This is a genomic window from Isoptericola sp. NPDC056618, assembly GCF_042792715.1.
Lineage (GTDB): Bacteria > Actinomycetota > Actinomycetes > Actinomycetales > Cellulomonadaceae > Isoptericola > Isoptericola nanjingensis.
This window is the reverse complement of sequence record NZ_JBHTVZ010000006.1, coordinates 1-55028: the sequence shown is the minus strand read 5'-3', so window position 1 is coordinate 55028 and position 55028 is coordinate 1. Positions and strand designations below refer to the sequence as shown.

Here is a 55028-nt window from a genome sequence, read left to right as displayed (position 1 = left end):
CGCCGCCGCGACCCCGATCGCGACGGCCCCGCCGACGACCGCGAGCGCCACCACCGCCACGGCCGCACGACCTGCGCCGCGGCGCGCCCGGGCCGTGCCGGCGCCCCCCGCCCGGGGTGCACGCGGCACGGCGTCGCCGGGCGGGGCCGCGCCGTCGTCGCCCGTGCCCGGCAGGCCCAGGCCGACGAGCCCGTCCGCCGGCAGCACGCCCGCAGGCGTCGGCGCGGCGAACACCGGCTCCGCGGGCGGCGGGGCGGAACCGGGTGCGGGCTCGTCCGCAGGGTGCCGCCGGTGCGGGGCGTCCTGGTCCGGCTGGTGCCGGTGCTGGTCCTCGGTCACGACGTGCTCCGCGCGTCAGGCCGGGTCGGCGAGGTCGAGGATCACGGGGACGTGGTCGCTGGCGCCCTTGCCCTTGCGCTCGTCACGGTCGATGACGACGCCGGTGACGCGCTCGCGCACGGCGGGGGAGGCGTAGGCGAAGTCGATGCGCAGGCCCTTGTTCCGGGGGAACGCGAGCTGCTGGTAGTCCCAGTAGGTGTAGGTGTGCTCGGCGGGCAGGTGCTCCCGCGTCACCTCGGTGTACCCGGCGGTCGCGAACGCCGTGAACGCCTCCCGCTCGGCGGGGGTCACGTGGGTGTGGCCCTCGAACGCGGCCGGGTCGTAGACGTCCGTGTCGAGCGGGATGACGTTCCAGTCGCCGACCAGCGCGACCTGGGTGCGCGGGTCGTCGGCGAGCCAGCCGGCCGCGGCGTCGCGCAGCGCACCCAGCCACGCCAGCTTGTACGCGTAGTGGGGGTCGCCGACCGCGCGGCCGTGCGGCACGTACAGCGACCACACGCGGACGCCGCCGCAGGTGGCCCCGAGGGCGCGCGCCTCGACCGGCGGCGGCACGTCGAGCAGCGTCGCCGGCGCCTCGACGGGCTCCACGTCGGGCGCCTCGGTCGGCGCGTCGTCGGGCACGGTGGCGGGAGCCTTGGCGAACCCGGGCTGCCCGGGGAACGACGTCTCGACGTCCGCGATCCCGACCCGCGACGCGATGGCGACGCCGTTCCACGCCGAGTGCCCGGTGTGCGCCACCTGGTACCCGGCGGCCTCGAACGCCGCGTGCGGGAACTGCTCGTCGCGGCACTTGGTCTCCTGGATGGCGAGCACATCGGTGCCCGAGCGCTCCAGGAAGGCGATCACCCGGTCGACGCGGGCACGGACGGAGTTGACGTTCCAGGTCGCGAGGCGCACGGGCGCCAGGCTACCGGCGGAGGCCGACGGCACCGGTCGGTCATCCCCACGTCGCGGTGTCGGGGTCGACGCCGGGCGTCGCGGGGCTGATGCTGAACGCGGGGAAGGTGGTGTCGGTCGTGCGGCCGGCGTGGAGCCTCACGTCGCGTGAGGGTCAACCCCACGGCGTCCGCCCTCTAGGCTGCCCTCATGGGTACCGCGCTCGTCACCGGCGCCACCGCCGGCCTCGGCCTGGAGTTCGTCTGGCAGCTCGCCACCGCGCGACACGACGTGGTCGTCGTCGCGCGCGACGCCGACCGCCTGGAGCAGGTCGCCGCGCAGGTGCGCGCGGCCGCCGGCGTGCGGGTGGAGGTGCTGCGCGCAGACCTGTCCGTGCCGGAGGACCTGGAGCGGGTCGCCGCCCGGCTCGCCGTCACCGGCGACGAGGAGGGCGACGACCGGCGCCCGGTGGGCCTGCTGGTCAACAACGCCGGGTTCGCCACGGCGCAGTCGTTCGTCGGCGGCGACCTCGCCGTCGAGGTGTCCGCCCTGGACGTCATGGTCCGGGCGGTGCTCGTGCTGTCGCACGCGGCCGCCGGGCAGATGACGGGCCGCGGGCGCGGCGCGATCCTCAACGTCGGGTCGATCGCCGCGCTGACCGCCGGCGGCACCTACGCCGCGGCGAAGGCCTACGTGCGGTCGTTCACGGAGGGGCTGGCCGTCGAGCTCAAGGGCACCGGCGTCACGGCCACGGTGCTGAGCCCCGGGTTCGTGCGCACCGAGTTCCACGACCGGGCGGGCGTGGACATGTCCACGATCCCGGACGCCGGCTGGCTCGACGCCCCGACCGTCGTCTCCGAGGCGCTCGCGGACGTGCGCCGCGGCGTCGTCCTCTCGACACCGTCCGTCCGCTACAAGGCGGCTGCGGCCCTGCTGCGCCTTGCCCCGAGGGTCGCCGTCCGCGCCGTGGGCAAGTACCGCTGACCTCCGCCTTCGCCGACACCGGGCGAGGACCGCTCGGCTGCCCCACGATGGTGGCGTGATCCGGGGGACGACGCCGGCGACGGACGCCGGGGGCGGCCGGAGCGCCGTCCCTGGTGGGGCCACGCTGGACTACCGCGACATCTTCGACGCGATGGCCGTGCCGAAGATCGTCCTGGACCCCGACCTCGTCGTGCTGGACGCCAACCGTTCGTACACCGAGCTGCTCGGGGTGCCGGCGGACGCCCTGGTCGGGCGCACCCTGGCCGACGCCGTGGCGCAGGTGCCGGGCGGACCTCCCCCTGTGCCCCGCGCCCTGGACGCGATCGACCGCTGCCTGCGCACGGGCATGCCCGAGGTCGTCGAGCCCACGCGATGGGACCTGCCGGACCGGCGCACGGGCGAGACGGGCCCGCGGTACTGGATGCTCCTCGCGCTGCCGGTGACGCGGCCGGGCGACCCGACCGTCCGCGCCGTCGTCGTGCGCGTGGAGGAGGTCGACGCGGCCGACGTGGAGGGCACGGACGGGCGCGCCACGCCCGAGCGCATGTCGTGGCACAGCACGGTCGCGCGGATGCGCGCGACGGCGGCCGCCGAGCGCGAGGCGGCCGTCACGCTGCAGTCCTCGGTGCTCGCCCGGCCCCCGCACGTCGCGGGGCTCGTCGTGGACGTCCGCTACCAGCCGGCGAACCGGATCACGCGGGTCGGCGGAGACTGGTACGACGTCGTGGTCCGGGAGTCGGGCCGGGCGGTGCTGGTCGTGGGCGACGTGGCGGGGCACGACGTCGACGCCGCGGCCACGATGACGCACCTCAAGGGCGTGCTGCGCACGGTCGCGGTCGAGGACGACGCCGGCCCCGCCGAGGTCCTCGACCGGGCCGAGCGTGCCGCCGCCGCGCTGCGGATCGAGGGGTTCGCCGCGGTCACGGCGGCCGTGGTGGACCCACCCGCGCCCGACGGGTCGCGGCGCGTCACCTGGGCACGTGCCGGGTCGCTGCCACCGCTGGTGCGGTGGGCCGAGCGCGGAGCCGAGCTCCTCGGCGAGCGCCCCGGCAGGCTGTTCGGCCTGCTGCTGCCCACGGACCGGCCGGAGTCGACCCTCGACCTCGACCCCGGCACGTCGTTGCTGCTCTTCACCGACGGCCTGGTCGAACGGCGGGGAGAGCTGTTGTCCGACTCCCTGGAGCTTCTGCGCCAGGACGTCGAGCAGGTCGTGGACCGCCGGCTCGCGCGGCTGGCCGACTGCGTGCTGGCGCGGAGCACGCCGATCCGGGGCGCCGACGACGTGGCGCTCGTCGCGCTCCAGGTCGACGCCGCCCCCGCGGACGGGCAGGAGGCCGTCGGTACGATGACCGGGTGACCTCCTCGGATACCACCTTCGGCCCCACGCCCCGCGAGCAGCTGCGCGACCTCATCACCGAGCTCGCCGTCGTGCACGGCAAGGTGACGTTGTCGTCCGGCAAGGAGGCCGACTACTACGTCGACCTGCGCCGGATCACGCTGCACCACCGCGCGGCCCCGCTGGTGGGGCACGTGCTGCTCGACCACCTGGAGGAGGTCGGCCTCGGCACGGCAGAGGTGGACGCCGTCGGCGGCCTCACCCTCGGCGCGGACCCGATCGCGGACGCGCTGCTGCACGCCGCGGCGTCGCGCGGGCAGGACCTCGACGCGTTCGTCGTCCGCAAGGCGGCCAAGGCGCACGGCATGCAGCGGCAGATCGAGGGCCCCGAGGTCGCGGGCCGCAAGGTCGTCGTCCTCGAGGACACGACGACGACGGGCGGGTCGCCCATCACGGCCATCGAGGCGCTGCGCGCCGCGGGCGCCGAGGTGCTCGGCTGCGCCACGATCGTCGACCGCGCCACCGGGGCCGGCGAGAAGATCGAGGCGCTCGGCGTGCCCTACCACTACCTCTACGACCTGGCGGACCTCGGCCTCGCCTGAGCGGTCAGTCGCGGCGGCGGCCCAGCAGGAAGCCGCCGCCGAGGCCGGCGAGCAGCGCCCCGACGCCGATCATGGCGGGCGGCACCCACCAGTTCGGGATCTGCGGGTGGAACGTCGTGTCCGACAGCGGGGCGTACGCGAACCAGCCGAGGGTGAAGGTCCAGGTCGAGGCCTGGTAGACCCCGAGCACCACCAGCACGGCGCCGACGACGAGCGCGGCCCGCACGAGGACCCGCTCCCGGCGCGTCATACCCGGCCGATCAGGTCCGCGATCGAGTCGACGACGTGCGACGGCCGGAACGGGTACGTGTCCACCTCGGCCGCCGTGGTGGAGCCGGTCATGACGAGGAAGGTCTCGAGCCCCGCCTCGATGCCGGCGACGACGTCGGTGTCCATGCGGTCGCCGATCATCGCCGTCACCTCGGAGTGGGCGTCGATCCGGTTGAGCGCGGAGCGGAACATCATCGGGTTCGGCTTGCCCACGTAGTACGGCGACCGGCCGGTGGCGGCCTGGATCATCGCGGCGACGGCGCCGGTGGCGGGCAGAGGCCCCTCGGCGGACGGGCCGGTGGTGTCCGGGTTGGTGGCGATGAAGCGGGCGCCGTCGCGCACCAGGCGGATCGCCTTGGTGATCGCGGTGAACGAGTAGGTGCGGGTCTCGCCCAGCACCACGTAGTCCGGGTTCGACTCGGTGAGCGTGTACCCCGCCTCGTAGAGGGCGGTGGTGAGGCCGGCCTCGCCGATCACGTACGCCGAGCCGTTGGGGATCTGGTCCGTGAGGAACTGCGCGGTGGCCAGCGCGGACGTCCAGATCGCCTCCTCCGGGACGTCGATGCCCGACGTCGCGAGGCGGGCGCGCAGGTCGCGCGGCGTGAAGATCGAGTTGTTCGTGAGGACGAGGAACGGGCGCTCCGCGTCGCGCAGGGCGCGGATGAACTCCGGCGCCCCGGGGATGGCCTGCCCCTCGTGCACGAGGACGCCGTCCATGTCGGTCAGCCAGCACTCGATCCGTCGTTCGCTCACGCCGCTCACCCTAGTGGGCGGGGCGGCCCCGCGCGTGCGCCAGGATGGGCGCATGACGACGATCGCGGTGGTGGGCGGCACCGGTCAGGCCGGGCGCGCCGTGGTGCGGGAGGCCGTGGCGCGGGGCCACGAGGTGCGGGTGGTATCGCGCCGGCGCGCGGACCACGAGCCCGGTGCGACGCACCACGCGGCGGACCTCCTCGACGAGGACGAGGCGCGGGTCGCGGGCGCGCTCGCCGCGGCGTTCGACGGCGTGGAGGCCGTGGTCGACACCAGCAACGGGATGACGCCCGCCGCCCAGGCCGTCTTCACGGCGGGTGCGCGGCGGGTCGCGGGCTCGGCCGGTCGTGCGGGCGTGGGGCGCGCCGTCGTCCTCTCGATCGCCGCGGTCGACCGCAGCGCGTACGGGTACTACCGGGCGCACGCCGAGCAGGAGCGCGTCTACGCCGCCGGGCCCGTGCCGGCGACGGTCGTGCGGGCCACCCAGTTCCACGGGTTCCTCGACCTCTTCTTCGGCCGCGACAGCCGCCTCGGGGCCTGGTCGCGGCTCGGGCTCCTGCCGTACCCGCGCGGCTGCCGCTTCCAGACGATCGACCTGCGCGACGTCGCCCGCGCGCTCGTCGACGCGGCCGAGGGCGCCGACCCGCTCGGGGTCGCGCCCGGCACGGGCCCGTCCGGTGCGCCGACCGCGACCGTCGGCGGGCCGCAGGTGCTCGACGCGCGGGCGATGGCCGGCGCCTGGCGGCGGGCGCGCGGCTCCCGCCGCCTCCCGGTGGCCGTGCCGCTGCCCGGCCCGCTCGGGGAGTTCTTCCGCGCCGGGCGCAACCTCGTGCCCGACGCCGCGGCGGGCACGATCACCTACGACGCGTGGCTGGCCGGGCGATGACCGACGCGGAGCAGGAGGCGCCCGGGCGCGAGGTCGGCGTCGGCCCGTGGCCCGGCGGCCCGGACGCGTGGCCCCGCCTGCCCGACGGCGCACCGGACCCCCGCTACGACCCCGAGCTGCTCGCGCACGGCGACCGCCGCAACGTCGTCGACCGGTACCGGTACTGGACCGTCGAGGCGGTCGTCGCCGACCTCGACGCCCGCCGCCCCGCCGGGCGGGAGCTGCACGTCGCCATCGAGAACTGGGCGCACGACCTCAACATCGGCTCCGTGGTGCGCACGGCCAACGCGTTCAACGCGGCCGGGGTGCACGTCGTCGGCCGACGGCGGTGGAACCGGCGCGGCGCGATGGTCACCGACCGCTACCTGCACACCCACCACCACCCGGACGCGGCGGCGCTCGCCGCCTGGGCGGCGTCGGCGGACGGCGGGGCCGGCCTGCCGGTGATCGGCATCGACAACCTGCCCGGGTCGGTGCCGCTGGAGGCCTACGACCTGCCCGCCCGCTGCGTGCTGCTGTTCGGCCAGGAGTCCACGGGCCTGACGCCGGAGGCGCAGGCGGTGTGCGCCGACGTCCTGCACATCACCCAGCACGGCTCCACGCGGTCCCTCAACGCGGGCGCCGCAGGTGCCGTCGCGATGCACGCCTGGGCGTCGCGCTGGCTCGCGCCGTCTCACGGAGCCGACGGCATGTGACTCTCATGACCCGGACGTGAGAAAATCCGGTTGCATGCGGGTCGCACGGCGCCCGTCGCGACGAAGCATCCCGCTGCATCCTCGTACGCCCCGTCATTGGAGTACCGCAGATGCCTATCGCAACCCCCGAGGTCTACGCCGAGATGATCGACCGGGCGAAGGCCGGCAAGTTCGCCTACCCCGCCGTCAACATCACCTCGTCGCAGACCGTGACCGCCGCTCTCCAGGGCTTCGCCGAGGCCGAGTCGGACGGCATCATCCAGGTCTCCGTGGGCGGCGCCGAGTACGCGTCGGGCTCCACCGTGAAGGACCGCGTCGTCGGCTCGCTGGCCCTCGCGGCCTACGCCACGGAGGTCGCGAAGAACTACTCGGTGAACATCGCGATCCACACCGACCACTGCGTCAAGAAGAACCTCGACTCCTGGGTGCGCCCGCTGCTCGCCCTCGAGGCGGAGCAGGTGAAGGCCGGCAAGAACCCGACCTTCCAGTCGCACATGTTCGACGGCTCGGACATCCCCCTGGACGAGAACCTCGTCATCGCCGCCGAGCTGCTCGAGCTCTCGCAGGCCGCGCGCACCATCCTCGAGATCGAGGTCGGCGTCGTGGGTGGCGAGGAGGACGGCCACGAGGCCGAGATCAACGAGAAGCTCTACACGACGGCCGAGGACGGCCTCGCCACCGTGCGCGCCCTCGGCGCCGGCGAGAAGGGCCGCTACCTCACGGCCCTCACCTTCGGCAACGTGCACGGCGTGTACAAGCCGGGCGCCGTCAAGCTGCGCCCGTCGATCCTCGCGGACATCCAGAAGGCCGTCGGCTCGGAGATCGGCAAGGAGAACCCGTTCGACCTCGTGTTCCACGGCGGTTCGGGCTCCACGGCCGAGGAGATCTCCGAGGCGGTCGACAACGGTGTCATCAAGATGAACATCGACACCGACACGCAGTACGCGTTCTCGCGCCCCGTCGCGGACCACTTCTTCCGCAACTACGACGGTGTCCTCAAGGTGGACGGCGAGGTCGGCAACAAGAAGGCCTACGACCCGCGCGCCTGGGGCAAGCAGGCCGAGGCCGGCATGGCCGCCCGCATCGTCGAGGCCGCGCAGCAGCTGCGCTCCGCCGGCCACAAGATGTGACCCTGCACCTCATGACGAGGTAGCTCGAAGGGGCGGTCCGCACACGGTGCGGGCCGCCCCTTCGTGCTCTCTCGGGAGATTCCGTACTACCTCGGCGTCAGCGGGGCGCGGGGGACTCCAGGTCGAAGCCGGGGTCGACGTCGACGATCTCCAGCAGCTCGCCGATCCGTGTGACCTCGAGGAGGAACCGGACGGTGGGCGGGGCGCGAAGCACCCGCACACGGTGCGGGCTGCGCGACGCGAGGCGTGCGAGGAACGCCACACCCGAGGAATCCATGAAGGTGACGTGATGGGCGTCGATCTCGACGGGAAGGCCGGAGCCCTCGGCGTCGGAGATGGCCTCGCCCAGCTCGGCTCCGATGTCGGCGTCGATCTCGCCGGACAGCACGACACGGGCGCGCGACGCGCCCACGATGACGTGCACGCTCGCGGGGTCTCCCAGCTCAGGCACCGCGTCTGCCTCCTTCACGTCCGCACGCCGCAGATCACGTGGGGTCGTGTTCGATCCGTCGTGCACGGTGCTCCTTCCACGCGCGGGGCGTTCACCTCGAGTCTCGGCGGACACCAATCTACGGTTGAATGACCAGCAAGAACACCAACCAGGGCGGGGAATCTCGGCAGTGGAGGCATTATGACCGAATCATCCGGTCCTGTGCCGCCCCTTCCGGACGGATTTCTCGACGGGGCGATCGCGGCCGCCGTCATCCCCGCGTTCGTCACCGGCGCCTGGGAGGACGGGATGCCCGTCCTGTGGATCAACGACGCCTTCGCGCGGGAGTCCGGGATCGGCGTCAACGACCTCGCCGTCCTGGGCAAGCACCCGCTCCTGGAGCTCGTGGACGACGACGCGGAGCGCGAGCGCAGCCAGGGCGACCTCCGTGCCGGGCTGCCCACCACGCGCATGGTGAGCGGGCGGCTCACGGACGGCCGCGCCACCTGGTGGCAGGTCACGATGTCGCCGGTGCCGGGCGACGGGGGGCCGGTGGAGCACTGGTTCGGCACGGCCACGGACGTGTCGACGCACGTCGAGCGGCAGGCCAACCAGCTCGCCTCCCTCGAGGTGGAGCGTCGCGAGCGCGCGGACCTCGACCTCATCGCCCAGACCACGGAGCTGCTCGGCGACCTCGAGTACCCGTACGCGCTGCGCGACATCGCCGACCTGCTGCGCGCGCTCGTCCCCTGGGCCGGCTTCTACGTCAACGACGACGGGCTCGTCTTCGCCGACGGCGTGGACGTCGCGTCGCCGCCGAGCGGTCGCGGTCGCCGGCACGCCCGGTACGTGCCCGAGCTGCCCGACGACGCCTCCGGGGAGCGGCCGGACCCGCCCGCCGACGGCGACGCCCGCGAGCCGGTGCGGGACGAGGTGCAGGACCTGCTCGAGGGAGTCGTCGAGGGACCGGTGATGCTCCGCCTGGGGGCGGGCTTCCCGGCCCACTCGGCGTCCGGCTGGCTGCGCCGCGACCTGCTGCGGCGCGTGGTGGAGGAGACCGGGGCGCTGCCGCGCGCCGTCGTCGTGCACGCGGTGGCCGGGCGCCGGCGCGTGCTGGGGCTCCTGGCCACCTGGCACGGCGTGGGGGTGGCGCCCGACGGCACCGTCACCGAGGAGGTCCGGCCCGGTCCGGGCGAGCCGCAGCACGTGCACACCGTGATCGAGGTGGTGGCGCGCCGGGCCGGCACCGCCATCGACAACGCGCGCCTGTACGCGCGCGAGCACCGGCTCGCCGAGGCGCTGCAGCGCGCCATGCTGCCCGAGCAGGCCGACGTGTCCGGGCTCGACGTGTGGACCTACTACGCGCCCAACGCCGAGCACGCCCAGGTGGGCGGCGACTGGTACGACGTGCTGCAGATCAACGAGGGCACCGTCGGGCTCGTGGTCGGCGACGTCGTCGGGCACGACGTCGAGGCCGCGGCGGCCATGGGACAGCTGCGGTCCGTGGTGCGGTCGTACGCGTTCGAGCTCGCCACGCCCGGGATCGTCGTGGACCGGGTGGACCAGCTCGTCACGGGGATGCGCATCCCGCGGTCGGCGTCGATGGTCTACGCCACGCTCAAGCACCAGCAGGACGGCGACGCGTGGACCGTGCAGTACACGCGCGCCGGCCACCTGCCGCCCCTGCTGCTGCGCGACGGCAAGGTGACCCAGCTGGCGGGCGGGGCCGGGTCGCTCATCGGGTTCGGGTCCAGGCCCCGCACCACCGGGCAGACCGAGCTGCGCCGCGGCGACGTGCTCCTCTTCTACACGGACGGGCTCATCGAGCGCCGCGACCGGTCGCTCAAGGTCGGGCTCGACGCCCTCGTCGAGACGTCGGGACGCATCACCGCCCGCGACGCCGCCGGGGTGGGGGAGGAGCTGCTGTCCCGGCTCGCCGACGCGCCCGAGGACGACGTCGCGCTCGTCGTCGTGCGCGTGCCCGACCCGGTCGCCGACGCGCAGGTCCAGCCGCTCAGCCCGAGGTCGCGGCGGTGGCTGCTGCCCAGCGAGCCGGCGTCCATCGGCCGGGCCCGGCACGCCGTGCTGCGCACCTGCCAGGCCTGGGGCCTGCCGGAGTCCGCGTCGGCGGAGCTGGTCGTCTCCGAGCTCGTCGCCAACGGCGTGCTGCACGGCTGGGGCAACATCGCGCTGCGCCTCTTCGACACCGGCGACGGGCTGCGGATCGAGGTGGAGGACTCCAACCCCGCGCCGCCCGTCACCACGGACGGCCACCCCAACCGCGTGGGCGGGTTCGGGATGCAGATCGTCGAGCGGCTCGCCGACTGGGGCTGGCGGCCCGCCGGCTCCGGCAAGCTCGTGTGGGCCAAGCTGCACGCGAACGCCGTCGCGCCCGGCTGACCGCGTCCGTCGGTCGAGCCTGTCGAGACCACGCGCGGGTCTCGACAGCTCAACCCACGAGCGCGCGGACCTCCTCCGGCGAGGTGCCGGAGTCGCGCAGGAACTGCGCGCAGCGCTCCGCCTCGTCGGCCTCGCCGATCTGCGCGGCCGCCGCGGACAGCGCGGCGAGCGCGCGCAGGAACCCCTGGTTGGGCTCGTGGTCGACGGGGATCGGGCCCTGGCCGCGCCAGCCCGCGCGACGCAGGGCGTCGAGGCCGCGGTGGTAGCCGGTGCGCGCGTACGCGTACGCCGTCACGGACCGGGCCGCGGTGGGCTCGTCGCCCGCGGCGTCCAGCGTGGCCTCGGCGAGCACGGCCCAGGCGAGCGACGACGAGGGGTGGTCGGCGGCCAGCCGTGCCGGGTCCTCCCCGGCGTCCAGGCCGTCGCGCACCTGGGGGTGATCGTCGGGCAGGCGGGTCGGGGGCGGTCCGGCGAGCAGGTCGTCCACAGGGGAGTTCATGGCGCCCATTCTGGCCCGACCCCCGCCCGCTCCACAGATCGACGCCTCGGGCGCCGCGCAGGGCCGGTCGCGGGTACGCTCGCTCCATGATCGAGATCGCGACGTCTTCGACGACGACGACGCTCGTGATCGCCGGTGACCTCGACCTCGCGGAACGTGACCAGTTCCCGGAGATCGCCACCCGGGTGGTCGGGCTGCGGCGCCAGCTGCTGGTGATCGACATGTGCCGCGTCACGTTCATGGACTCGACCGGGGCCGCCTTCCTCATCTCCCTCGCGGACGCCGGGCGCAAGCGCGGCGGCGCCACGGTGCTGCGGGGCGCGGACGAGCGCGACCTGTTCGTGCTGGAGGTGTGCGGGGCCCTCGACCTGTTCCGCATCGACCGCGACCACCGCTGCGAGTCGGCGCCCGCGCCGTCCACCCCCGCGACGCACCACCCGGCGGGCTGAGCGCGCCGGACCGACGGGCAGGTCACGGGCGGGTAAACTCGGGCCCGGCCCGGACCAGGAGGCCCGCCTCCTCAGGTGACGTGGGTGAACACGCCGGGCCTCGTCGACGCGAGGAGATTTCATGCCAGCCGTGGTGCTCGTCGGTGCCCAGTGGGGCGATGAGGGCAAGGGGAAGGCCACGGACCTGCTCGGGTCCCGGGTCGACTACGTCGTGAAGTTCAACGGCGGCAACAACGCGGGTCACACCGTCGTCATCGGCGACGAGAAGTACGCCCTGCACCTGCTGCCCTCCGGCATCCTGTCGCCCGGCGTCGTCCCCGTCATCGGCAACGGCGTGGTGGTCGACATCGACGTGCTGTTCGAGGAGCTGGACGACCTCATCGCGCGGGGTGTGGACGTCTCCCGCCTGCTGGTCTCGAGCCAGGCGCACGTCATCGCCGGCTACCACCGCACGCTCGACAAGGTCACCGAGCGCTTCCTGGGCAAGCGCCGCATCGGCACCACGGGCCGGGGCATCGGGCCGGCGTACGCCGACAAGATCAACCGCGTCGGCATCCGCATCGCCGACCTGTTCGACCCCAAGATCCTGCGGGAGAAGGTCGAGGGCTCCCTCGACCAGAAGAACCACCTGCTGGTGAAGGTCTACAACCGCCGCGCCGTCGACATCGACGAGACCGTCGACGAGCTGCTGGCGCACGCCGAGCGGCTGCAGCCGATGGTCGCGAACACGCCGCTGGTGCTCAACCAGGCGCTCGACGCCGGCAAGAACGTGCTGTTCGAGGCCGGTCAGGCCACCATGCTCGACATCGACCACGGCACGTACCCGTTCGTCACGTCGTCGAGCGCGACCGCCGGCGGCGCGGTGACCGGCTCGGGCATCGGGCCCACCCGCGTGGACTCCGTCATCGGCGTCATCAAGGCGTACACCACCCGCGTCGGCGAGGGCCCGTTCCCTACCGAGCTGTTCGACGACATGGGCGAGTACCTGCTCAAGACCGGCGGCGAGTACGGCGTCACGACCGGCCGCGCGCGCCGCTGCGGCTGGTACGACTCCGTCATCGCGCGCTACGCGTCGCGCATCAACGGCCTCACCGACCTCGTGGTGACGAAGCTGGACGTGCTCACGGGCCTGGAGAAGGTGCCGGTCTGCGTCGCCTACGACGTGGACGGCACCCGCTACGACGAGATGCCCGACGACCAGTCCGCGTTCCACCACGCGAAGCCGATCTACGAGGAGATGCCGGGCTGGTGGGAGGACATCTCGCACGCCCGCACCATCGAGGACCTGCCGGCCAACGCGCAGGCGTACCTCGCCCGGCTCGAGGAGCTGTCCGGCTGCCGCATCTCCGCGGTGGGCGTCGGCCCGCGGCGTGACGAGATCATCCCGGTGCACGACCTGATCCACGCCCGCTGACATGGGCGGCGCCGGGCTGGTTCCCGTCGACGTCGTCGACGCGCTCGCCCCCACGGGCGTGCTGCGCGCGGTGGTCAACCTCGGCAACCCGGTGCTGGCGCAGGGCACGCGCCGGCACCCGTCCGGGGTGACCGTCGACCTCGCCCGCGAGCTGGCCCGGCGCCTCGGCGTCGAGGGCGTGCTGGAGTGCGTCGACGCGGCGCGGCACTCGTTCGCGGCGGTCGCCGACGGCCGGGCCGACATCGGCTTCCTCGCCGTGGAGCCGGAGCGCGCCGAGCAGGTCGCGTTCACCGCGCCGTACGTGCTGATCGAGGGCGTGTTCGCCGTGCCGGAGGGCTCGCCCGTCCGCGCGGCCGAGGACGTCGACCGACCGGGCGTGCGCGTCGGGGTGAAGCAGGGCTCGGCGTACGACCTGTACCTCACGCGCACGCTCCGGTACGCGGAGGTGGTGCGCGGCGCCGACGGCACCGCCGCCTTCGAGGAGCACGGCCTGGAGGTGGCGGCCGGCATCCGGCAGCCGCTGACCCGGTACGTCGCCGAGCACCCGGGGCTGCGCGTGGTCGAGCCGCGGTTCACCGAGATCCGGCAGGCCGTCGCCACCGGCCGCGACCGCGACCCTGCCGCGGTCGCGTGGCTGCGCGACGCCGTCGCCGAGCTGACCGCCGGCGGCTTCGTCGCGGAGGCGCTCGCCCGGTCGGGGCAGGACGCCACCGTGCCCGGGGGAACAACGGCCTGACCTGGTCGGTTGTCCCGGCATGACGACATCGGGAACGGCCGAGACGGATGACCAGCGCGCCCTGCTCGCCCTGGTGGCGGACGGGAACAAGGGGGTCCTCACGACCCTGCGGCGCGCGGGCCGCCCCCAGCTGTCCAACGTGCTCTACGCGTGGGACGAGGAGACGCGGACGGCGCGCGTGTCCGTGACCGCGGACCGCGCCAAGACCCGTAACGCCGCGCGCGACCCGCGCGTCTCGCTGCACGTGAGCGCCCCGGACTTCTGGAGCTACGCCGTCCTCGACGGCACGGCGGAGCTGAGCGACGTGGCGACCGACGCCCACGACGCCGCCGCCGACGAGCTCGTCGAGACGTTCCGCGTGGCTGCCCGGCAGGAGCACCCCGACTGGGAGGAGTTCCGGCAGGCGATGGTGGCAGACCGTCGCCAGGTGCTGCGACTGCGCGTCGATCGCGTCTACGGGATGGCCCGCCTGCCGCAGCCCTGAGCGGCCCGGCGCGGCTCGCGGGCACGGCGTCCGCGGACGCCACGGCACCCCCGACGCGAGGGTCGTTAGCATGGTCGCCCGTGAAGATCCTTGTCGTCGGGACCGGCGCCCGCGAGCACGCCATCGTCCACGCCCTCGCGTCGGAGGAGCCCGCGCACGAGCTGCACGCCGCGCCGGGCAACCCCGGCATGGCCGCGCAGGCCGCGCTGCACCCGGTGGACGCGAACGACGGCCGAGCGGTCGCCGCCCTCGCCCGGACGCTCGGCGTCGACCTGGTCGTCGTCGGGCCCGAGGCTCCCCTCGTCGCCGGGGTGGCCGACGCGGTCCGCGAGGCCGGGATCCCCGTCTTCGGGCCGTCGGCCGAGGCGGCCCGGCTCGAGGGGTCGAAGGCGTTCGCGAAGGACGTCATGGCCGCCGCGAACGTGCCGACCGCGATGGCGCACGTGTGCACCACCGTCGAGCAGGTCGCCGACGCGCTCGACGCCTTCGGCGCCCCCTACGTCGTCAAGGACGACGGGCTCGCCGCCGGCAAGGGCGTCGTCGTGACGTCCGACCGCGACGCCGCCCTCGCGCACGCCCGCGAGGCGCTCGACGCGCGCGGCGACGACGGCCGCGTCGTGATCGAGGAGTACCTCGACGGCCCCGAGGTCTCGCTGTTCTGCCTGTGCGACGGCGCCACCGTCGTGCCGATGGTGCCCGCGCAGGACTTCAAGCGGGTGGGCGACGACGACGCCGGCCCCAACACGGGCGGCATGGGCGCGTACACGCCGCTCGACTGGGCGCCGTCCGGCCTCGTGGCCGAGGTGGTGGACCGGATCGCGCAGCCCACCGTGGACGAGATGGCCCGCCGGGGCACCCCGTTCTCCGGCGTCCTCTACGTGGGGCTGGCGCTGACCTCGCGCGGCACCCGCGTGGTGGAGTTCAACGCCCGCTTCGGCGACCCGGAGATCCAGGCCGTGCTCGCGCGGCTGCGCACCCCGCTGTCGGGCGTGCTGCTGGCCGCCGCCACCGGCCGCCTCGACGGCGTCGAGCCGCTGCGCTGGTCGGACGACGCCGTGGTGAACGTCGTCGTCGCCTCCCAGGGCTACCCCGAGTCGCCGCGCAAGGGCGACCCGATCTCCGGCATCGCCGACGCCGAGGCGCTGGACGACGTGCACGTGCTGCACGCCGGCACCGCCGTCGTCGACGGCGCGCTGGTGTCCGCCGGGGGGCGCGTGCTGTCCGTCGTCGGCCGGGGCGCGGACCTCGCGGCCGCGCGGGCGGCGTCCTACGCCGGGGTCGAGAAGATCGCGCTGGACGGCTCCCACCACCGCAGCGACATCGCGCTGAAGGCCGAGCGGGGCGAGGTCGCCGTCCCCTGACGCTGGTCTGTTCGGCAGGAGGTGGATCTCTTCGGCCCCGACCCGTGCCGAAGAGATCCGCGCCCTGCCGAACAGATCGGACGGGTGTGGTGGGTCGGCCGGTCAGCCGACGAGCAGCTCGTCCCGCACGTCGCGCGCCTCGCGAGCGCTGAGGCCGAGGCCCTGGTGGAGGTACCGGTCGAACGAGCGGTACTCGTCGTGCACCTCGTCGAACCCGGCGGCCAGGTACTCCGGCCGCACGTCGAGCAGCGGCCGGTAGATCGCGGCCTGCTCGGCGGGCATCGACGCGAGCGCGGCGGCGTTCGCCTCGGCGCGGTAGTCGTTGCTCAGCAGGTAGTCGTCCTCGACGACGTCGCGCGGCACGCCCGCCGTGGTGAGCAGGGCGGCCGCCGCCCAGCCCGTGCGGTCCTTGCCCGCGGTGCAGTGGAACAGCACCGCGCCGTCGTCCGCGACCGCGTCGAACAACGTCGCGTACGCGGCCCGGCCCGTGTCGCTGGAGACCATGGAGCGCTCCCCGTCGACCATCATCTGCGCGGCGGCGGCGGGTGACGACAGGTCCGGGATCGTCGCGGTGCCGCCGCCGAGCACGTCAGCCACCTCGTACCGGGCGCCGTCGGGCACGCGGTCGGGTGCAGTGGCGCGCTCCGACCCCGTGCGCAGGTCGACGACGGTGCGCACGTCGAGCCCCTCGAGGGCGTCGAGGTCCGCCTCGCTCAGCCGGTCGAGGGCGTCGGACCGGTAGGCCTCGCCCATGGCGACCCAGTCGCCGTCGGTGGTGCGGTAGCCGCCCAGGTCGCGGAGGTTCACCGTGCCGTCGAGCCGCACCAGGCGGTCGGCGATCGTCAGGCCCGCGCCGCGGTCGGGGACGAGCCGGAACCAGCGGCGGTCGGCGTCGGACAGGTCGGTGACCGTCACCGTCCCGGAGGACCCGCCGCGCGCCACGACGTGGCGGGTGTCGATGCGGTCCCGGTCGGTGCCCGTGTAGAGGCGCACGTCGCCGGCTCCGCGCGGCGCCGACCAGGTGACGGTGAACGAGCCGTCGTCGTGGGCCGTCACCGTCGCCGCGGTGAAGGGGGTGCGCCCCATGGCGGCGCCGTGCTGGGGGGCGGACGGGTGCCCGGCCGCCGCGTGGGGCGGGCGCGGGGCCGCGACGGACGCGGCGGCGGGAGCGGCGACGAGGGCCGCGACGAGCAGGGCGGCGGTGTGCCGGGTGCGGAGTCTCATGGGCTGCACGGTGGACGCCGCCGGCGAACGGGCGGTGAACGGACGGGGCTGTCCGGTAGGGGGCCCGATGAACTCCGCGCGGCGGGACCGCGGACGCGTGCGGCCCGGCCCGACGCCGGATGCGAGACTGAGCGTCGTGACCGAGACGCACGATGTCGACCAGCCCGGTGCCGACCAGAACGACGCCTTCGCCGGGGGACCGCTCGACCTGCCGGGGTGGCGTCACGTCTACTCCGGCAAGGTCCGCGACCTGTACGAGCCGGACCTGCCGGCCCTGGGCGGCGTGCACCCGCTGGGCGACGTCGTCCTCGTGGTCGCCTCCGACCGCCTCTCGGCGCACGACCACGTGCTCACCCCCGGCATCCCGGACAAGGGCGTGGTGCTCACGCAGCTCAGCCTGTGGTGGTTCGAGCAGCTCGCGGACGTCGTGGACAACCACGTCGTGTCCACCGAGGCGAGCGCCGAGCCGGGCGACGGCCTCGTGCCCGACGTCGTCGCCGGCCGCGCGATGATCTGCCGCCGGCTCGAGATGTTCCCCGTCGAGTGCGTCGCGCGCGGCTACCTCACCGGCTCCGGCCTGGCCGAGTACCGCGCGTCCGGCGAGGTCACGGGCATCCCGCTGCCGGGAGGCCTGGTCGACGGCTCGCGCCTGCCGGAGCCGATCTTCACCCCCGCCACCAAGGCCGAGGTGGGGGAGCACGACGAGAACGTGCCGTTCGAGGAGGTGGCGCGCCGGATCGGCGACGACGCCGCCACGCGCCTGCGGGACCTCACGCTCGCCGTCTACGCCCGCGCCGAGGAGATCGCGCGCGAGCGCGGCGTGATCCTTGCGGACACCAAGCTGGAGTTCGGCCTCGACCCGGCCACCGGGGAGACCGTGCTCGGCGACGAGGTGCTCACGCCCGACTCGTCGCGGTTCTGGCCCGCCGACGAGTGGGAGCCGGGCCGCTCCCAGCCGAGCTTCGACAAGCAGATCGTGCGCGACTGGCTGACGTCCCCCGCCTCCGGCTGGGACCGCGCGTCGGACGTGCCGCCGCCCGTGCTGCCGCCCGAGGTCGTCGAGCGCACCCGCGACCGCTACCTCGAGGCGTACGAGCGGCTGACGGGGGCGCCCCTGCGCTGAGGCGCCCCCGCGGGTCCGCTCGACCCGGTCCGCTCGACCGTCAGAGGCCGGAGCCCTGGACGCTGGCCTCCAGCGGCGAGCCGTCCGGGTTCTGCGCCCAGCACATGAGGCGCCGGTCGCCGAACGTCCACGACGCCTCGGTGGGGTAGAGGTACATCATGTCGAGGGCGGACGCGTCGTAACCCGTGCCGACGTAGTCGGCGAACTCCTCGAAGCAGAAGTCCTCGGTGGTGGCGACGACGGAGTCCTCGCCCGGGTACTCGGCGTCCGTCAGCTCGTCGACGCCCACCAGCTCCGCCCCGTGCGGCGTCGTGCAGTCGACCGCGACGACGCCGGTGAGGTCGGTGGCGTCGTCCGGCAGCTCGAAGCAGTCGCCCAGGTTCAGGTTCGCCCCGGTGCGGTCGGCGTACGACTCCTCGAAGCCCTGGCTGAACCCCTCCTGGAACTCGTCGTTCGTCGCCGCCAGGACGACCAGCCCGACGACCAGGAGCCAGCCGAGGATCCCGAGGGCGCCGAGCACGACGCCGGCGATCGCCAGGCCACGGCCGCTCTGTCCCGTACGCCGGGCGCGCCGCATCCCCGCGATGCCGAGGCCCAGTGCGACGGGGCTGATGCCGAGGATGCCGGTGATCAGCGCGGCGATCGAGAGCCCGTCCGTCCCCGGCGCGGGCTGCCCGTACGGGGACGGCGCGCCGTACGGCGCGGGCTGCGCGTACGGGGTCGGCCGGCCGCCGTACGGGCCCTGCTGGTCGTACGGCGATCCCGGGGCGGGCGAGCCGGGCTGGGCGTACGGCGCCGGCGGCTCGGTCGGGGCGTGGCCCGGCGGTGGCGTCGCGCCGGCGTCGGGCGTGGCGTACGGGTCGGGCGTGCCGCCGGAGGGCGGAGGGGTGGGTGCGGACATGCTTCCTCGGGGTCGGTGCGATGGTGGATGACGCGGCATCGACGGCGCCGTCGTCCGGCTGCGCCCCGCGGCGTCAGAAGGCTAGCGCGCGGGCGGTAGACTCGTCGCGGAATCCCGCCGTCGTGCTCCCGCCCCCACGCGCGCGCCTCCGCGGCGCCGCCCGTGCCGGGATCCCGGAGCGGCGGCCGCTGGACCACCCGGCCAGCTACCGGTCACGATCCAAGGAGCACCCGTGGGACGCGTCGTCGTCGAGGTCATGCCCAAGCCCGAGATCCTGGACCCCCAGGGCAAGGCCGTCGTGGGGGCGCTGCCCCGACTCGGCTTCACCCAGTTCAGCGGGGTGCGCCAGGGCAAGCGGTTCGAGCTCGAGGTGGACGGCGACGTCACGCCCGAGGTGCTCGCCGCCGCCCAGCAGGCCGCCGAGACGCTGCTGTCCAACCCCGTCATCGAGGACGTCGTGCGCGTGGCGGACGCCGCGACGGACGCCGCCGGGACGATCACGTCCGAGGGCGTGGCCTGATGTCGGCCGGCACCCTCGCCTCCGCGCGGATCGGCGTCATCACCTTCCCCGGCACGCTCGACGACCGGGACGCCTCCCGCGCGGTGCGGCTCGCGGGCGGGGAGCCCGTGTCGCTGTGGCACGCCGACGGCGACCTCCAGGGCGTCGACGCCGTCGTCCTGCCCGGCGGGTTCTCGTACGGCGACTACCTGCGCGCCGGCGCCATCTCGCGCTTCGCCCCCGCCATGGACGCACTGGTGGACGCTGCGAAGGGCGGCATGCCGGTGCTCGGCATCTGCAACGGCTTCCAGGTGCTGACCGAGGCGCACCTGCTGCCCGGCTCGATGGTCAAGAACGACCACCTGCACTTCGTGTGCCGCGAGCAGGTGCTGTCGGTCGAGAACACGTCGACGGCCTGGACCAACCAGTACCGGCCCGGTCAGCACATCACCATCCCGCTGAAGAACCAGGACGGCCAGTTCGTGGCCGACGACCGTACCCTCGACGAGCTCGAGGGCGAGGGCCGCGTCGTGTTCCGCTACCAGGGCTGGAACCCGAACGGCTCGCGTCGTGACATCGCCGGCATCGCCAACGCGCGCGGCAACGTGGTCGGGCTCATGCCGCACCCGGAGCACGCCGTCGAGGCCGGGTTCGGCCCGGACGGCGAGGCCGGCCCGCGCTCCGGCACGGACGGGCTCGGCTTCTTCACGTCGGTGCTGGCCTCGCTCGTCTCGGCATGACCGCCACCACCGTCCTCCCGTCGACCGTCGGGCCCGAGGGTCTGACGGTCGACGCCGTGGCGTGGGACGACCCCGCCGCCGCGGGGCTGCGCGCCGCGCAGGAGGCCGAGATGGCCGTGCGGTACGGCGGGGAGGACGAGGCGCCGGCGATCGACCCGCGGTCGATCGTCGTCACGCTCGTCGCCCGGCTGGACGGCCGCCCCGTCGGCACCGCCGCGGTGCGCGACGTCTCCGGCACGGACGACCGGCGCGGCCGCGGCACGGCGCACCCGGCCGCGACCGGCGAGGTCAAGCGCCTGTACGTGGACGGCGACGCCCGCGGGCGCGGCGTCGCGCGGCGGCTGATGGCCGAGCTGGAGCGCGCCGCCCGTCAGGTCGGCTTCCGCCGCTTCGTGCTCGAGACCGGTACCGCGCAGCCCGAGGCGATCGCGCTGTACGAGGCCATCGGCTACGAGCCGATCGAGTCGTTCGGCGACCACGCCGGGTTCGAGCAGCAGCGCTGCTACGGCAAGCGGCTCTGACTCAGCCTGCGTTCGCGGACCACGCCGGCAGCTGCTGCAGCGTCCAGGAGTTGCCGTCCGGGTCGGCGAACGTGACGAACCGGCCCCACGGCTGGTCGTCCACCCCCTGTGCCTCGATCCCGGCGCCGCGCAGGTGCGCCAGCGCCTCGTCCGCGTCGGGTACCACCACCTGGATCGCGTCCAGCTGGCCCGGCTGCAGCGTGCCGCCCAGCCCGGTGCCGAACGCGATGGAGCACGCCGAGCCGGGCGGCGTCATCTGCACGAACCGCAGGTCGTCGTTCACGACCTGGTCGTGGTCGGGGTGGAAGCCGACACGCTCGTAGAACTCCTTCGCCCGGTCCACGTCGCGCACGGGCACGTGGATCAGCTCGATCTTCCAGTCCATGGTCTGCTCCTCGGGTGGGTCCTGCCCTGGGTGGGTCATGCCTGGTCGAGCAGCGGCCGCACCTCGCGGCCGAGCAGCTCGACGAACCCGGCGAGGTCGGGCTCGTCGGCCGTGGGTTGCACGGCGACGGCGGAGGCGCCGGCGGCGGCCAGCCGGAGCACGGCGTCGGCGATGGTGCGGGCGTCGCCGGCAGCGCCGATGCCGCGCCCGGGCGCCGCGCCCCACAGCGGCAGCTCGGCGTCGAGCCGCTGCTGTGCGCCGTCGCCCGTCGCGGCGATCAGCGTCGCGTACACGCCCGGCGCGGGCCGGCCCGCGGCCTGCGCGGCGGCGCCGGCCGTGTCCGCGGCCGTGCGCACGTCGTCGGGGGTGAGGGCGTTGGCGAGGACGACGCCGTCGCCCAGCTCGCCCGCCAGGGCGAGGGAGCGGGGCCCGACGCCACCGAGCACCAGCGGGACCTCCGGCGCGGGCCAGTCGAGACGGACCCTGTCGAGGGTCACGTAGCGCCCCGACGTCGTCACCTCCTCGCCCGCGAGCAGGGCACGGAGCGCCTCGGCGTGCTCGCGCAGCAGGGTGAGGGGCGACTTGACCCGCACCCCGGACTGCTCCATCCACTCCTGGACGCCGTGGCCGACGGCCGGCACGAACCGGCCGGGGAACATGCGCGCGACGGTGGCGACCTCCATCGCCGTGACCGCCGTGCTGCGCAGCGGGGCCGGCATGAGGCCGATCCCGACCCGGACCCGCTCGGTCCAGGCGAGCGCTGCCGCGGCCGACGCGACGCCGCTCTGCTTGAAGCAGTCCTCCCACACCCAGAGGTCGTCGAGGCCGGCCGACTCGGCGGCGGTGGCGAGGGACCGCAGCGACTCGGGCGCCATCGTCGGGACGAAGGCGACGCCGAGGCGGACGGCGGGGCGGGCTTCGGGGGCAGGCGTGACCGTCATCACGCCATCGTGCCGCGGGACACCGACACCCGCTCGCGTCGGGTCAGGCCGGCTCGTCGGCCAGGTACGCGAGCTGCGCGACGACGGACTGCCGCGCCGCGCGCCGCACCGAGGGGTCGACGTCGGCGTAGACGTGCGCGACGACGGCGTCGGCCGCCGAGGGGTCGTCGGGAGCGTGGCGGAGCGCGGCCAGGGCCTCGCGGACCTGCGCCAGGCGCTCCAGGCGGTGGGCCCGGTAGGCGCGGACCGCGACGCCGAGGTCGTCGATCGCCGGGCCGTGCCCGGGCAGGCCGACCCGGCCGTCGGCCACGCGTCCCAGCAGGTCGAGGCTGGCGAGGTAGTCGCGCAGCGACCCGTCCGGCTCGGCGATGACGGTGGTGCCCTGCCCGAGCACCGTGTCGCCCGTGAGCACCACGGCCTCGCTCGGCCCGGACCGGCCCGGTGCCGTCGCGACGAACGACACCGAGTCGGCCGTGTGCCCCGGCGTCGCGAGGGCGTCGACCCGGAGCCCGGCGGCGTCGATCGCCTCGCCGCCGCGCAGCGGTTCGCCGCCGTGGCAGTGCTCCGGGTCCGCGGCGCGGACCGGGGCGCCGGTCAGCGCGCGCAAGCGCACCGAGCCGGCCGTGTGGTCGGCGTGCCGGTGCGTGACCAGCACCAGCTCCACCGGGCCCGACCCAGCCAGGGTGGCGAGGTGCCGCTCGTCGTCGGGGCCCGGGTCCACGACCACGCACGACGACGAGCCCGGCCCGCGCAGCACGTACGAGCGCGTGCCGTCCAGCGTCATCGGGCCGGGGTTGTCCGCGCGGACGACGGTGACATGGGGCATGCGGGCTCGCTCTCGTGGTCGGTCGACCCGGGAGCTCGTCCCCGGGTCGGCACACATGATCGCCGATTCGGGAACGGGCTGCCGCTCTGGGTGGGGCGGCGGTTCGGCGCAGGGTCAGGCGGCGAGCGCCTCGGCGAGCAGCTCTAGCGTGCGGACGCGGCCGGGCGTGGCGTCCAGCGGCTCGGGCCCGTAGGAGCCGGCCACCGGCACGACCATGACCTCGTCCACGCCGTGCCGGGTGGCGAGGTCGCGGAGCTGGGCGGCGGCCTGGTGGGGCTCGCCGACGACCCAGCGTGCGCGCATGTCGGCGATGATCTGCTCCGCCATCGGGTCCAGCGGGTCGGCGGCGGCCTGCTCGACCGTCTCCGCGCGGCCCATCGGCTTGCCGGTGCGCAGCCGGGCCATCGACCGCAGCTGCGGCAGGGCGCGCTCGTGCGCCTCGACGGCGGTGGGCGCGACGACGACGTTCGCCGTGAGGAACGTCTGCGGCTCCGGGTGGGCGGGGCTGGGGCGGTAGCCGTCGCGGTAGAGCGCGAGCACCTGGTCGACGCCCGCGCCCGAGAAGTGGTTCGCGAACACGTACGGCAGGCCGAGCTCCGCGGCGAGGCGGGCGGAGTAGTCGCTGGAGCCGAGCAGCCACACGGTCGGCGTGCCGTCGGCGGCGGGGGTGGCGTGCACGTCGTAGAGGTTTCCGTCGCCGAGGCGCAGGGCGGCGCCGTCAGGGCTCATGAGGGAGAGGATGTCGCGCACGTGCTGCGGGAACCGCTCGACGTCGGACGTCGGGCCGGACTGGCGCAGCAGCGCGGTGACCACCGGGTCGGAGCCGGGCGCGCGGCCGAGGCCGAGGTCCACCCGTCCGGGCGCCAGCGCCTCGAGCGCGGCGAACTGCTCGGCCACGACGAGCGGCGCGTGGTTCGGCAGCATGACGCCGCCCGAGCCGACGCGGATGCGCTCGGTGACGGCGGCGGCCGCCGCGATCATGACCGGCGGCGTCGAGGCCGCCACGGCGGGCATGTTGTGGTGCTCGGCGAACCAGTACCGCTCGAAGCCCAGCTCGTCCGCCCGGCGCACCAGCGCGAGCGAGGCGGCCAGCGCCTGCGGGCTGGACTGGCCGGTGCGGACCGGGACGAGGTCCAGCACGGACAGTCGGGGCGAGGTGGGCGCGGGTGCGGGGGCGTCGGCGTTCATCGCCTGGGACAACCCTCGGCGACGTCGTCCCTATTCCTCGCCACCGTCGTGGGAGGTGGCGTCGCCCGCGGAGGCGAGCGTGTCGGCGAGCCGGCGCCCGGGCCGCCAGTGGACGGCGCGCCACCCCGCCGCCCGGGCGGTCTCGACGTTTGCGAGGCGGTCGTCGACCAGGCAGTGCGCCGACGGTTCCAGCCCGGTGCGGGACTCGACGACGCGGTAGAACTCGGTGTCTCCCTTGCGGTGGCCGACGTCGGCCGCATAGTGGATCGCGGTGAAACGATCGCGGAGCGCCAGGTCGTGCCAGAGGTAGTGGGCCCGGTGGTGCTCCTGCACGGTGGCGAGCTGAAGGTCGGTCCCGCGTGATCGCAGCGCCGCGAGGTCGTCGAGGAGCTCGACGTCGAGCGTGGCGTCGTGCGCGAACCAGTAGTCGACGAGCTCCCGCGAGGTCACCGGCCCGAGCTCGGGCAGCACCAGGTCCAGCCGCTCGACGAGGTCCGCGCGGCCCGCGAGGACGTCGTCGAAGTGCACATGGAAGAACAGGTCCTGAAGATCTCCCGGGTCGATCCCCAGGTCGGCGTGCAGGTCCGCGTCCCACCGGCGTCCGTCCGGCCGGCGCACGAGGACGCCGTCGACGTCGATCATCAGGACCCGCACGGTCGTCACGTCGCGCCCCCGGGCAGGGGCTCGCGCAGGCCGCTCGCGCGGCGGACGGGGTGCGCGACCGCCGCGCGCACCGCGTCGGCGGTGCCGACGACGCGCACGAACTCCTGCGCTCGGGTGACCGCCGTGTACAGCAGCTCGCGGGTGAGCAGCGGCGACGTGGGCGGCGGCAGCACCAGGGAGACGCGGCGGAACTGGCTACCCTGCGCGCGGTGCACCGTCATGGCGTGCACGGTCTCGACGGGCGGCAGGCGGTGGGTGCGCACGCGCAGCGGGGCGCGCGGGTCGCCGAAGGCCGCGACCACCGCCCCGTCGGCCGGGTCGCCCTCGGCGACGAGCACGCCGGTGTCGCCGTTGTAGAGGCCGACGTCGGCGTCGTTGGTCGTGACGAGCAGGGGCCGGCCCACGACCCACGGCGAGCCGGGGACCGACGGCGGCAGGGTGCCGTCCGCCGTCGCGTCCTCGACCCAGGCCTCGACCTGCGCCGCCCAGCGGGCCACGCCCACCGGCCCGCGCCGGTGCGCCACCATGACCCGGTGCGCGTTGAGCGCCTCGAGGGCGCGCGCCGCGTCGCCGTCCCGCGCCGCGGCCACGAGCCGTCGGCCGGCGTCGACCGCGTCCTCGTGCAGCCCCTGCACGGCGGCCTCGTCGAGGCGTTCGGTGTCCGCCTCGACGAGCTCGACGCCGCCCGTCCCGGCGCGCAGGACGTCGAGCACCGCGTCGGCGTCACCGTCCCGGATGGCGGCAGCCAGGGGCAGGATCGCGGAGTCCTCGTCCTGGCGGTGCACGGTGACGAGCCGGACGACGCCGTTGGCGAGGGTCTCGTCCTCGACGGGCTCCACCACGGCCCGGGTGGTGGTGACGTGCTCGGCCAGGTTCTCGACGACCGCCGGCCGCGCGACGAGGTCGCCCAGCACGGCCCCCGCCTCGACCGACGCGAGCTGGTCCGGGTCGCCGACGAGGACGAGCCGCGCGTCCGGGCGCAGCGCCTCCAGCAGCCGCGCCATGAGGGACAGCGGCACCATCGACGTCTCGTCGACGACGACGACGTCGTGCGGCAGGTGGTGCCCGGCGTGGTGCCGGAACCGGGTGGCGCTGCGGTAGCCGAGCAGGCGGTGGACGGTCGTGGCCTCGGGCCGGCCGGTGCGCTCGCGGTCCTCAGGCGGCAGGGCGCCGACGACGTCGCGGACCGCCTCCTGCAGCCGGGCGGCCGCCTTGCCCGTCGGAGCGGCGAGCGCGACCCGCAGGGCGGGCTCGCCGGCGACGTCCTGCAGCACGGCCAGCAGTCGCGCGACCGTCGTCGTCTTGCCCGTGCCCGGCCCGCCGGTGAGCACCGTGAGCCTGCGGCCGGCGGCGTGCGCGGCCGCGAGCCGCTGCCGCACGTCGCCCGCCTCCGGGAACAGCCGCGCGAGCGCCGCCTCCAGCCGCCCGGCGCCCGCGGGCACCAGGGGAGGCGCCTGGAGCCGGGCGTCGACCAGTCGCCGCACCGTGAGCTCGTCCCGCCAGTACCGGTCGAGGTACAGCCGGCCGCCCACCCAGCGCGCGGGCCGGTCCTCGGGACCGCCCGCGCCGACGGCGACCAGGGGGCTGGCCTCGATGGCTCGGACCCACGCCGCGTGCTCGGGCCACGGGGGAGGAGCGGCCGCGCCGGGGCCGTCGGCGGCGTCGCCCCGGTCGGCGTCCTCGGGCAGCGCGAGGGCGGCGAGCTCGTCCGGGTCGTCGAGCCGCACGCAGACGGACCCCCCGCGCAGCGCCCGGACGGCGAGCGCGACGGCGAGCAGCACCGTCGCGTCGTCCTCGCCCGTCAGCCGACCGAGCCGCGTCGCGACGTGCACGTCCGTCGCGGCCACGAGGCCGGACGCGTTGAACTCCCGCAGCAGCAACGGCGCCGCGGCGGCGAAGCGGACGTCGCCGGAGGTCTCGACCGGACCGCCCGGGAGCGTGGTGGTGTCGGTCATGCGTCGCCTCCGTCGAGCAGCGCGGACAGCGCCGGCACCAGCCCGCGCGGCGGCACCCACGACACGACGCCGTACGGGGCGCCGTCGGGCCCGGTGGGGGTGCCCGGCCCGCACATGCCGCGCACGAACAGGTACAGCCCGCCGCCGAGGTGGACGTCCGGGTCGTAGCCCGGCAGCCGCCACGCCAGGTAGCGGTGCAGCGCCACGAGGTAGAGCACGAGCTGCAGCGGGTAGTGGGCGTGCAGCATCGCGTCGACGGTGGCCTCGGGCCGGTAGTCGTGCGCCGTGAGCGGGGCGTCGAACGCGCCGAGGCGGTTCGTCTTGTAGTCGACCACGAGGAAGCGGGGTTCGCCGTCCTCCCCGGGCGCCCGCAGCACCGCGTCGATCGACCCCGTGAGGTAGCCGCGCAGGGGGCGGGCGGTGGGGTCGGCGGCCGCGAGCTCGGCCAGTGCGGCGGGGTAGGCGGAGAACGCGTCGTCGTCGTCGAGGTAGCGGCCCAGCAGTGCGGCGATCCCGGCCAGGGTGGCGCCCTCGGGCCCGGGCCCGCCGGTGTCCGTGTCGCCCTCGCCGCCGGCGAGCGGGAGCTCGAACTCCAGCTCGGCGAGACGGTCGCGAGGGACGACGTCCGCGAGCGTGCGACCGCCCGCGAGCGGCCCGAGCGGGGTGCGCGCGACGACGCCGAGCGCGGCGGCGAGCTCGGCCGGGTCGGTACCCGGCACCCGCGTCGTCGCCGCGGCGGCGCACCGGGCGAGCAGCTCGGCGTCGAGGTCGGGGGCCGCGGTGTCCGCGTACTCCAGCACCTCGTGCACGAGGGTGCCGAACCCCGTCCCGGCCGGCAGCCCCGACATCGGTGACGGCAGGTCGGCGCCGGGCGCGTCGCCGATCTCGGCGGCGTCCGTTCCGCCCGGCCGGACCGCGGTCGGTGCGGCCTCGGCCGGCTCGTCCTGGAGGCCACCGCCCTCCGGCTCGGACTCGACACCGCCCGGGGCGGGCTCGGCCGCGCCGGGCGCGGGCGAGAGGCCGCCCGGGCGACCGGCGTGCGCCCCGGCGGTGAGCGCGGAGTACGACGCGCGCCGCCACGTCGGGTCCGGCACCCGGTCGAGGTGCGCGACATCCAGTGCGGGCTCGTCCTGGGCGGGCGGACGCCAGCGCTCGGCGGTCGGCGTGCCCGGCACCTCCTCGACGGCGATCGTGCCGCCGGAACCCTGGGCGAGCGTCCCGAGCGACGCACGGACGGCGTCGTCGCGCATGGCCTGCTGGGGCGCGTGCGGCGCGGGCTCGCCGCCGAGCGTGCGGTCCCCCAGGACGACGCGGGTCAGGCCCGCCTTCGCGGTGTTCGCCTTCGACGGCGCCCAGTGCGCGACCACCTGGTGCCGGGCACGGGTCAGCGCCACGTACAGCAGGCGCAGGTCCTCGCCGCCCTCCTCCCGGCGGTGGCGTTCCAGGGCGGCGTCGTACCCGAACGAGCCGGGGCCGCCCACGTGCAGGATGCGGCGCCCGTCGCCGGCGTGGAACCGCAGGACGTCGGGCTGGCGCGGCTCGAACCGGTCCCAGGCGAACGGCACGTACACGACGCCGAACTCCAGTCCCTTGCTGGCGTGCACCGTGACCACCTGCACCGCCGCGGCGTCCGTCTCCAGCCGCCGGCTGCGCTCCTCGTCGTAGTCCTGCGCGGCCTCGCGGATGCGCCGCCGCAGCCACGCCGTGAGCGCCGAGGCACCCAGGCCCTCCGTGACCGCCGCGGCGTGCAGCACCTCGCCCACGTGCCGCAGGTCGGTGAGGTGGCGCTCGCCGGTGCTGGTGCGCATCAGCCGTTCCGCCAGGCCGTCGCGGGTTACCGCCTCCTGGAGCGCGGCGACGCCGCGCGACCACAGCAGCCGGGACCAGCGCCGCACCGTGTCGGCGAGCGCGTCGTGCGCGGCGTCGTCCGCCGTGGCGAGCCGCTCCGCGTCCCAGCCGACGAACGGCGTCAGCGCCAGCGCCGCCGCGCGCCCGTGGGCGCCCGGCTGCTCCAGGGCGGCGAGCAGGGTGAGCCAGTCGCGGGCCGACGGCGTCGCGAACACGCTCGACAGCCCCGAGACGACGGCGGGCACCCCGCGCTTGGTGAGCTCCGAGCGGACCGCCTCGGCCTGCGCGTTCGTGCGGGTCAGCACCGCGACGTCGCGCGGCTCGAGCGGGCGCCACGCGCCCTCCGCGGCCCCGGCGTCCCCGTCCACCAGCCGGTCGCGGCCCAGGCGTGCGGCGATGTCGGCCGCGACGTCCGCGGCGACGAGCTGGCGCGGCGGACCGACCGGCGGCGTCTCGCCCGGCGACATTGCGAGCGCGGCACGCGTCACCTGTCGCAGCCGCAGCGGTGCGCCGCCGTCGAAGCGCGACCCGCGGTGCGCGGCGTCCACCGGCCGCACGACGATCCGCTCGTCGCCCAACGCCGCCCCGCCCAGCAGGGTGTCGAGGGCACGCAGGAGCGGCTCGTCGCTGCGCCAGCTGGTCCCCAGCGTGGCGACGGCGGTCGCGTCCTGCTGCGCGTCGAGGTAGGCGACCACGTCGGCGCCGCGGAAGGCGTAGATCGCCTGCTTGGGATCGCCGATGAGCACCAGGGTGCGGTGCCCGTGGAACGCGGTGCGCAGGATCTCCCACTGCACGGGGTCGGTGTCCTGGAACTCGTCCACCATCACCACGCGGAACCGGGAGCGCACGCGCTCGGCCGCGACGGGGCCGTGCACAGGGCCGGCGAGCGCGTCGCGCAGCATGACCAGGAGGTCGTCGTAGTCCAGGAGGTGCTGCGTCCGCTTGCGCCGCAGGGTCTCGTCGCGGGTCTCCTGGGCCACCGCCCGCCGCAGCGCGCCCGGGGTGGAGGGGGCACCCCCGCCCGGCTCGGCGGGCTCGACGACGGCCTGGTGGTCGCTCACGGCGGCGCGGCCCAGGTCGGCGGCCATCGACGGGGTCAGCGCGGGGTGCGCCTCGTCGGAGAAGCGGCGGACGTACAGGTCGTCGGACACCTCGCGCACGAGGTCGGCGACGTCGGCGACGAACGTCGCCGCGGGGTCGACGTCGGCCGCGATGCCGAGCGACGTGAGCATCTGCTGGCAGAAGCCGTGCGTCGTCGTGATGGTCGCGGCGTCGAGCTGCGACAGCGCGGCCGTGAGGCGGGCGCGGCGGCGGTCCAGCTCGGCGGCGCCGACGTCGGCGAGCAGCGCCACGACGGGGTCGTCGCTGGACGCCGGGTCCGGGCCGCGCAGCGCCCGCTCGGCGCTCACCAGCCGCTCGCGGACGCGGTCGCGCAGCTCGGACGTCGCGGCCCGGCCGAACGTCACGAGCATGAGCTCGCGCAGCTCGGCGCGGCCCTCGGCGACGAACCGCGTCGCGAGCGCCGCGATCGTGAACGTCTTGCCCGTGCCGGCGCTCGCCTCGAGCACCGTGGTGCCTTCCGGCAGCGGCCCGCACACGTCGAAGACCGGGCGCTCGGGGACTCCCGCCAGACCCCCGGTCGCGTCGGTGCCGAAGCCCGTCCCCGCCGTCATGAGGTGCCCTTCTGCTCGTGCGCCAGCAACGGGTCCCACACCCGCCGGGCGAGCGCGCCCAGACGCGAGGGCTCGTCGGGGAACCGGCGCCGGTCGTCCTCGTCCGGCACGCCGGCGATCGCGTCGAACGACGCCCCGTCCCCCCACACCATCAGGTGGTAGGCGTCGGACTTCTCGAAGCCGCCGTTCCAGGTGAAGCGGGCCTCGCTGGTCGCCTGTCCGGGATCGCCCGTGCCGCCGCCGCGGGAGACGGCGTACGCGTGCGACGCGTCCGGCGGCAGGGGGAGCGGCGCACGGGTGGCCTCGGCGCGCAGGGCGACGAGGTCGTCGAGCAGCCGGGCGGCGTCGTCCGGGTCGGGCGACTGGATCAGGCTCCACGCCGCCTTCGCGCCTCGGCCCGGTGCGCGCCCGACCGTCCCCGCGTGCCACTGCTGTCCCTCGGGCAGGCCGCCGTCGCCGCCGGACGCCGCGAGGGCGAGGGTCTGCACCCAGGCGCGCAGGCGGTGCTTCGGCCCGAGCTTCGAGTACTCCGCGCGCACGACGCGGCCGCCGTGCACGCCGGGGACGGTGCCGGTGACGAGGACGCCGGAGGGGAGCGTGGCGGACACGTCGACGGCGCGCGCCGCCTGGTCGGCCCGGACCTGCCGCGCCATCGTCTCCACCGGCTGCACCCGCTCGACGACGTCGCGCAGCGCGGTGCGGCCCAGCTCGCGCGGCGGGGCCTGGCCGCGTCGCCACTCCGCCTGGAACGCCCGGCCGGGGTCGGTGCCCCCGAGCACGGCGGTGAGGATGCGGTCGCCCGCGCCCCACGCCGCGAGCGGCGCCATCGTCAGGGGCAGGCGGTCGTCGACCTCGTCCTCGTCCTGCGCCACGCGCACGTCGAGCGTCGTCCGCAGGAACCATCGGACCGGGTGCTCGAGCATCGCGACGAGGTCGTCGAGGTCCACCTCCGCAGGGGCCGGCGCCTCGAGGGCGAGCGGCTGGGGCACGAGCAGCCCCGGCTCGACGCGCGCCCCGCGCCCGGCCTCCGCGCCCCGGAACGCCGCCGTGTCGAAGCTGAACGGGCCAGGGGCGCCGAGCGCGCCGGCCTCGAAGTTGCGCTCGCCCACCACCTGCAGCGGGTGCCGCACCACGACCTGCCGCCGCACCGACCCGCCGTCCGACGCCTCGCCGACCCGGTCGAGCGCGTCCAGCAGCTCGGCGACGGGCACGGCGGGCGGCCGGGCGGCGCCGGTGCGCTCGTCGGCGCCGGAGTGCAGCACCACCAGGTGCTCGCGCGCGGCGGTGAGCGCGTCGAGGAAGATCTGCCGGTCCTCGCTGCGCCGGTCGCGCTCGCCCAGCAGCGGGTCGCGCGCGAGGAGGTCGTCGCCGTCCGGCGTCGCGGACCGGGGGAACGCGCCGTCCTCCATGCCCAGCAGGCACACCACGCGGTGCGGGACGGCGCGCATCGGCTCGAGCGAGCACACGGTGAGCGCGCCGGTGCGGAAGCCCGCGCGCGTGGGGCGGCCGGCCAGCCGGTCGGCGAGCAGGGCGCGCACGTCCTCCAGCCGCAGCCCGTCGCCGGCGGTGGCCCGGCCCGCGCCCGCGGCCCGCACGTCGCCGAGCACCCGGTGCGCCTGCAGCGACTGCCACGCGTCGTCCGGCGCCGGGTCCGCGAGCAGCGTGACGGCCCGGTCCAGCGTGTCGAGCCAGTGCTCCAGCGGGTGGGTGCCGTCGAGGTCGGCGAGCAGCCCGGTCAGCCGCGAGACCAGCTCGGCGAACCGGCCGGCGACGTCCACGTCCGTCGAACCGACGTCGTCGAGCGGCAGCGCCGGGCCCACGAACCGCGAGTCCTCCTCGGCCATCGCGACGCCCAGCAGCACCCGGTCCAGGGCCGCGTCCCAGGTGCCCTGCCGCACCCGCGGGTCGATGCCGAAGCGGTCCCGCCGGGACCCGTCCTCGCCCCAGCGCACGCCCACCTCGACGGCCCAGTCGCGCCAGCGGTCGAGGTCGTCGTCGGAGAGGCGGAAGCGGCGGCGCACGGGCTCGGTCGTGGCGAGGTCGAGCACCTCCGAGGCCGTGACGCGCCCGTCGGCCAGTCGCAGCAGGCTCGCCAGCACGCCGAGCACGGGGTTGATCACGCCGGGCCCCCGGTCGGCGAGGCTGACCCGCAGCCGCTGGCCGGGGTGCACCTGGGCGACACCGTCGGGCGCGGCGCCGAACGTGGCCGTCACGAGCGGGGCGAACGACTCGACGTCGGGACACATGACGATGACGTCGCGCGCCTCCAGCGTGGGGTCGGCGGCGAACAGCCCGGTGAGCACCTCGCGCAGCACCTCGACCTGGCGCGCGCGGCCGTGGCAGGCGTGCACCTGCACGCTGTGGTCGTCGGGCGCGACGGGCACGGGTGCGGCGTCGGGGTCGTCGGCGCGCAGCGTCGTCTGCAGCGCGCCGAGCAGCGTGCCCGGGGGTGGCGGCGCCGGGTGGGAGGCGGCATGCACCTCGGGGGCTCCGTCGCCGGCGGGGTCAAGGGCACCGGAGAGCCGGAGCTGCAGCTCGACCGAGTCGCGCGCGGTCGAGGCCAGCAGCGGGTGGCGCGCGGCCGGGGGCATGTCGTCACGACGCGCCCCGACGACGGCGCCCTCGCCGACCAGGCCCTCGACCGACTGCCACAGCGCGGGCGACGGGTGCGGCAACCACAGGTGGACGTCGCGGTGCAGCGCGAGCGCGGCGAGCACCTGCCGCTGGTCCTCCGGCAGCCGGGTGGGTCCGAAGACGGACAGCCGGGCGGGGAGGTCCACCGCGCCCGGGTCGGTGCGCAGCACGCCGACCGCCTCCGTCAGCACCTCCGCGGGCCCGGGGGCGTCCACCCGCTCGCGCACCCGCCGCCACAGCCGCGGCTGCCACGCGAGGTCGTCGGGGACGGGCGCGCCCGCGCCGTCGTCGTCACGACCGTCGAGCCAGTCGGCGAGCAGGGCCGGCCGCTGCTGCGCGTACGCGGCGAACAGCTCCGCCACGCGCTGCGCGAGCGCGACGCGGCGCGAGCGCCGCACGCCGTCGCCGTCCTCGCCGACGTAGCGCGCGAGCGGCGCCGCCCAGCCCTCGTCGAGGGACGCGTCGATCGTCTCCAGCACCGGCCACACGAGCCGGGCGCGGCGCCACGGGTCGTCGTCGGGCTCGACGCCGGTCACCGCCGTCACCGCGGACGCGACCAGCCGCGACGGCGAGGAGAAGTCCACGTTGGCGCAGACGCCCGCGCCCGAGCCCCCGGGGACCCCGAGCCGGTGCGACAGCCGTTGCGCCAGCCAACGCTCGATTCCGCGCGTGGGCACGGCGACGACGTCGGGCGTGAACGGGTCGTCCGGCGGCACGGCGAGCACGTCGGCGAGGGGAGCGACCAGCGCGTCGGAGCGCTCGGACCGGTGGACGTGCAGCACGTCGGCCAGGTTACGGGCCCGCGCCGACACGGGCCGTCGTTCTTCCACAGGGCGTCACACGGACCCGGCGCACGCCCGACGACGGTCGCCGGGCCTAGGGCGCCGCCGTCAGCGAGAACGGCGTCGGCGAGCCCGTCGACGGGACCTATGGCGGTCCTCGGCCTCCGCCTCGGCCCGCGCCTGCTCGCGCGCCTGCGCGGCACGCGCCTCGCGGCGACCCGCCCAGGCGGCGACCGTCGCCTCGACGTCGCGCGGCATGGTGACCAGCGGCGGCCCGGCCGCCGGCTGGTAGCGGCCCCGCAGGACCCGTCGGTTGAACTCCTCGACCTCCTCGCGCACGTCGTCCTCGCTCCACAGCTCGTCGAGGAGCCCGTCCAGCGCGGCGTCGTCCTTGCGCAGCTGGATCGAGGGCGGCAGCACCACGAGCCTCTCGCGGCGCATGAAGGCCTTCAGCCACCAGTCCGGGTCGTGGAGGTCCTGCAGGTCGAGCGGCTTGCCGCTGCCGGGCAGGTCGTCGAAGTCGCCGCGGTCGATCGCCTTCCTGAGGTGCATCTCGGCGAGCAGCGCGATCGCCACCTCGTCGTCGACGGCGACCGCGTACGGGTCGAAGAACGCCGCCGGCGGCTGCTCGTCGCTCATCGTGGCTCCCCGTCGTGGCGGGTTTTCGGTCAACTGTATGATGTCGAGCGTACGACAACCCGGGGGCAGGATGCCGAAGCTGGTGGACCACCAGGAGCGCCGCGAGGAGATCGCGCACGCGCTGTGGCGCGTCGTCGACCAGCGCGGGTGGACCAGGGCGACCCTGCGGGAGGTCGCCCGCGAGGCCGGGGTCTCGCTGGGGCAGCTGCAGCACTACTTCGCGTCGCGCGCGGCGATGCTGACCTTCGCGATGGACTTCGCCGCCGAGCGCACCGCCGACCGGGTCGCGCGGGGGCTCGCCGCGCTCGAGGAACCGCCGCACCCCCGGGAGGTGCTGCGCCTGGTGCTCACCGAGATGCTGCCCCTGCACCCCGACGCCCGCGCGTCCAGCCGCATGAGCGCCGCCTACGTCCTCGAGGCGCTGCACGACCCGGCGCTGCGCGAGCAGGCGGGCCTCGGGCTCCGCGACGGCCGCGCGACGGTCGAGCGCCTCGTCCGCCAGGCGATCGCGCAGGGCCGGATCGCCCCGGACCGGGACCCCGACGTCGAGACGGACCTCCTCCTGGCGCTGACCGGGCTCACGCCCCTGCTCGAGCTCGGTGTCATCGAGCCGGAGGCCGCGCTGGCGGCCGTCGACCAGCACCTGGAGCGGCTCTTCGCCGCGGCGTGACGCCGATCCCTCTCCGGCGCCCGGTCGGGCGCCGGGACGCACGACCTCCCCCGAAAGGCGCAACCGAGGTTCCGCCCTCCGCCTCAAGACCCGGACCCCCGCCCCCGGGGAGGCTCGGGGGTACCGGCATGGCGAACGACGGCCGCCGGACGACGAGGGAGGGGACGGATGACCACCATCCGGATCGAGGGGCTGCACAAGTCCTACGGCGGCTTCGAGGCCGTGCACGACGTGGGTTTCACCGCCGAGCCGGGGCGGGTCGTGGGCCTGCTGGGTCCGAACGGCGCGGGCAAGAGCACGACCCTGCACGTGCTGCTCGGCCTGGCCCGGGCGGACGCCGGCACGGCGACGTTCGACGGCCGGCGCTACGGCGACCTGGAGCGCCCGGCGCAGGTGGTCGGGGCCCTCCTGGACGCGGGCGGCCTGCACCCCGGGCGCACCGGCCGCGACCACCTGCGGGTGCTCGCCGCGGCGTCGCGCCTCCCGGCCCGCCGGGTCGACGAGGTGCTGGCCGCCGTCGGCATGACTCCCGCCGCGGACCGCCGCGTGCGCACCTACTCGCTCGGCATGAAGCAGCGCCTCGGCATCGCCGCCGCGCTGCTCGGCCGCCCCGACGTCCTGGTGCTCGACGAGCCCGCCAACGGCCTCGACCCGGCCGGGATGCGGTGGCTGCGCGAGCTGCTGCGCACCTTCGCCGACGACGGCGGCACGGTGCTGCTGGCGAGCCACGTGCTGGGCGAGGTGGCGCAGGTCGCGGACGACCTGGTCGTCATCGGCCAGGGCCGCGTCGTGGCCGCGGGCACCCTGGGCGAGCTCGTCACCACCGACCGGAGCCTCGAGGACGTGTACCTCGATCTCACCGCCGCCACCGAAGGAGTCCGCTGATGTCTCTCGCCGTGTTCAGGGCCGAGCTGCTCAAGCTGCGCAGCACCCGGACGCCCTGGGTCATCGGGATCGTCGCCGTCGCGGGGATGCTGCTCGCGCAGACCCTCACTCTCGTGCTGCCGCGCACGCTGCGCACCCTCGAGGCGCTGGGAGGGTCGGACGCCGGGTTCCACGTCGGGCCGCAGATGTCCCCGGCGGACACCAGCGAGCTCCTGTCCGGTCTCGCCGCCGCCACGGATCTCGGGTCCGCCGCCGCCCAGCGGTCGCTGCTCGACCTCATGGGCACCGGGCCCGCCGGGTCCGGCTCCAGCGGCGTCACCGCGCTGTGCGTGCTGCTGCTCGGCGCGCTCGCGGCCACGACCGACTTCCGCACCGGCGGCATCGTGCCCACGGCGCTGGCCGTGCCGGACCGGCTGCGGATCCTCGCCGGCAAGGTGGGGGCGACGGCGACGGCGGCGCTCGCGATCGGGGTGGCGCTCGCGCTGGTCACGGCCGTCGGGCTGGTCCTCGCGGTCGCGACGACGCCCGGCGCGAGCCTGGCGATCGGGCCCGGCGAGGCGCTCGGCGTCTGGGCGCGGGGCCTCGCGGTGATGGTCCTGCTCTCGTGGCTGGGGCTCGCCGTCGGTACCCTCGTGCGGGGGCAGGTCGCGGCGATCGTCGTGGTCGTGGCGCTCGCCCTCGTGGAACCGATGATCCAGGCCGCCGCGCTCGTCCTCACGGGCGGCGCGACGACGGCGACGTCGTGGCTGCCGATCACCCTCGGGTCCCTCGCGTCGGCGGGTCAGGGCGCCGCCCAGCTCTTCGGGGCGACGACGGACGCCGGCCCGGCGCTCGGCGCCGCCGCGGCGCTGGCGGGGCTGGTCGCCTGGGCGGCCGTGCTGCTCGTCACCGCGGGCGCCGTGTTCCGTCGTCGTGACCTCGCCTGATATCAGATCGATACCCGCCTGACCAGCGACGACGGGTCGTGCCCGGCCCCGGACGGCGTACCGTGGGCCGGGCCCGACGGTCACCCCGAGACCGTCCAGAGAAGCATCCAGACAGCCATCCCGACACCGACGGAGGACCTGTGCTCGACGCGCTGCGACGGCGGCTCGACGCCCTCGGCGTCCGGACCCCCACGGGCCGCGACGCGCTGCTCGGCGCCGTCATCGCGGCGCTGTCGGTCGCGTTGCTCCTGACGCTGCTGCAGGTCGTGTCGTCGAGCCTCGGCGAGTCGTTCGGGGCCCGGGCGTCGGTGGACGGGATGAGCACGGGCGCGCTGGTGACGGCGTGCGTCGTCCTCGTCGGGCAGGCGATGGCGCTCACGCTGCGGCGCCGGTTCCCGATGCTGTGCCTCGCGCTCGTGCTGCTCGGGCAGCTCGCGCTGGCGCCGCTGCTGCCGCCGTTCGTGAACTTCCAGGCGCCGGCGACGCTGGTCGCCGCCTACTCGGTGGGCGTGCACGCCCCGCGACGGCCGGCCCTCGGCGCCGCGGCGGGCGCGGCCGTCGTGCAGGTGCTGCTCGGGTACGTGCTGGGCGGCCCCGCGACGGTGGCGGAGCTCGGCGTGACCGTCGGCACCCAGCTGTGGGGCGGGCTGGTGTCCGCGCTGGTGGTCTACCTCGGCGCCGTCCTGGTCGGCGCGTACGTCGGCACCCGGCGCGAGCTGCTCGCCCAGCTGCGGGCGCGCGTGGCGCAGGCCGAGCGCGAGCGCGAGGCGCTCGCCGCCCAGGCCGTCCTCGCGGAGCGTGGTCGCATGGCCCGCGAGCTGCACGACGTCGCGGCGCACCACCTGTCCGGCATCGTCGTGCAGGCGGCCGCCGCGGAGCGGCTCGTCGCGGGCGACCCCGAGCGGGCGAAGGAGTCGCTGCGCTGGATCCGCGGGCAGGGGCGGGAGACGCTCGACAACCTGCGGCTCGTCGTCGGCATCCTCCGCGACACCGGCGAGGGCGACGACGCGCCGTCGGCCCCGCAGCCGACCCTCGCCGACGTGCCCGCGCTGATCGACCTCGCCCGGAGCACGGGCACGCGGGTGCAGGAGACGCGGCGGGGCGAGCCCTACGACCTCCCGCCCACCGTGCAGCTCACGGTGTACCGGGTGCTGCAGGAGTCGCTCGCCAACGCCCGCCGGCACGCGCCGGGCAGCGCCGTCGACGTCGAGACCGTGTACGACGAGGACGAGGTGGCGGTCACCGTGCGCAACGGCCCCGCCGACCGGTCGGCGTCGATAGCGCCGCCGCAGGAGGCGGGCCCGGGGCACGGCGTCATCGGCATGACCGAGCGCGCGGAGCTCGTGGGCGGCCGGCTCACCGCGCGCCGCACGTCCGGCGGCGGCTGGCTGGTGCGCCTCGTCGTGCCACGCCCCGCAGGCGCCGAGGGTCGGTCGGTGCGTGCCGGGCAGGGCGCCCGATGACGCGGGTCGTGCTCGTGGACGACCAGGCGGTGGTGCGCGCCGGGTTCACCGTGATCCTGCAGAGCGAGGGCCTCGAGGTCGTGGGGGAGGCGTCGAACGGCGCCGACGCCGTCCGCGTCGCCCGCCGCGAGCGGCCCGACGTCGTGTGCATGGACGTGCGCATGCCCGGCGGCGACGGCATCACCGCGACGCGCGAGCTCGCCGGGCCGGGCGTCGTCGACCCGGTGCCCGTGCTCGTGGTCAGCACCTTCGACCTCGACGACTACGTGTTCGGCGCGCTGGAGGCCGGCGCGTCCGGCTTCCTGCTCAAGGACGCCGAGCCCGAGGTGCTCGTCGACGCCGTGCGCCGGGTGGCCGCCGGGGACGGGCTCGTGGACCAGACCCTCACGCGGCGCGTCATCGACGAGTTCGCACGGCGCCGCGGCCCCGTCGTGCCCGACCCGGCCGCGACCGGGCTGCTCACCGCGCGCGAGCAGGAGATCGTCGCGCTGCTGTGCCGGGGGTCGTCCAACGCGGAGATCGCCGCGGCGCTGTTCCTCGAGGCGAGCACGGTGAAGTCGCACCTGAGCCGGATCATGACCAAGACGGGTGCGCGCGACCGCGTGCAGCTCGTGGTGTGGGCGTACGACACCGGGCTCGTGGTCCCGGGCACCTGACCGCCGGGTCGGCGATTCCCGGCTGCCGCGACGTACCACCCGTCGACATGCCGGGCGGTCGGGGGCGGCGTCAGTGCTCGAGCACGTCGACGGCGGTGTCCAGGCAGTGCAGCGCGCTCGGCGGGTCCACGCGCACCAGGGTGAAGGCGCTGATGACGAGGGCCGTGCAGACGTCGGCGAGCCGGTCGGCGTCGGCCGGTGACGCGTCCGGTCGCCGCGCGACCACCCCGCGCCGGAGGGCGGCGCGCAGCTCGGCGCGGTAGTCGGCGACGGTGCGGCGCACGGCGTCGTCGGCCGCGATGGGGGAGCCCGACGTGTTGACGAGCAGGCAGCCCGAGGTGCCCTGGACCTCGTCCGCGCGGGCGAGCGCCGCGCGCAGGCCGGTGAGGTACTCGACGAGCGCGTCGGGGGCGACGTCGTCGGCCACGAGCGGGCGCAGGCGCGGCCGCACGACCTCGTCCAGGTAGCTCTGCACGGCGGCGTCGAAGAGGCCGCGCTTGGAGCCGAAGGCGTGGTAGATGCTCGACCGGTTCAGGCCGGTGGCGCGTTCGAGCGCGGGGACGGACGCTTCCGCGTACCCGTCGCGCCAGAACACCTCGCGCGCCGCCCGGACCGCCAGCTCGGTCTCGAACCCCTGCGCCCTGCCCATCGTGCCTCCAGTTGTGTAACGCTCGTTGCAGTATATACAGTGGACCGACCGTTACAGAATCGCCGGCGGGTGCGCCGGCAGGCAGCAGGGAGAACCGATGGTCGTCGCAGGGCTCGTCCTGGCCGGGATCGCCGCCGCGCTCCACGTGTTCATCTTCTGGCTCGAGTCGGTCGCGTGGACCACGCCCCGGGCGCGCGCCACGTTCGGCACGACCGAGCAGGAGGCCGCCGCCACGCGCGAGCTGGCCTTGAACCAGGGCTTCTACAACCTGTTCCTCGCCGTCGTGACCGCGATCGGCATCGTGCTCGTCGCACTCGGGAGCACGGTCGGCACCACCGGTGCCGGCGCGGCCCTCGTGCTGGCAGGCGCCGGCAGCATGCTCGCCGCCGCCCTCGTCCTGTTCCTCTCCTCGCCCGACAAGCGCCGCGCCGCCGTCACGCAGGGCGCCGCGCCGCTGCTCGCGGTCGTCGCGCTCGTCGTCGGCCTCGCGTCCTGATCATCGACCCCGGAAGTAGGCACCACACCCGCATGTCCTCCATCGTCAGCACGCAGGTCCAGCTCGCCGCCCGCCCCACCGGGTGGCCCGCTCCGGACGACTTCCGCACCGTCCAGGTCACCTACGGCGACCTCGAGCCGGGCCAGGTCCGCGTGGCCAACGAGTTCGTCTCCGTCGACCCGTACATGCGCGGGCGCATGAACGACGTGAAGAGCTACACCCCGCCCTTCGCGCTGGGGGAGACCATGACCGGCGGCGCGATCGGGCGCGTCCTCGAGTCGGCGTCCGACGACATCCCTGTGGGCGCCGTGGTGCTGCACCAGCACGGCTGGCGCGACGTCGCGCAGGAGGACGCGCGCGGCTTCCGCGTCGTGCCCGAGCTGCCGGGCGTGCCGCTGTCGCTCCACCTGGGCATCCTCGGCATGACGGGCCTCACGGCGTACGTCGGCCTCACCGCGATCGCGGGCATGAAGCCGGGCGACACCGTGTTCGTCTCGGGCGCGGCGGGCGCCGTCGGCACCGCGGCCGGCCAGATCGCGCGCCTGCTCGGCGCGGAGCGGGTCGTCGGGTCGGCCGGGTCGGCCGAGAAGGTCGAGCTGCTCACCTCGAAGTACGGCTACGACGCCGCCCTCGACTACAAGGACGCCCCCGTCCGCGAGCAGCTCCCCGCGCTGGTGCCGGGCGGCGTCGACGTCTTCTTCGACAACGTCGGCGGCGACCACCTCACCGCAGCGCTCGACGTGATGAACGACGGCGGCCGGGTCGCGCTGTGCGGGGCCATCGCCGGCTACAACGCCACCGATCGCCTGCCCGGCCCGGACAACATGGCGAACCTCATCACCAGGGGCCTCATGCTCAAGGGCTTCACGCTGGGCGGCTACCTCCACCACGGCGCCGAGTTCCGCGAGCTCATGACCGGCTGGTTCGCGGACGGGAAGATCGCCTACGACGAGACCGTCGTCGACGGCATCGAGAACGCCCCGCAGGCGTTCCTCGACATGATGGCCGGCGCCAACACCGGGAAGATGGTCGTCCGCACGGCGCGCTGAGGCCGCGTCAGCCCGGCGTCATCCGGGCCCGGCCGCCCGGGCGACGAAGACCCACTCCAGCCCGGGTCGGTCGGGCGCGTCGCGCACCTGCTCGACGACGTAGCCGGCCTCCTCGAGCGACGCCGCCAGCTCGTCGTGCTCCCGGAACCGGAGGGTCGAGTCCGAGCGCAGGACCCGTCCGTCGGCCAGGACGAAGGTGCCGCGGAACCTCACGAGCGGCAACGAGACGTCGACCAGGTCGGTCCACGTCTCGACGACGCCGAACCCCGGCACGTCGCTGCGGCGGTGCGTACGCTCGCGGGTCCAGCGCTCCCAGAACCGTCGCGCAGGGTCGCGGGTCTCGAACACGAGACGACCGCCCGGGAAGAGAGCGGCGTGCACGCCACGGAGGGTCGCCGCCCAGTCGTCGTCGGTGAGGAAGACCTGCGCGACGTTCCCGGTCATCGTGGCGAGGTCCACCTGCAACGGCGGCAGCGTCGTGGCGTCTCCGTGCAGCCAGCGCACGCGCCCGGCGCCCGGCTTGCCGCGGGCCACGTCGAGCGAGGCGCCCGCCGGGTCGACGCCGACGACGTCGACGCCCTCCGCCGCGAGCAGCACGGCGAGCGTGCCCGTCCCGCAGCCGACGTCGAGCACCTGGCGCGCGCCCAGCTCGCGGGCGAGCGCCAGGTACGGATCGAGGTCGCGGCGGTCCGGGTCGAGCGGGTCGTACAGCCGGGCGAGCGTGGGGTCGGCGAAGATCGCGTCGGGCACGGGTCGACCGTAGGCACGGCCGACCCGGGCGGCCCAGGGAATTCCTGGGATCCTCAGGCGCGCAGGGCCTGCTCCACGTCCTCGACGATGTCGCGCGGGTCCTCGAGACCGATCGACAGCCGCACGGTGGTCTCGGCGATGCCGACCTTGGCGCGGCCCTCCGGGCCGAGCTTGCGGTGCGTCGTCGTGGCGGGGTGCGTGATGATCGACTTCGCGTCGCCGAGGTTGTTGGAGATGTCGACGACCTGCAGGGCGTCGAGGAACGCGAACGTCCGCTTCTTCGCCTCCGCCGGCTCGGTGCCCTCGGGCACCGCGAGGTCGAACGTCACGACCGTGCCGCCGCCCGACTGCTGCGCCTTGGCGAGCTCGTGCTGCGGGTGCGAGGGCAGGAACGGGTAGCGCACGCCGGTCACGCCGTCGAGCTCCTCGAGCGCGGTCGCGACCTCCAGCGCCGCCGCATTCTGGGCGCGCACGCGCACGTCGAGCGTCTCCAGGCCCTTGAGCAGCACCCACGCGTTGAACGGGCTCAGCGACGGGCCGGTGTTGCGCACGAACGTCTGCACCGGCCCGGTGAGGAACTCCTCCGAGCCGAGGATCGCGCCGCCGAGCACACGGCCCTGGCCGTCGATGTGCTTGGTGGCCGAGTACACGACGACGTCGGCGCCGAGCTCGAGCGGCTTCTGCAGGACGGGCGTCGCGAACACGTTGTCCACCACGACGACGGCGCCCGCGGCGTGCGCGAGCTCCGCCACCCGCCGCACGTCGACGAGGTCCTGCATGGGGTTGGACGGCGACTCGAAGAACACGACGTCGGCCGGCGTGGCGAGGGCCTCCTCCCACTGGGAGGTCACGTGCCCGTCGACCAGGTCGACGCGCACCCCCCACTTGGCGAGGATCTCGTCGTAGATGACGTTCGTCGACCCGAACAGGGCCCGCGCCGACACGATGCGCGAACCGCTGGAGACCAGCGCGGCGAGGGTGTTGAACACCGCCGACATGCCCGACGCCGTGGCGTAGCAGGCCTCGGCGCCCTCGATGAGGCGCAGCCGCTCCTCGAACGTGTGCACCGTCGGGTTGCCGTACCTCGAGTACAGGAACTGGGACCGCTCGCCGGCGAACGCGGCCTCGGCGTCCGCTGCCGAGCCGTAGGTGTACCCCTGGGTGAGGAACAGGCCCTCGGACATCTCCTGGAAGTCCGAGCGACGGTGCCCGCCGCGCACGGCGAGCGTCGCGGGCCGCACCGTGGCGGGCAGCGGGCGCGAGCCGCCGAAGGTCGTGGGGTCGGCGCCCGGGCCGGTCGGGACCTGCGCGTCGCTCATCGCGCCTGCTCCGCGGCCTGCTGCGTCGCGGCGGCGTCGTACGCGCCCCAGGGCAGGCCGCGCACCTTCCAGCCCTCGCGGTCGCGCACGCCGTCGAAACCGGGACCGCCCTCGAAGCCCTCGAGCACGTTGTACGCCGGGCCCAGGCCCGACGACGTCGCGAGCCGCGCCGCCCCGATGGAGCGCTGGCCGGAGCGACAGAGGAAGACGAGCGGTCGGTCCGCGGTGACGCCCGCGGCGGCGAGCTCGGCGAGGAAGCCGGCGTTCGGGCGCCCGCCCGCCTGCACCCACTCGACGAAGAGCGGCTCCTTGCCGGCGGTCGCGGTGTCGGGCACGCCGATGGCGCGCCACTCGCCCTCGGTGCGCACGTCCACCAGGACGGCGTCCGGGTCGCCGGCGAGCAGGTCCCACGCCTGCTGCGGGGTGAGGTCGCCGGCGTAGCCCTCGGCGGGGCGGGGATCGATCTGGGTGCTCATCGCAGTCCTCCCATCGGTCGTGGCGGTAGCACCCTCGTCCGGTACGGCCGCCGTCGCCGGCGACCGGCCCGCGGGTTGCTGCGGCGTCGACGTGCCACGTCACTCGGCCGCTCGGGATGGTCCTGGCGATCGTACGACAGCCGTCCGCCTGCTGGTCACCCCGTCTCGGGAGGCGAACGTCGCGCGTCCCCGGTGGGCCCCGCCTTCCGTGAAAGGTAAAGTCACGGTCAGGTTCCGGAAATGACCGCGCCCACAGGAGGCGCGCCATGGCCATCCTCGCCACGATCAAGGGCTGGTTCCGGCGCGAGCGGGAGGAGCCGCTGGAACGCCCTCGCGACCTGCCGCCGCCGCGCCCCGAGGGCGGGCGCCCGTACGAGGCGCCCTTCCCCCAGGGCGCGGACAACGTGCTCGGCTGGCGCGACGGCCCCGGCATCTGACCCGCGGTCCGCCCGCGTCGGGTCGGCCGCCCTCGCCGACGTGGGCCTGCGGGGGCGCGCCGGAGGGCAGGACGGTGCCAGGGGGCGCGCGGCCGGCGTCCCACGCGCCCGCATCGTGAGAAGGGCCGGGGCTCCGCTTGACCGTGGGGTGCTGCGCACGCACGATGGGCGGCAGGTCAAGAGCGCCAGCGCGAAGCCCCGGCTCGCTGGCCGGCAACCCTCCTCTCGCGGCGGGGTGCCCCGGGTGACGACCTGGCCCCGCGCCGTCCGGCGTACGGGCAAGCGCGGGGAGCCACCTCCCCGGCACGACCGAGGAGGACCACGCATGACCACGCTCACCACTGCGCCTGCGGTGCCCGCCACGCGCGCCGCCGCCGTGCACGACGTCGCCCCCGTGCTGCCCGTCGTCGGCGGCGACACGCTCGTGCCGCTCGTCGACGGCCGCCAGGTGCCGTACGCCAACCTCGACGTCGCGGCATCGGCGCCCGCCCTGCAGGCCGTGGCGGACCGGGTCGCGCGCGTGCTGCCGCTGTACGCCAGCGTGCACCGCGGCGCCGGTTACCTGTCCCAGGTCTCGACCGCCCTGTACGAGACGGCGCGCCGCACGATCGGCGCGTTCGTCGGCGCCCGCGAGGACGACCTCACGATCGTCACCCGCAACACGACGGACTCGCTCAACCTGCTCGCGGGCTGCGTGCCCGCCGACCCGGCCACCGGCGAGCCGGGCCGCGTCCTCGTGCTCGACATCGAGCACCACGCCAACCTTCTGCCCTGGCAGCGCGTCACCGACGCGACCGTCGTCACCGGCGGGCCGTCCGTGTCGGCCACCCTCGCGGAGATCGAGGAGGAGCTGAGCTCCGCCGCCGCGGCGGGCCGTCCCTACGCCCTGCTGGCGCTCACCGGCGCGTCGAACGTGACCGGCGAGGCGCTGCCCGTGGCCGACGTCGTCGCCGCGGCGCACGGAGCGGGCGCGCGCGTCGTGCTCGACGGTGCCCAGCTGGTGCCGCACCGCCGCTTCTCGCTCGCGGGGACGGGCGTCGACTACGTCGCCTTCTCGGGCCACAAGACGTACGCGCCCTTCGGGGCGGGCGCCCTGGTCGGACGGCGCGACTGGCTCGACGCCGGCACCCCGTACCTCGCCGGCGGCGGGGCCGTGCGCCGGGTGCGCACCACCACCACCGAGTGGCACGAGGGCCCCGCCCGGCACGAGGCGGGCTCGCCCAACGTCGTGGGCGCGGTGGCGCTCGCGGCCGCGTGCGACGAGCTCGCCGCCCTCGATCCGTGGGTCGCCGGCGAGCACGAGGACGCCCTGCGGCGCCGGCTCGTGGACGGGCTGGGCGAGGTCGAGCGCGTCGAGGTCGTGCACGTGTGGGACGACGCCGTCGACCCGGTGGGGGTCGTCACGTTCACCGTCACCGGGTACGACCCGGGCCTCGTCGCCGCGTACCTGTCCGCCGAGCACGGCATCGGCGTGCGCGACGGGCGGTTCTGCGCCCACCCCCTGCTCGGCCGCCTCGGGTTCGACGCCGGCGCCGTGCGCGCGTCGGTGGGCCTCGGGACGGCGGGCGAGGAGGTCGAGCGGCTCGTCGCGGCCGTCCGCTCGCTCGTGACCGAGGGGCCGCAGGCGCGGTACGACGTCGTGGACGGGCTGTGGGTCGTCGTCGACGATCCCCGCCCCGTGCCCGACGGCTCCGGCCTCGAGGGGCTGCTCGCCACCGCCGCGCTGGGCGCCGACGAAGCCTTCGGCTGCCTGCCCGACGACCTCTGAGCAGTCGGTCCCGCCCCAGCGGGGCATGACGACGGGGCGCCACTGTGCGGTGGCGCCCCGTCGTGTCAGCGGGTCACTTCTTGAACGCGTCCTTGGTGTCGTCGCCCGCCTGCTTGAGGTTCGCGCTGGCCTGCTGGGCCTTGCCCTCGGCCTCCTTGCTCTCGTCGCCGGTGAGCTTGCCCGTGGCTTCCTTGACCTTGCCTTCGGCCTCTTCCGCGAGGTGCTTGGCCTTGTCTCCCAGTCCCATCGGGGCTCCTTCCGTCATACGAACGACCTCGAAGACCGACCGTAGGCGCGTGCCCGCCGGCTCGCACGCCGACGTCTCAGGTCGTGGGTCCTCCGGGTGGCGGCCGGCAGGTCAGGGCGCCGGGCGGCCGAACTCCTCGATCAGCACCGGGTACTGCTCGTGACCGTGGCCCGCGGCGACGCCACGGTCCGCCACGGCCTTGAGCAGTCTCGGCAGCTCGGTGCTCACGCCCAGCGCCTCGCTCTCCTCGACGAGGTGCGCCATCGCGCGCACGTCCGTCTCGAGGGCGGAGGCCTCGGCCGGGAAGCTGCCGCTGTCGACCTGCTCCGCGTAGCCGGGCAGCCAACCGGCCACGCCCTCCGCGATCTGCCGGGCGAACGGCGCGAAGGCGGCGGCGTCCACCCCGGCCGTGCGGAGCATGGCGGTGCCGTGCAGCCACGCGTCGAGGACGCTCCACATCATCGTGAGGCCGGCCGCGTCGTAGAGGGATGCCAGCCCGGGGTCCTCGCCGAGGTGGGTGACGGTGCCGAGCGCCGCGAGCGTGGCCGCGTGCGCGTCGAAGTCCGCCCGGGGCCCGCTGTGCAGGACGACCGCGTCCGCCGTCCCGATCGCGGAGGGCACGGCCATGATCGCGCCGTCGAGGTATCGCGCTCCGCGTCGGGCGGCCCACCGGGCGGTCTCCCTGGCCTGCGAGGAGCTGCTGGACGTGAGGTTGACCAGCGGGGCGCCGGTGACGTCGACGCCGTCCTGGCCGATCAGCTCGCGCACGGCGGCGTCGTCGGTGAGGCAGACGATCGTCAGGGCGCCGGGACGCACCGCCGCGGCCGCCGAGGGCGCCAGGCGCGCGCCGTCCGCCACCAGGGCGTCGGCCTTGGCGGCGGTGCGGTTCCACACGGTGGTGGGGTGCCCGGCCCGGAGGAACGCGCCGGCGAGCGCGCGACCCATGAGGCCGAGACCGACGACGGAGACGGGGGCGGGGGGCGACGGCTTGTGGGTTCTGGTGACCATGGCAGCATCGTCGACGTTCATACCGGTGTGAAGGTCAAGGGGGAGCGGGATGCGGATCGGGGAGCTGAGCCGCCGCACGGGCGTGCGGACGCACCAGCTGCGCTACTACGAGGCCCAGGGCCTGCTGGAGGTCGCCCGGCGCTCGAACGGCTACCGCGAGTTCGACGAGGGGGCCGTGCTGCGGGTGCGGCAGATCCGGCACCTGCTCGACGCCGGCCTGTCGTCCGAGGACATCGCCTACGTCCTGCCGTGCGCGGTCGGCGAGGAGCCGCAGCTGCCCGGCTGTGTCGAGCTCCTGACCGCGATGCGCTCCCGCCTGCGGCGCCTGGAGGACCAGATGGCGAGGCTCGCCCGCTCGCGCTCGGCCCTGGCCGGGTACATCGCGGCGGCGGAGCGGGTGGGTGGCGAGAGCTACCCGCCGCTCGACGGCGCGGCGGCGGAGAGGATCCCCGCCTGATCACCAGGCCGGCGGGTGCCGGTCCGCCCAGCGCAGCCGGTCCTCGAGCTGGGCGGCGAGGGCGAGGAGCGTCGTCTCCCCGCCCGGCCGCCCGATCAGCTGCACGCCCATCGGCAGCCCGTCGTCGGTCCACCGCGTGGGCACGGTGATCGCGGGCAGGCCGGCCACGTTGAGCATCGACGTCCACGGCGTGTACTGGCACTGCTGCTCGAAGTTGCGCTCCGGGTCCTCGGGGTCGAACCAGCCGAGCGGGCGGGGCGTCATCGCGAGGGCGGGGGTGACGACGGCGTCGAACCGCGACACCTGCGCGACCAGCCGGCGCTCGAAGGCGGTCAGGGCGCGCAGCGCCTCCGCGAGCTCGCGCGCGGGCACCTGGCGGCCACGGCCGATGAGCCATCGGGTGAGCGGCTCGAGGCGGTCGAGTCGGGCGGGGTCGTCGAGCGGCACCGCGGACGCGCCCGCCATCCACAGGGTGCGGAAGGCCGGGCCGTACGTCGGGTCGGGCTCGAGGGACAGGCCGTCCACCTCGTGCCCGAGCCCGGTGAGCGTCGCCACGCCGGTGTCGAGCGCGGCGCGCGCGTCGTCCGACGTCGTGATGGCGTAGAAGTCGTCCCAGGCGGAGTCGGTCGTGACGCCGATCCGGAAGCGGCCCCGCACGTCCTCGCCGCCCTCTCCCGCCACCTCGCCGCGGCGGGCCGCGGCCAGGTACTCCCCGGCGCGGGCCGACGGTGCGCGCAGCGTCAGCGGGTGCGCCACCCGCCCGTCGGGCGTCCGGGTGAGCATCCCCTCGAGCAGCAGCGCGGTGTCCTCGGTGGTGCGGGCGAGGGGCCCGTCCACGACCAGACCGCCGAGCGACTCCTGCCCCGACCCCGCGGGGACGAGGCCGCGGCTCGGCTTGAGCCCGACCACCCCGCACGCCGCGGCGGGGATGCGCACCGAGCCGCCGCCGTCCGACCCGGGCGCGCACGGCAGCAGGCCCGCGGCGACGGCGGCGGCGGCGCCCCCGCTCGACCCGCCCGCCCCGAGCGACGGGTCCCACGGGTTGCGCGCCACCGGCCCGGCCAGCGGCTCCGTGTACGCGGGGAATCCGAGCTCGGGCGCCGTCGTGCGGCCGAGGCTCACCATGCCCGCGGCGTCGAGGACCTCGACGATCTCGTCGCTCACCGGCGCCACCACGGCGTCGTCGCCGGCGAAGGCGCGGGAGCCGAACCCGGCGGGCACGCCGGCCCGCAGCCACAGGTCCTTGTCCCCGCCGGGCAGCCCCCACAGCACGCCCCGGGCCTCCGCGCCGTCGCGCTCGAGGCGCGCCGCCCGCTCGCGCGCCGCCCCGGGGGTGACGCTGACGAAGGCCCCCAGCGCGTGGTTGGCGCGCTCGATCCGGGCCAGGAAGTGGTCGGCCACCTCGGTCGGCGTGAGCTCGCCCGCGCGCAGCAGGTCGCGCAGCCGGGCGGCGGTCATCTCGTGCAGGGCGTCGTCCATGACCCCCATCCTGCGCCGAGCATGCGGATGTGCTCGCAATGCGGCGCGAGAACGTGCCCAGGTGCATGGTCGGCGAGGATGGGGCGGTGACCCACGACCTCGTCCTCGCCGGCCACGGCGTGCGCCTGGAGCCCCTCGGCCCGCAGCACGCCGCGGCGCTGCTCCCCCTCGTCGACGCCGACCTCTGGTTCGGCATGACCTCGCCCGTCCCGACGACCGTCGCGGACCTCGAGGCGTGGATCGACGCCGGGGTCGCCACGCCCGGCACGATGGCGTTCGCCGTCGTGGGCGACGACGGCGCGGTCCGCGGGTCCACGCGCTTCTACGAGCTGGCCCCCGGGCCGCGCCGCGTGGAGATCGGCACCACCTTCTACGGGCGCGACTGGTGGGGCGGCACGACCAACCCCGCGTGCAAGCTCCTGCTGCTGCGGCACGCGTTCGAGGAGTGGGGGATGCGCCGCGTCGCGCTGCGCGCCGACTCGCGCAACATGCGCTCGTGCGCGGCCATCCAGCGCCTCGGCGCGAAGCCCGAGGGCGTGCTGCGCAAGCACCGCGTCGCCGCCGACGGCACGGTGGGGGACACCGCGTACTTCTCGATCGTCGACGACGAGTGGCCGGACGTCCGCGACGGGCTGCGGCGCCGGCTCGCGGCGGCGTGACGGTTCGACGGGTCCCACCGGCCGGGCGGTGAGACCCTGGCGGGAGGACGACAGGTAGGGTCGACGGCCGGCCCGGGCCAGGCGTGACGTGGCCGGCTCGCGGCCGGACCTGTCCCCGAACCCTGGAGAGCCTGTGACCACCGAGGACGCCGCCGCCGTCGAACCGAGACCCGAGCGCGAGCCGCACGACAGGTCGTTCTTCGGCCACCCGCGCGGACTGGCCACGCTGTTCAGCCTCGAGGTCTGGGAGCGGTTCTCGTTCCTCGGGATGCAGGCCATCCTCGTCCTGTACTTCACCGCGTCGGTCGCCGACGACGGCCTCGCGATGGAGCCCGGCAACGCGGCGTCGATCGCGGCCGGCTACGGCACGATGGTCTATCTGGTGTCCGTGGGCGGCGGCTGGATCGCGGACCGGATCCTCGGCTCCTACCGGAGCGTGCTGTGGGGCGGCATCCTCATCGCCGCGGGCCACTACACGATGGCGATCCCGGCGGAGTTCTCCACGTGGGTCGGCCTGGTGCTCATCAGCCTCGGCACCGGGCTGCTCAAGCCCAACGTGTCGACGCTCGTCGGCAAGCTCTACCGGACCGACGACGAGCGGCGCGACGCCGGGTTCGCGCTCTACTACATGGGCATCAACGTGGGGGCGTTCTTCGGCCCGCTGGTCACCGGGTGGCTGGGCGCGGAGGTCGGCTGGCACTGGGGCTTCTCCGCCGCCGCGATCGGCATGACGGCGGGACTGGTCCAGTACGTCGTGGGCCGGCGCGGCATCCCCGGCTACGGCCGCGGGGCCGAGGCGGCGCTGCCGCCCGACGTCGCGCGCCGCACGCGCTGGATCCTCGGCGGCTCGGCGGCCGCCGTCGTCGTCGTCCTGGTCGTCCTCGCCCTCGTCGGACGGCTCAGCGTGGACGGCGTCGTCGACGCCCTCACCGTGATCGCGATGGTCGCGCCGATCGTCTACTTCACGGTGATGTTCCGCAGCCCCCGCGTGACGGGCGAGGAGCGTGGGCGGCTGCGCCCGTTCCTCGTGCTGTGGATCGCGTCGGTCGCGTTCAACTTCGTGCTCTTCCAGGCGTACTCGGTGCTCATCCTGCTCGCCGAGGACCACGTGGACCGCACGATCTTCGGGTGGGACGTGCCCTCGTCGTGGTTCAGCTCCTACCTCGGCGCGGCGGAGGTGCTGGTCGCCCCGCTCGTCGCCGCGCTGTGGACCTGGCTCGGGCCGCGGCAGCCGCACGCCTCGAAGAAGGTCGCGTTCGGCGCCCTGCTCGGCGGCCTGTCCTACCTGGTCCTCGTCCCCGCCGTGAGCGGGCAGTCCGGCGACTGGCGGATCGCCGTCTGGTGGATGCTCGTCTCGCTGCTGCTGCTCGGCCTGGGCGACGTGCTGCTGCAGACCACCGGCCTGTCCGCCACGACGAAGCTCGCCCCGCTCGCGTTCTCCAGCCAGTCGATGGCGGTGTGGTTCCTGTCCATCGCGCTGGCCAACGGCATCCAGGCCCAGACGGTCCGCTTCTACGGCGAGGTCCCCGACGGGGTCTACTTCGCCGTCAACGGCGCCGTGCCCGTGATCGTCGCCGTCGTCGTCCTCGCCCTGTCGCCATGGATGAAGCGCACCATGCACCCCGTCCACTGAGCCCGCGCGACCTCCCGGAGGACACCATGCGATACGTCACCGACCTGCCCCACGAGACCCGCGTCGAGGACCACTGGATCCCCCTGGCGGACGGCACGCGCCTCGCGGCCCGCGTCTGGCGGCCCGTCGACCCCACGCCCGTCCCGGCGATCCTGGAGTACCTGCCCTACCGGCTGTCCGACTGGACCGCCCCCCGCGACGCCCAGCGCCACCCGTACTACGCCGGGCACGGCTACGCGTCGGTGCGGGTGGACATCCGTGGCAGCGGCAACTCCGACGGCTTCCAGGACGACGAGTACTCGCCCACGGAGCTCGCCGACGGGGTGGCCGTCGTGGAGTGGCTGGCGGCGCAGGACTGGTGCGACGGCGCGGTCGGCATGTTCGGCATCTCGTGGGGCGGCTTCAACTCGCTCCAGATCGCGGCGCTCGCCCCCGAGCCGCTCAAGGCGATCGTCACGGTGTGCTCCACCGACGACCGCTACGACAACGACGTGCACTACACGGGCGGCTCCGTGCTGGCCGTCGACATGCACGCGTGGGCTGCCACGATGCTCGCGTTCTGCTCGCGCCCGCCGGACCCGGCGTACGTGGGGGAGGGCTGGCGCGCGCAGTGGCTCGAGCGGCTCGAGCGCACGGAGCCGTTCGTCCACACCTGGCTGGACCACCAGACCCGCGACGACTACTGGCGGCACGGCAGCGTCATCGAGGACTACTCGACGATCTCGGCCGCGGTCCTCGCCGTCGGCGGCTGGAACGACCCCTACCGCGACACGGTGCTCCGGCTCGCCGCGGCGGGCGACGACGGCGCCCTGCGCGCCCCGGTGCGCGGCATCCTCGGCCCGTGGTCGCACCAGTACCCCGACCGCGGCCTGCCGCCCGGGCCGGCCATCGGCTTTCTGCAGGAGACGCTGCGCTGGTGGGACCACTGGCTCAAGGGCGCCGACCGCGGCGTCCTCGACGACCCGCCGCTGCGCGCGTGGATCAGCGAGTCCGTGCCGCCCGCCACCGTCTACGACGAGCTGCCCGGCCGGTGGGTGGGCGAGCCGACGTGGCCGTCGCCGCACGTGCTCGCCCGCGAGCTGCCGCTCGTGGCCGCGGGCGCCGACGACCCTCCCGAGGGCGGCCTGCGGACGACGGCGCCGACGGTCGGGGCGCTCGCCGACGGGCACCCCGTCCCGACGTCGTGGCTGGTGGACTCGCCGTCGCACACGGGCGTGGACGCCGGCCGGTTCTTCCCGTTCGGCAACGACGCCGACCTGCCGCCCGACCAGCGGGAGGAGGACGGGCGGTCCCTCTGTTTCGACTCCGACCCGCTGACCGCCCCGCTGGAGATCCTCGGCCGGGCGCGCGTGCGGCTGCGGCTCACGTGCTCGGGGGAGAAGGGGCAGGTCGTGGCGCGGCTGTGCGACGTCGGGCCGGACGGCGCGTCGACGCTGGTCACGCGCGGCGTGCTCAACCTGTCCGCCCGGCACGGCCGCGACCGGGCCGTGCCGTGGACGCCGGGCGCCACCGAGGAGGTGACGTTCGAGCTCACCGGGACCGGCTACGCGCTGGCGCCCGGCCACCGGCTCCGCCTGGCGGTGTCCTCCGCCTACTGGCCGTGGGTCTGGCCGCAGCCGGGGGACGCCGTGCTCGCCGTCGCGGTCGGCGACGGCGCGCTGGAGCTGCCCGTGCACGACCGCGCGTCGTCGCACCCGCCCGTCGTCTTCGAGGAGCCCGAGCAGGCGCCGCCGCTCGGCGTCGTCTTCGGCGAGGCGGACGAGGCCCGCCCGGAGCGCCGGGTGGTGCGCGACGTCGCGGAGGGCCGGTGGCTGCTCGAGGTCGACCCGCGCTACGGCGGCACCCGCACCTACCCCGACGGGCTCGAGTTCACCGAGGACGCCCTCGAGCGGTACTGGATCGGCCGGGACGCCACGAGCGCGCGGACCCGCTCGGACTGGACCGTGCGGCTGCGTCGCGGCGCCGGCGGCCCGCTGCCCGCGGGGATGACCGACGGCTGGGACGCGAGCGTCGTCACCCGGTCGGAGATCACCTGCGACGAGCACGCCTTCCGCACCGAGAACGAGGTGGTGGCGCGCGACGGCGACGAGGTCGTCTTCGAGCGGCGGTGGACGCGGACGATCCCGCGCACCGCGGGCTGACGCCTACCGCAGCAGGGGCGCGACCTCCTCGCCGAGGAACGCCGCGAAGCCGTCGAGGTCCGGCTCGTCCAGGGTCGGCTGCGCGACGACGGTCGTGGCGCCGAGCGCGACGTAGCGGCGCAGCCCGTCGGCGACCTCCTCCGCGGACCCCCAGCTGGCGTGGTCGGCGAGCACGTCGTCGGACGTCGCGTCGACGTCCCACCGGGCGAGGGACCGGCGCAGCCGGTCGGCCGCGCCGTCCCCGGTGGCGACCTGGGCGAACGCGACCGTCCGGAACGGGTGCTCGCCCTCGGGCGCTGACCCGGCGACCGGCGGCAGGCCGGCGGCAGCGCGCCCCTCGTCCACGAGCGCGACCGCCCGACGGGCCCCGGAGACGCCCGAGTCGCCGTCGATGACCACTCCCTGGGCGACCTCGCCCACCAGCCGCAGGGTCTTCGGCCCCTTCGCCGCCGCGACGACGAGGGGGGCGACGGCGGGCGGCCAGTCGAGCGCGACGTCGTCGAGCGTCACATAGCGGCCGGACGTCGTGACGCGCTCCCCGGCGAGCAGCGCGCGCAGGGCGGTGACCTGCTCCCGCATGAGCGTCAGCGGCGACGCGACGCGCGCCCCGACCTGGCCCATCCAGTCCTGCACGCCGTGCCCGACGCCCGGCACGAACCGGCCGGGGAACACGCCGTCGAGCGTCGCCGTCTCCATCGCCGTGAGTGCCACGTTGCGCAGCGGCAGCGGCATCACGCCGATCCCGACGCGCAGGTGCTCGGTGGCGCTCAGCATCGCCGCGGCCGCGGACGGGCCGGACTCGAGGAAGCAGTCCTCCCACAGCCACACCTCGTCGAGGCCGGCGGCCTCGGCGGTGCGGGCGAACGGGACGAACCGCGAGGGCGGGTTGCCGTAGGGCGCGAGGATGCAGCCGAGGGTCACCATGACCCGATCCTGCCCCAGCCCCGCCCGCCGAGGTAGTACCGGATCCCGCGAGGTAGTACAGCTCCTGCCGAGGTCGTCCCCGATCAGCGACGGCGGACGCGCAGGACGGCGGAGTCCACCCGCGGCGGGGGTCGGAACGCGCGCCGCGGCACGGGCGCGCCGACGTCGAGCACGAACCGGCGCGCGTGGCGCGCGCCCGGCGGGGCGTCGGCGAGCCTCCGCGCTGCGGCGCGCTGCAGCACGAGGTCGGCCGAGAGCAGCCGGTCGGTCCCGAGCAGGGCGCGGAGCAGCCCCGTGGACAGCTGGTACGGCGGGCTCGACACGACGCGGAACGGACGGCGCGGCAGGCGCAGGTCGGCGAGGTCGTGCGTCACGACCGTCACCGGGGCGTCGGCGAACCGGCGGCGCAGGGCAGCAGCGCGGCCGGGGTGCAGCTCGACCGCCAGCACGCGTGCGCCCGCATCGAGCAGCGGGCGGGTCAGCGCGCCGTCCCCGGCGCCCAGGTCGAGCACGAGGTCGCCCGGTCGCACGGGCGCCTGCTCGACGACGCGGGCGGCCCAGTCAGCGCGGAGCGGGTGCCATCCCCAGTCGCGTCGTGACGCGCGCGCCTGCCCGGACGCGCGCACGGCGGATCACCATGAAGATCGACATGCCCGCGACCCTACGAAGCGCCCCGCGGTGGCCGCACGGCTTTTCCGCCCAGACGCCGGACAGGCGGTCGACACCTCGGGCCTCGGCGGGCCCGAGGTG

55 protein-coding genes and 1 riboswitch (1 of these 56 running past the window's edge) are annotated in these 55028 nt (G+C 75.5%); of the genes, 29 read left to right on the top strand and 26 right to left on the bottom strand.

Annotated elements, in window-relative coordinates; all coding sequences use genetic code 11:
- Window positions 1-339 carry the 5' portion of a septum formation family protein gene (locus ACFQ8T_RS10050; protein WP_430546398.1) on the bottom strand. 390 nt of this gene lie to the left of the window's left edge, so only the first 339 of its 729 coding nucleotides appear in the window; the start codon lies at window positions 337-339; its stop codon lies off the left edge, out of view.
- Between the two features lie 15 nt (window positions 340-354).
- The gene (locus tag ACFQ8T_RS10045) at window positions 355-1236 is read right to left on the bottom strand and encodes an exodeoxyribonuclease III (RefSeq protein WP_430546397.1); all 882 of its coding nucleotides are present in this window, start codon (window positions 1234-1236) and stop codon (window positions 355-357) included.
- A 189-nt stretch (window positions 1237-1425) separates the two neighbouring features.
- Between ACFQ8T_RS10045 and ACFQ8T_RS10040 the strand changes: the two genes are divergently transcribed.
- From ACFQ8T_RS10040 to pyrE, 3 genes are read left to right on the top strand one after another with little or no spacing between them, the layout of a single operon-like run.
- Window positions 1426-2199: an SDR family NAD(P)-dependent oxidoreductase gene (locus tag ACFQ8T_RS10040; RefSeq protein ID WP_430546396.1), complete on the top strand. Its 774-nt coding sequence runs from the start codon at window positions 1426-1428 to the stop codon at window positions 2197-2199.
- A 55-nt stretch (window positions 2200-2254) separates the two neighbouring features.
- Window positions 2255-3556: a SpoIIE family protein phosphatase gene (locus tag ACFQ8T_RS10035; protein WP_430546395.1), complete on the top strand. Its 1302-nt coding sequence runs from the start codon at window positions 2255-2257 to the stop codon at window positions 3554-3556.
- Window positions 3553-4137 (top strand): orotate phosphoribosyltransferase, encoded by a 585-nt coding sequence (gene pyrE / locus ACFQ8T_RS10030; RefSeq protein WP_430546394.1) that lies wholly within the window; start codon window positions 3553-3555, stop codon window positions 4135-4137. Before ACFQ8T_RS10035 ends, pyrE begins: the two co-directional genes overlap by 4 nt.
- Window positions 4138-4141: 4 nt before the next feature.
- On the opposite strand, the gene ACFQ8T_RS10025 is transcribed toward pyrE, so the two are convergent.
- On the bottom strand, window positions 4142-4387 hold the full coding sequence (locus ACFQ8T_RS10025) for a hypothetical protein (RefSeq protein ID WP_430546393.1): 246 nt from the start codon (window positions 4385-4387) through the stop codon (window positions 4142-4144).
- Complete coding sequence (locus tag ACFQ8T_RS10020; RefSeq protein WP_430546529.1) at window positions 4384-5124, bottom strand: HAD-IIA family hydrolase; 741 nt, start codon at window positions 5122-5124, stop codon at window positions 4384-4386. The genes ACFQ8T_RS10025 and ACFQ8T_RS10020 overlap by 4 nt, the downstream gene beginning before the upstream one ends.
- Window positions 5125-5212: 88 nt before the next feature.
- Here ACFQ8T_RS10020 and ACFQ8T_RS10015 point away from each other — a divergent pair, with 88 nt between their 5' ends.
- From ACFQ8T_RS10015 to fbaA, 3 genes are all read left to right on the top strand, one after another.
- Entirely contained in the window at window positions 5213-6046 is an 834-nt protein-coding gene (locus ACFQ8T_RS10015) for an SDR family oxidoreductase (protein WP_430546392.1), read from the top strand.
- Window positions 6043-6741 carry a TrmH family RNA methyltransferase gene (locus ACFQ8T_RS10010; RefSeq protein WP_430546391.1) on the top strand — a complete coding sequence of 233 codons (699 nt, stop codon included), beginning with the start codon at window positions 6043-6045 and terminating at the stop codon, window positions 6739-6741. The genes ACFQ8T_RS10015 and ACFQ8T_RS10010 overlap by 4 nt, the downstream gene beginning before the upstream one ends.
- 110 nt (window positions 6742-6851) lie before the next feature.
- Complete coding sequence (gene fbaA, locus ACFQ8T_RS10005; RefSeq protein ID WP_429766120.1) at window positions 6852-7871, top strand: class II fructose-bisphosphate aldolase; 1020 nt, start codon at window positions 6852-6854, stop codon at window positions 7869-7871.
- 97 nt (window positions 7872-7968) lie between these two features.
- Here the strand turns inward: fbaA and ACFQ8T_RS10000 are convergent, their stop codons facing one another.
- Complete coding sequence (locus ACFQ8T_RS10000) at window positions 7969-8322, bottom strand: STAS domain-containing protein (protein WP_430546390.1); 354 nt, start codon at window positions 8320-8322, stop codon at window positions 7969-7971.
- A 180-nt stretch (window positions 8323-8502) separates the two neighbouring features.
- Here ACFQ8T_RS10000 and ACFQ8T_RS09995 point away from each other — a divergent pair, with 180 nt between their 5' ends.
- Window positions 8503-10701 (top strand): SpoIIE family protein phosphatase, encoded by a 2199-nt coding sequence (locus tag ACFQ8T_RS09995; protein WP_430546389.1) that lies wholly within the window; start codon window positions 8503-8505, stop codon window positions 10699-10701.
- A gap of 49 nt (window positions 10702-10750) precedes the next feature.
- Here the strand turns inward: ACFQ8T_RS09995 and ACFQ8T_RS09990 are convergent, their stop codons facing one another.
- Window positions 10751-11209, bottom strand: coding sequence for a DUF3151 domain-containing protein (locus ACFQ8T_RS09990; protein WP_430546388.1), 459 nt, complete (start codon window positions 11207-11209; stop codon window positions 10751-10753).
- A 77-nt stretch (window positions 11210-11286) separates the two neighbouring features.
- On the opposite strand from ACFQ8T_RS09990, the gene ACFQ8T_RS09985 reads away from it, so the two are divergent.
- From ACFQ8T_RS09985 to purD, 5 genes are all read left to right on the top strand, one after another.
- Window positions 11287-11649 carry an STAS domain-containing protein gene (locus ACFQ8T_RS09985; protein ID WP_429735554.1) on the top strand — a complete coding sequence of 121 codons (363 nt, stop codon included), beginning with the start codon at window positions 11287-11289 and terminating at the stop codon, window positions 11647-11649.
- A gap of 121 nt (window positions 11650-11770) precedes the next feature.
- A complete protein-coding gene (locus tag ACFQ8T_RS09980; protein WP_430546387.1) occupies window positions 11771-13063 on the top strand; it encodes an adenylosuccinate synthase in 1293 nt (430 codons plus the stop codon).
- Between the two features lies 1 nt (window position 13064).
- Window positions 13065-13799 carry a transporter substrate-binding domain-containing protein gene (locus ACFQ8T_RS09975; protein ID WP_430546386.1) on the top strand — a complete coding sequence of 245 codons (735 nt, stop codon included), beginning with the start codon at window positions 13065-13067 and terminating at the stop codon, window positions 13797-13799.
- Between the two features lie 19 nt (window positions 13800-13818).
- Entirely contained in the window at window positions 13819-14283 is a 465-nt protein-coding gene (locus tag ACFQ8T_RS09970; protein ID WP_430546385.1) for a PPOX class F420-dependent oxidoreductase, read from the top strand.
- A gap of 80 nt (window positions 14284-14363) precedes the next feature.
- Window positions 14364-15644, top strand: a complete 1281-nt coding sequence (purD, locus tag ACFQ8T_RS09965; RefSeq protein ID WP_430546384.1) for a phosphoribosylamine--glycine ligase — start codon at window positions 14364-14366, stop codon at window positions 15642-15644.
- Between the two features lie 102 nt (window positions 15645-15746).
- Here purD and ACFQ8T_RS09960 read toward each other — a convergent pair whose 3' ends face one another.
- Entirely contained in the window at window positions 15747-16868 is a 1122-nt protein-coding gene (locus ACFQ8T_RS09960) for a tyrosine-protein phosphatase (protein ID WP_430546383.1), read from the bottom strand.
- A 136-nt stretch (window positions 16869-17004) separates the two neighbouring features.
- Here ACFQ8T_RS09960 and ACFQ8T_RS09955 point away from each other — a divergent pair, with 136 nt between their 5' ends.
- On the top strand, window positions 17005-17991 hold the full coding sequence (locus tag ACFQ8T_RS09955) for a phosphoribosylaminoimidazolesuccinocarboxamide synthase (protein ID WP_430546382.1): 987 nt from the start codon (window positions 17005-17007) through the stop codon (window positions 17989-17991).
- Window positions 17992-18031: 40 nt separating this feature from the next.
- Here the strand turns inward: ACFQ8T_RS09955 and ACFQ8T_RS09950 are convergent, their stop codons facing one another.
- Window positions 18032-18892 carry a DUF4190 domain-containing protein gene (locus ACFQ8T_RS09950; protein WP_430546381.1) on the bottom strand — a complete coding sequence of 287 codons (861 nt, stop codon included), beginning with the start codon at window positions 18890-18892 and terminating at the stop codon, window positions 18032-18034.
- Between the two features lie 232 nt (window positions 18893-19124).
- Between ACFQ8T_RS09950 and purS the strand changes: the two genes are divergently transcribed.
- Genes purS through ACFQ8T_RS09935 form a run of 3 tightly spaced genes read left to right on the top strand, consistent with a single transcriptional unit; the run spans window position 19125 to window position 20652 of the window.
- A complete protein-coding gene (gene purS, locus ACFQ8T_RS09945) occupies window positions 19125-19412 on the top strand; it encodes a phosphoribosylformylglycinamidine synthase subunit PurS (protein WP_429766102.1) in 288 nt (95 codons plus the stop codon).
- Complete coding sequence (purQ, locus tag ACFQ8T_RS09940) at window positions 19412-20131, top strand: phosphoribosylformylglycinamidine synthase subunit PurQ (RefSeq protein ID WP_430546380.1); 720 nt, start codon at window positions 19412-19414, stop codon at window positions 20129-20131. Before purS ends, purQ begins: the two co-directional genes overlap by 1 nt.
- A complete protein-coding gene (locus ACFQ8T_RS09935; RefSeq protein WP_430546379.1) occupies window positions 20128-20652 on the top strand; it encodes a GNAT family N-acetyltransferase in 525 nt (174 codons plus the stop codon). Before purQ ends, ACFQ8T_RS09935 begins: the two co-directional genes overlap by 4 nt.
- Before the next feature lies 1 nt (window position 20653).
- Here the strand turns inward: ACFQ8T_RS09935 and ACFQ8T_RS09930 are convergent, their stop codons facing one another.
- From ACFQ8T_RS09930 to ACFQ8T_RS09890, 9 genes are all read right to left on the bottom strand, one after another.
- Window positions 20654-21037, bottom strand: a complete 384-nt coding sequence (locus ACFQ8T_RS09930; RefSeq protein ID WP_430546378.1) for a VOC family protein — start codon at window positions 21035-21037, stop codon at window positions 20654-20656.
- Between the two features lie 35 nt (window positions 21038-21072).
- Window positions 21073-21978: an LLM class flavin-dependent oxidoreductase gene (locus tag ACFQ8T_RS09925; protein WP_430546377.1), complete on the bottom strand. Its 906-nt coding sequence runs from the start codon at window positions 21976-21978 to the stop codon at window positions 21073-21075.
- 43 nt (window positions 21979-22021) lie between these two features.
- Window positions 22022-22804: an MBL fold metallo-hydrolase gene (locus ACFQ8T_RS09920; RefSeq protein ID WP_430546376.1), complete on the bottom strand. Its 783-nt coding sequence runs from the start codon at window positions 22802-22804 to the stop codon at window positions 22022-22024.
- Between the two features lie 114 nt (window positions 22805-22918).
- The gene (locus ACFQ8T_RS09915; RefSeq protein WP_430546375.1) at window positions 22919-23992 is read right to left on the bottom strand and encodes an LLM class flavin-dependent oxidoreductase; all 1074 of its coding nucleotides are present in this window, start codon (window positions 23990-23992) and stop codon (window positions 22919-22921) included.
- 30 nt (window positions 23993-24022) lie between these two features.
- On the bottom strand, window positions 24023-24655 hold the full coding sequence (locus tag ACFQ8T_RS09910) for an HAD-IA family hydrolase (RefSeq protein WP_430546374.1): 633 nt from the start codon (window positions 24653-24655) through the stop codon (window positions 24023-24025).
- Window positions 24652-26610, bottom strand: a complete 1959-nt coding sequence (gene recD / locus ACFQ8T_RS09905; RefSeq protein WP_430546373.1) for an exodeoxyribonuclease V subunit alpha — start codon at window positions 26608-26610, stop codon at window positions 24652-24654. Before recD ends, ACFQ8T_RS09910 begins: the two co-directional genes overlap by 4 nt.
- Window positions 26607-30131 (bottom strand): UvrD-helicase domain-containing protein, encoded by a 3525-nt coding sequence (locus tag ACFQ8T_RS09900; protein ID WP_430546372.1) that lies wholly within the window; start codon window positions 30129-30131, stop codon window positions 26607-26609. The genes recD and ACFQ8T_RS09900 overlap by 4 nt, the downstream gene beginning before the upstream one ends.
- Window positions 30128-33547 (bottom strand): exodeoxyribonuclease V subunit gamma, encoded by a 3420-nt coding sequence (recC, locus tag ACFQ8T_RS09895; RefSeq protein WP_430546371.1) that lies wholly within the window; start codon window positions 33545-33547, stop codon window positions 30128-30130. The genes ACFQ8T_RS09900 and recC overlap by 4 nt, the downstream gene beginning before the upstream one ends.
- A 108-nt stretch (window positions 33548-33655) precedes the next feature.
- Window positions 33656-34186, bottom strand: coding sequence for a DUF1992 domain-containing protein (locus ACFQ8T_RS09890; protein WP_430546370.1), 531 nt, complete (start codon window positions 34184-34186; stop codon window positions 33656-33658).
- Between the two features lie 70 nt (window positions 34187-34256).
- Between ACFQ8T_RS09890 and ACFQ8T_RS09885 the strand changes: the two genes are divergently transcribed.
- The 5 genes from ACFQ8T_RS09885 to ACFQ8T_RS09865 all read left to right on the top strand — a co-directional run bounded on the left by ACFQ8T_RS09885 (window position 34257) and on the right by ACFQ8T_RS09865 (window position 38786).
- Window positions 34257-34856, top strand: coding sequence for a TetR/AcrR family transcriptional regulator (locus tag ACFQ8T_RS09885; RefSeq protein WP_430546369.1), 600 nt, complete (start codon window positions 34257-34259; stop codon window positions 34854-34856).
- Between the two features lie 168 nt (window positions 34857-35024).
- Window positions 35025-35741, top strand: coding sequence for an ABC transporter ATP-binding protein (locus ACFQ8T_RS09880; RefSeq protein WP_430546368.1), 717 nt, complete (start codon window positions 35025-35027; stop codon window positions 35739-35741).
- Complete coding sequence (locus tag ACFQ8T_RS09875) at window positions 35741-36667, top strand: hypothetical protein (RefSeq protein WP_430546367.1); 927 nt, start codon at window positions 35741-35743, stop codon at window positions 36665-36667. The genes ACFQ8T_RS09880 and ACFQ8T_RS09875 overlap by 1 nt, the downstream gene beginning before the upstream one ends.
- Before the next feature lie 140 nt (window positions 36668-36807).
- The gene (locus tag ACFQ8T_RS09870) at window positions 36808-38130 is read left to right on the top strand and encodes a sensor histidine kinase (protein ID WP_430546366.1); all 1323 of its coding nucleotides are present in this window, start codon (window positions 36808-36810) and stop codon (window positions 38128-38130) included.
- Window positions 38127-38786 carry a response regulator gene (locus ACFQ8T_RS09865; RefSeq protein ID WP_430546365.1) on the top strand — a complete coding sequence of 220 codons (660 nt, stop codon included), beginning with the start codon at window positions 38127-38129 and terminating at the stop codon, window positions 38784-38786. Before ACFQ8T_RS09870 ends, ACFQ8T_RS09865 begins: the two co-directional genes overlap by 4 nt.
- Window positions 38787-38856: 70 nt before the next feature.
- On the opposite strand, the gene ACFQ8T_RS09860 is transcribed toward ACFQ8T_RS09865, so the two are convergent.
- A complete protein-coding gene (locus ACFQ8T_RS09860; protein ID WP_430546364.1) occupies window positions 38857-39435 on the bottom strand; it encodes a TetR/AcrR family transcriptional regulator in 579 nt (192 codons plus the stop codon).
- 97 nt (window positions 39436-39532) lie between these two features.
- On the opposite strand from ACFQ8T_RS09860, the gene ACFQ8T_RS09855 reads away from it, so the two are divergent.
- Window positions 39533-39931, top strand: a complete 399-nt coding sequence (locus tag ACFQ8T_RS09855; protein ID WP_430546363.1) for a DUF1304 domain-containing protein — start codon at window positions 39533-39535, stop codon at window positions 39929-39931.
- 32 nt (window positions 39932-39963) lie between these two features.
- The gene (locus ACFQ8T_RS09850; RefSeq protein WP_430546362.1) at window positions 39964-40980 is read left to right on the top strand and encodes an NADP-dependent oxidoreductase; all 1017 of its coding nucleotides are present in this window, start codon (window positions 39964-39966) and stop codon (window positions 40978-40980) included.
- An 18-nt stretch (window positions 40981-40998) separates the two neighbouring features.
- Here the strand turns inward: ACFQ8T_RS09850 and ACFQ8T_RS09845 are convergent, their stop codons facing one another.
- Genes ACFQ8T_RS09845 through ACFQ8T_RS09835 form a run of 3 tightly spaced genes read right to left on the bottom strand, consistent with a single transcriptional unit; the run spans window position 40999 to window position 43525 of the window.
- Window positions 40999-41730 carry a class I SAM-dependent methyltransferase gene (locus ACFQ8T_RS09845; protein WP_430546361.1) on the bottom strand — a complete coding sequence of 244 codons (732 nt, stop codon included), beginning with the start codon at window positions 41728-41730 and terminating at the stop codon, window positions 40999-41001.
- 53 nt (window positions 41731-41783) lie between these two features.
- Window positions 41784-43049, bottom strand: coding sequence for an O-succinylhomoserine sulfhydrylase (locus ACFQ8T_RS09840; RefSeq protein WP_430546360.1), 1266 nt, complete (start codon window positions 43047-43049; stop codon window positions 41784-41786).
- Entirely contained in the window at window positions 43046-43525 is a 480-nt protein-coding gene (locus ACFQ8T_RS09835) for a rhodanese-like domain-containing protein (RefSeq protein WP_430546359.1), read from the bottom strand. The genes ACFQ8T_RS09840 and ACFQ8T_RS09835 overlap by 4 nt, the downstream gene beginning before the upstream one ends.
- A gap of 266 nt (window positions 43526-43791) precedes the next feature.
- On the opposite strand from ACFQ8T_RS09835, the gene ACFQ8T_RS09830 reads away from it, so the two are divergent.
- A complete protein-coding gene (locus tag ACFQ8T_RS09830; protein WP_430546358.1) occupies window positions 43792-43962 on the top strand; it encodes a hypothetical protein in 171 nt (56 codons plus the stop codon).
- A gap of 174 nt (window positions 43963-44136) precedes the next feature.
- Window positions 44137-44253, top strand: a riboswitch (SAM riboswitch).
- A 34-nt stretch (window positions 44254-44287) separates the two neighbouring features.
- Entirely contained in the window at window positions 44288-45730 is a 1443-nt protein-coding gene (locus ACFQ8T_RS09825; protein WP_430546357.1) for an aminotransferase class V-fold PLP-dependent enzyme, read from the top strand.
- A 73-nt stretch (window positions 45731-45803) separates the two neighbouring features.
- On the opposite strand, the gene ACFQ8T_RS09820 is transcribed toward ACFQ8T_RS09825, so the two are convergent.
- Together ACFQ8T_RS09820 and ACFQ8T_RS09815 are read right to left on the bottom strand one after the other, a co-directional pair.
- Entirely contained in the window at window positions 45804-45977 is a 174-nt protein-coding gene (locus ACFQ8T_RS09820; protein WP_430546356.1) for a CsbD family protein, read from the bottom strand.
- Between the two features lie 111 nt (window positions 45978-46088).
- A complete protein-coding gene (locus tag ACFQ8T_RS09815; protein WP_430546355.1) occupies window positions 46089-46985 on the bottom strand; it encodes an NAD(P)-dependent oxidoreductase in 897 nt (298 codons plus the stop codon).
- A gap of 49 nt (window positions 46986-47034) precedes the next feature.
- Here ACFQ8T_RS09815 and ACFQ8T_RS09810 point away from each other — a divergent pair, with 49 nt between their 5' ends.
- Window positions 47035-47442, top strand: coding sequence for a MerR family transcriptional regulator (locus tag ACFQ8T_RS09810; protein ID WP_430546354.1), 408 nt, complete (start codon window positions 47035-47037; stop codon window positions 47440-47442).
- On the opposite strand, the gene ACFQ8T_RS09805 is transcribed toward ACFQ8T_RS09810, so the two are convergent.
- A complete protein-coding gene (locus ACFQ8T_RS09805) occupies window positions 47443-48921 on the bottom strand; it encodes an amidase (protein WP_430546353.1) in 1479 nt (492 codons plus the stop codon).
- Between the two features lie 86 nt (window positions 48922-49007).
- Here ACFQ8T_RS09805 and ACFQ8T_RS09800 point away from each other — a divergent pair, with 86 nt between their 5' ends.
- From ACFQ8T_RS09800 to ACFQ8T_RS09790, 3 genes are all read left to right on the top strand, one after another.
- Entirely contained in the window at window positions 49008-49580 is a 573-nt protein-coding gene (locus ACFQ8T_RS09800) for a GNAT family N-acetyltransferase (protein ID WP_430546352.1), read from the top strand.
- A gap of 133 nt (window positions 49581-49713) precedes the next feature.
- Window positions 49714-51213, top strand: a complete 1500-nt coding sequence (locus ACFQ8T_RS09795) for a peptide MFS transporter (RefSeq protein WP_430546351.1) — start codon at window positions 49714-49716, stop codon at window positions 51211-51213.
- A 26-nt stretch (window positions 51214-51239) separates the two neighbouring features.
- Window positions 51240-53354: a CocE/NonD family hydrolase gene (locus tag ACFQ8T_RS09790; protein ID WP_430546350.1), complete on the top strand. Its 2115-nt coding sequence runs from the start codon at window positions 51240-51242 to the stop codon at window positions 53352-53354.
- Window positions 53355-53357: 3 nt separating this feature from the next.
- Here the strand turns inward: ACFQ8T_RS09790 and ACFQ8T_RS09785 are convergent, their stop codons facing one another.
- A complete protein-coding gene (locus tag ACFQ8T_RS09785) occupies window positions 53358-54278 on the bottom strand; it encodes an LLM class flavin-dependent oxidoreductase (protein ID WP_430546349.1) in 921 nt (306 codons plus the stop codon).
- A gap of 83 nt (window positions 54279-54361) precedes the next feature.
- Window positions 54362-54904: an rRNA adenine N-6-methyltransferase family protein gene (locus ACFQ8T_RS09780; protein ID WP_430546348.1), complete on the bottom strand. Its 543-nt coding sequence runs from the start codon at window positions 54902-54904 to the stop codon at window positions 54362-54364.
- Window positions 54905-55028 lie beyond the last annotated feature (124 nt).

Coding starts and splice junctions, on each gene's coding strand:
- ACFQ8T_RS10040 (WP_430546396.1), top strand. CDS start 1,426: ATGGGTACCGCGCTCGTCACCGGCGCCACCGCCGGCCTCGGCCTGGAG.
- ACFQ8T_RS10025 (WP_430546393.1), bottom strand. CDS start 4,387: ATGACGCGCCGGGAGCGGGTCCTCGTGCGGGCCGCGCTCGTCGTCGGC.
- ACFQ8T_RS10020 (WP_430546529.1), bottom strand. CDS start 5,124: ATGGACGGCGTCCTCGTGCACGAGGGGCAGGCCATCCCCGGGGCGCCG.
- ACFQ8T_RS10015 (WP_430546392.1), top strand. CDS start 5,213: ATGACGACGATCGCGGTGGTGGGCGGCACCGGTCAGGCCGGGCGCGCC.
- ACFQ8T_RS10010 (WP_430546391.1), top strand. CDS start 6,043: ATGACCGACGCGGAGCAGGAGGCGCCCGGGCGCGAGGTCGGCGTCGGC.
- fbaA (WP_429766120.1), top strand. CDS start 6,852: ATGCCTATCGCAACCCCCGAGGTCTACGCCGAGATGATCGACCGGGCG.
- ACFQ8T_RS09995 (WP_430546389.1), top strand. CDS start 8,503: ATGACCGAATCATCCGGTCCTGTGCCGCCCCTTCCGGACGGATTTCTC.
- ACFQ8T_RS09990 (WP_430546388.1), bottom strand. CDS start 11,209: ATGGGCGCCATGAACTCCCCTGTGGACGACCTGCTCGCCGGACCGCCC.
- ACFQ8T_RS09985 (WP_429735554.1), top strand. CDS start 11,287: ATGATCGAGATCGCGACGTCTTCGACGACGACGACGCTCGTGATCGCC.
- ACFQ8T_RS09980 (WP_430546387.1), top strand. CDS start 11,771: ATGCCAGCCGTGGTGCTCGTCGGTGCCCAGTGGGGCGATGAGGGCAAG.
- ACFQ8T_RS09975 (WP_430546386.1), top strand. CDS start 13,065: ATGGGCGGCGCCGGGCTGGTTCCCGTCGACGTCGTCGACGCGCTCGCC.
- ACFQ8T_RS09970 (WP_430546385.1), top strand. CDS start 13,819: ATGACGACATCGGGAACGGCCGAGACGGATGACCAGCGCGCCCTGCTC.
- ACFQ8T_RS09960 (WP_430546383.1), bottom strand. CDS start 16,868: ATGAGACTCCGCACCCGGCACACCGCCGCCCTGCTCGTCGCGGCCCTC.
- ACFQ8T_RS09950 (WP_430546381.1), bottom strand. CDS start 18,892: ATGTCCGCACCCACCCCTCCGCCCTCCGGCGGCACGCCCGACCCGTAC.
- purQ (WP_430546380.1), top strand. CDS start 19,412: ATGTCGGCCGGCACCCTCGCCTCCGCGCGGATCGGCGTCATCACCTTC.
- ACFQ8T_RS09935 (WP_430546379.1), top strand. CDS start 20,128: ATGACCGCCACCACCGTCCTCCCGTCGACCGTCGGGCCCGAGGGTCTG.
- ACFQ8T_RS09930 (WP_430546378.1), bottom strand. CDS start 21,037: ATGGACTGGAAGATCGAGCTGATCCACGTGCCCGTGCGCGACGTGGAC.
- ACFQ8T_RS09925 (WP_430546377.1), bottom strand. CDS start 21,978: ATGACGGTCACGCCTGCCCCCGAAGCCCGCCCCGCCGTCCGCCTCGGC.
- ACFQ8T_RS09920 (WP_430546376.1), bottom strand. CDS start 22,804: ATGCCCCATGTCACCGTCGTCCGCGCGGACAACCCCGGCCCGATGACG.
- ACFQ8T_RS09915 (WP_430546375.1), bottom strand. CDS start 23,992: ATGAACGCCGACGCCCCCGCACCCGCGCCCACCTCGCCCCGACTGTCC.
- recD (WP_430546373.1), bottom strand. CDS start 26,610: ATGACCGACACCACCACGCTCCCGGGCGGTCCGGTCGAGACCTCCGGC.
- ACFQ8T_RS09900 (WP_430546372.1), bottom strand. CDS start 30,131: ATGACGGCGGGGACGGGCTTCGGCACCGACGCGACCGGGGGTCTGGCG.
- ACFQ8T_RS09890 (WP_430546370.1), bottom strand. CDS start 34,186: ATGAGCGACGAGCAGCCGCCGGCGGCGTTCTTCGACCCGTACGCGGTC.
- ACFQ8T_RS09885 (WP_430546369.1), top strand. CDS start 34,257: ATGCCGAAGCTGGTGGACCACCAGGAGCGCCGCGAGGAGATCGCGCAC.
- ACFQ8T_RS09880 (WP_430546368.1), top strand. CDS start 35,025: ATGACCACCATCCGGATCGAGGGGCTGCACAAGTCCTACGGCGGCTTC.
- ACFQ8T_RS09875 (WP_430546367.1), top strand. CDS start 35,741: ATGTCTCTCGCCGTGTTCAGGGCCGAGCTGCTCAAGCTGCGCAGCACC.
- ACFQ8T_RS09865 (WP_430546365.1), top strand. CDS start 38,127: ATGACGCGGGTCGTGCTCGTGGACGACCAGGCGGTGGTGCGCGCCGGG.
- ACFQ8T_RS09860 (WP_430546364.1), bottom strand. CDS start 39,435: ATGGGCAGGGCGCAGGGGTTCGAGACCGAGCTGGCGGTCCGGGCGGCG.
- ACFQ8T_RS09855 (WP_430546363.1), top strand. CDS start 39,533: ATGGTCGTCGCAGGGCTCGTCCTGGCCGGGATCGCCGCCGCGCTCCAC.
- ACFQ8T_RS09850 (WP_430546362.1), top strand. CDS start 39,964: ATGTCCTCCATCGTCAGCACGCAGGTCCAGCTCGCCGCCCGCCCCACC.
- ACFQ8T_RS09840 (WP_430546360.1), bottom strand. CDS start 43,049: ATGAGCGACGCGCAGGTCCCGACCGGCCCGGGCGCCGACCCCACGACC.
- ACFQ8T_RS09835 (WP_430546359.1), bottom strand. CDS start 43,525: ATGAGCACCCAGATCGATCCCCGCCCCGCCGAGGGCTACGCCGGCGAC.
- ACFQ8T_RS09830 (WP_430546358.1), top strand. CDS start 43,792: ATGGCCATCCTCGCCACGATCAAGGGCTGGTTCCGGCGCGAGCGGGAG.
- ACFQ8T_RS09825 (WP_430546357.1), top strand. CDS start 44,288: ATGACCACGCTCACCACTGCGCCTGCGGTGCCCGCCACGCGCGCCGCC.
- ACFQ8T_RS09820 (WP_430546356.1), bottom strand. CDS start 45,977: ATGGGACTGGGAGACAAGGCCAAGCACCTCGCGGAAGAGGCCGAAGGC.
- ACFQ8T_RS09815 (WP_430546355.1), bottom strand. CDS start 46,985: ATGGTCACCAGAACCCACAAGCCGTCGCCCCCCGCCCCCGTCTCCGTC.
- ACFQ8T_RS09810 (WP_430546354.1), top strand. CDS start 47,035: ATGCGGATCGGGGAGCTGAGCCGCCGCACGGGCGTGCGGACGCACCAG.
- ACFQ8T_RS09805 (WP_430546353.1), bottom strand. CDS start 48,921: ATGGACGACGCCCTGCACGAGATGACCGCCGCCCGGCTGCGCGACCTG.
- ACFQ8T_RS09790 (WP_430546350.1), top strand. CDS start 51,240: ATGCGATACGTCACCGACCTGCCCCACGAGACCCGCGTCGAGGACCAC.
- ACFQ8T_RS09785 (WP_430546349.1), bottom strand. CDS start 54,278: ATGGTGACCCTCGGCTGCATCCTCGCGCCCTACGGCAACCCGCCCTCG.